Genomic DNA, 57393 nt, shown 5'->3' on the forward strand with positions numbered 1-57393 from the left:
GGGACGTGGTCCTTGCGGCGGGAGCGTACGGAAGTCCGGAGGTCCTGCTGCGCTCGGGCATCGGACCCGCGGCCCATCTGGAGGACCTGGGCATCGCGCTGGTCAGCGACCGCCCCGGCGTCGGCGCCAACCTGCACGACCATCCCGCGGTCCTGCTGGAGTTCGCCGGCACCGCCGAACTGCAGCGGGATCTGGCCGAGTTCTCCGGGGGCGACTGGCTGCCGCAGGAGCAGAGCGTCGTCAAACTCCGCTCCCCCGTCTCCGACGGACCGTACGACCTGCACGTGTATCCGTGGGTGGAGCCCGATCCGGCGCAGGAGTACGGCTGGCGGTGCATCCTGCCCGTCAGCCAGCTCCGTCCGCGTTCGCGCGGGACGGTGAGGCTCGCGTCACGGGCGCTCGGCGTACGGGCGATCGTCGATCCCCGCTTCTTCAGCGACGCGGCAGGCGCCGACCTCGAAAGCGTCCGCCACGGCCTGCGCTGGACGGCCGAGAACGTGCTGCCCCGCATGGACCGCCACCTCGGCACTCCCCTGCACAAGCCGGTCCCGCCGGACGACGAGGGCATGGACGACTGGATCAGGCGTCACCACTCCCACTACTGGCACCCCGCCGGTACGTGTGCCATGGGCGACCCCGCCGATCCGACGACGGTCGTCGACCATCAGGGCAGGGTCGTCGGAGTCACCGGGCTGCGGATCGCCGACGCATCGGTGTTCCCCGACATCCCGCGGGCCACCCCGGCCCTCCCGACCGTGGTGGTCGCGGAACGGATCGCCGCCTTCATGACCGCGACGACGACGTGACCCGCCGACCGACTAGACGACTGGTCTAATCATGCGCTACGGTTACCGACATGCCAGCCACCGCACGCACCACCGACACCCGTCGGAACATCCTCGACGCCGCCCAGCGGATCATGGCCCACAAGGGCTACTCCGCGGTCGGCATCAACGAGGTGCTCGCGGAGGCAGGCGTACCGAAGGGATCCTTCTACCACTACTTCACCTCGAAGGACGCCTTCGGGGAGGCGCTGCTACGGCGCTACTTCGAGGAGTACGTCGCCGACATGGACCGCGTCTTCGCGCGGCCCGAGCAGTCGGCGGCCGAGCGGCTCACGGCCTACTGGCAGCAGTGGCGGGAGACGCAGAGCCTCGACGACTGCCAGGGCAAGTGCCTCGCGGTCAAGCTCGGCGCCGAGGTGTCCGACCTGTCGGAGCCGATGCGACTGGCCCTGAAGGAAGGCACGGACGCGATCGTCGACCGCCTGGAGCGGACGATCACCGACGGCCTGACGGACGGGTCGGTCACCCTCGACGGCGACCCCCGCAGCACGGCACAGGTCCTGTACGACATGTGGCTCGGCGCCAGCGTCATGGCGAAGATCCACCGCAGTCCCGCGCCACTGGACACCACGACTGCGATGACTCACCGGCTGTTGCATCTGTAGGCCCGGCCGCCCCGACCACCGCCATCTTTTTTGCACACTGCTAGACGACCGGTCTACTTAGACCCGGTTCACTCAGGCACCCGACCAAGGAGCAGGCAGACATGAAGGTTCTTGTCGTACTCACCTCGCACGACGAACTCGGCGACACCGGCCGCAAGACCGGATTCTGGCTGGAGGAGCTGGCCGCGCCCTACTACCGCTTCCAGGAGGCCGGCTGGGAGATCGTGCTCGCCTCCCCCGAGGGCGGCCGTCCGCCGCTGGACCCGAAGAGCAACGAGCCCGACTTCCAGACCGACCTGACACGCCGGTTCGAGTCCGATGCGGAGGCGACCGCGGCACTGGCCGACACCGTGCGCCTGGACTCGGTCTCGGCCGAGGACTTCGACACGGTCTTCTACCCCGGCGGCCACGGCCCGCTCTGGGACCTGGCCGAGGACACGCACTCCACGCGGCTGATCGAGACGACCCTGCGCGCGGGCAAGCCCCTCGCGGTGGTCTGCCACGCCCCGGGCGTCCTGCGCCACGCGGTCAACGAGGACGGTACGCCGCTGGTCCGGGGCAGGAAGGTCACCGGGTTCGCCAACTCCGAGGAGGAGGGCGTCGGCCTCACCGAGATCGTCCCCTTCCTGGTGGAGGACGAGCTGAAGCGCCTGGGCGGGATCTACTCCAAGGGCGACGACTGGGGGCCGTACGTGGTGACGGACGGCCTGCTGATCACCGGGCAGAACCCGGCCTCCTCCGGCCCGGCGGCCGACGCACTCGTGGAGCTGGTGAACAAGGCCGCCGCGTAGGCACCTGCCGAGGTCGGACTCGACCGACCCCGTCCTCCAACGCCCCCGCACAGGGGCGTTGGAGGACGCTGCCGTGCCCGCCCCGTGCCGCGCGAAGTCACCGCGCCAGCAAGCGAATTGACGGTCCTCGACGAAAACGCGGTGCGAAGGGTGTTGACGGTGTTGTTCGCACGCCTATCATCCGTGCTTGTCGAAGTGCCGACCATCGTTCGATATGACGAACATCAGTGCGCAGTGTGCGCGGGTGAGCCGCCCGCCAGTCCACCCGCCCGCCGTCCATCCGGAAAAGGTGCACGATGTCCTCTTCGCTCAGCAGACGACGCCTCCTGCAGGCGGCCGGAGCCACGGTCGCCGCCTCCGCGGGCGGTACTCTCGTCGGCGCCTCCACGGCACACGCGGCCGTTCCTCCCGCCCGTGCCGACATCGGGGTCTCCGCGTACTCCTTCGGTTTCGGTCAGGTGCGGCTGACCGCGAGCCGGTGGCTGGACAACCAGAACCGCACGGCCGCCTATCTGCGGTTCGTGGACGTGGACCGGCTGCTGTACGTCTTCCGCGCCAACCACAAGCTCTCCACGGCAGGCGCCGCCGCGAACGGCGGCTGGGACGCGCCCGACTTCCCCTTCCGCAGCCATGTCCAGGGGCACTTCCTCACCGCCTGGGCGCAGTTGTACGCCGTCACCGGGGACACGGTCGCCCGGGACAAGGCGGTCCGTACGGTGGCGGAGCTGGCCAAGTGCCAGGCCAACAACAGCGCCGCCGGATTCAGTACCGGATACCTCTGCGGCTATCCCGAGTCGGACTTCTCCGCCCTCGAACAGGGCACCCTGAGCAACGGCAACGTGCCGTACTACACGATCCACAAGACGCTCGCCGGGCTGCTGGACGTGTGGCGTCTGCTCGGCAGCACCCAGGCCCGGGACGTCCTGCTCGCCCTGGCGGGCTGGGTCGACACCCGTACCGGCCGGCTCACCGGCCAGCAGATGCAGACGATGCTGGGTGTGGAGTTCGGCGGCATGAACGACGTGCTGTGCGACCTCTACCAGCAGACGGGCGACGCACGGTGGCTGACCGTCGCCCAACGCTTCGACCACGCGGCGGTGTTCACCCCGCTGGCCGCGAACTCGGACCAGCTCAACGGACTGCACGCCAACACCCAGGTCCCCAAGTGGATCGGTGCCCTGCGCGAGTACAAGGCCACCGGCACCACCCGCTACCGGGACATCGCCACCAACGCGTGGAACATGACCGTCGGTTCGCACACCTACGCCATCGGCGGCAACAGCCAGGCGGAGCACTTCCGCGCGCCGAACGCGATCGCCTCGTACCTGAGACAGGACACCTGCGAGAGCTGCAACACGTACAACATGCTCAAGCTCACCCGGGACCTGTTCGCCGTGACGCCGAACCGGGCCGAGCTGTTCGACTTCTACGAGCAGGCCTGGCTGAACCACATGATCGGCCAGCAGAACCCGGCGGACGCCCACGGCCACGTCACCTACTTCACCCCGCTCAGTCCGGGCGGCCGGCGCGGGGTGGGTCCGGCCTGGGGCGGCGGCACCTGGAGCACCGACTACAACAGTTTCTGGTGCTGTCAGGGCACCGGCGTGGAGACGCACACCCGGCTGATGGACTCCGTCTACTTCCACGACGGCGGCTCGACGCTCACCGTGAACCTGTTCGTGCCGTCGGTGCTCACCTGGTCGCAGCGCGGGATCACCGTCACCCAGACCACCTCGTTCCCGACGAGTGACACCACCACGCTGAAGGTCACCGGCAGTGTCGCCGGAACGTGGGCCATGCGCATCCGCATCCCCGGCTGGACAACCGCGGCCACGATCAGCGTCAACGGCGTGGCGCAGGACATCACCGCCACCCCCGGCACCTACGCCACCCTGACCAGGGCCTGGACCTCCGGCGACACCGTCACCGTACGGCTGCCGATGCGGGTCGTCGTACGGCCCACCCCCGACAGCGCGGGCACCGCCGCGGTCACCTACGGACCGGTCGTGCTGGCGGGCGACTACGGCGACAGCACACCGAGTGGGCTGCCGCTGCTGGACACCGGCACCATCACGCGCAGCGGCACGAGTTCACTCGCCTTCACCGCGACCGCCAACGGCTCGACGGTGGACCTGGGGCCCTTCCACGACGCGCACGGCTTCAACTACACCGTCTACTGGAACACCAGCGGCGTCGCCCCCACGTACGTACGTCTCGCCAATGTCGCCAGCAGTCTGGTCCTCGGCATCCAGGACATGTCCACCGCCGACGGAGGTCTCGCCCTCCAGTGGACCGACAGCGGCACCGCCGACCACGACTGGGAGCTGATCGAGGACGGGGCGGCGGTCCGGATCCGTAACGTCAACAGCGGCAAGGTCCTCGGGGTGCGGGACATGTCCACCGCGGACAACGCGAGCGTCCTCCAGTGGGCGGACAACGGCACCGCGGACCACCTGTGGACGCTGCTCGACCAGGGCGACGGCACCTACAAGATCCGTAACGGCAACAGCGGCAAACTGCTCGGCATCGCGGGCAACTCGACCGCCGTGGGGGCCTTCGCGGTGCAGTCGCCCGACGACGGGTCCGCCGACAACCGGTGGCGCGTCGTGCGGATCTGACACGGGCCCGGACAGGCCGGAGCCGGTGCGGGCCCGTCAGGTGGCCCGCACCGGCTCCGGTGGATCGGGACGCGTCAGCGCTTGATCTCCTTGATCTTCAGCATGCGCGTGATGACCTTGTCGAGCTCGTCGTCCTCGAAGACCTTCTTCCAGTCGTCGCGCACGATGGACTCACGGCCGTAGTCCATGGCGATCAGGCAGGCGTCCGAGAACGGGTTGGAACCCTTGAGGGTGTTCGCGAGGGCGACCTGGGTGTGGCCCAGGAGCATCGCGCGGGCCGCCTTCTCCGGGACACCGACGGTGTGGACCGTCTCGTGCAGCGCCTCGGTGAGCAGGGCGCCGACCATGCAGGCGATCGTCTCGACGAGGGTCGGCTCCAGGACGGCGAGCTGCTTGACGGTGACCCAGTGGACGTCGACCACGGGCGCGTACATCACGCGGATGACGGAGTCGGCCAGTTCCTGCTTGGCCTCGTCGCCGCCCTCGTACGCGGCCACGACCTCCTGCGGGGCGGCGATGCCACCGAAGGTGTCCTGCCACTCCTCCTTGGTGGTGCGCTCCAGGAACACCGACGGGTGGCAGGGGTGGGCACAGGCGTAGTGGATGTCCTCGCGGTTGAACAGCAGTCCGGCGTAGGCGGCGGCCGGGTCGAGGGTGAGCACGACCGTGTCCGGCTTCATCAGCGGGACGAGTTCCTCGGAGACCTTGCCGAGGACGACGTCCGGGACGGCGAGGATGACCACGTCGGCCTCGGCGACGGCGTCGGCGGACTCGGTCAGTTCGCGGCCCAGCTCGCGGATCAGCTCCTGGCCCTTGGGCGAGGCCTCGCTGAAGAGCACCCGGAAGTCGCTCTCGACCAGGTTGTTGGAGACGCGCTGGCCCATCTTGCCGGCGGCCCCGATGACGGCGACGGTCTTGACGTCTGCCTGGGTCTGGATCTCGGTGGCCATTACTTGCTCCTCAGAAGGGTGTTGATGCTGTGCTGTGTCCACTGGTCTTCGAGCCGGGCGGTGGCGTCGAAGCCCTCGTCCTGCCACGGGAGCCAGTGCTCCACGATCTGGTTGATGCCGTCCGCGTCCGGCCGGGCGGCCCGGACGGCGGCGATCATCGCGTCGTAGTCCAGAAGGCCTTCGCCGAGGGGGCAGCCGGCGTAGGTGAAGCCGACCCAGCCGTCCCTCCGGGTGAAGGCGAAGTCCTTGACGTGGATGTTGACCACGTGCGGCGCGGTGGCGGTCACGACGTCCACCGGGCGTTCCAGGCGGGCGACGCTGTTGCCCGGGTCGAGGACGACTCCGAGCCGCTCGCTGTCGACCCCGCGTACGACAGCCAGCAGGTCGTCGGTCGACACCTGCTCGTAGGTCTCCAGGCCGAGGGTGACACCGGCGTCCTCGTAGGGGGGCACCACCTCCTTGAGGAGGGAGACCGCCTCGGTGGTGTCCGGCCGGTGGTCCGCCGTGTTGAGCATGGAGCGGACCAGGGTGACGTCCAACTGCCGTGCCATGTCGAGGTACTTGAGCAGGTGGGCGGGGCGGACGCCGCGGGTGCCGAGTTCCAGGCGCAGGCCGAGGTCGTCAGCCGTGGCGCGCACGTCGGCCAGCTGCGCGGAGTCGTACGACTCGATGGGTGCGTAGTCGCAGATCTGGAAGACCTGGCCGCCCAGTTCGGCGGTGTCGCGCAGCATCTCGGCGAGTGTCATCGGCCGGGGTGCCCGGGACGAGAAGCGCCAGAAGTACGCGTACGTGCTGATGCCGTAGGCCATCACGCCACCGCCGTGTCAGCCGGGGCTTCGAACTCGTCGTCGGCCGGGGCGCGGATCTCGTCGAGGATCGCTCGGACGTTGTCCGGGTCGTGGGCGAAGCGGCCGAGGAAGAGGCCGTCCGCCGCTCCCCCGAGACGGGTGAGCAGGCCGGGGCCCGCGCTGCCGCCGTAGATGACCTGTGAACCGGCGTGCTGGGGGCGGGTGTTCAGCCACTCCCGCAGGGCCGTGCACACGGTGGCGATGTGTTCGGCCGAGGCCGGTTCCGGTGCGCCGATGGCCCACTGGGGCTCGTACGCGAGGACGACCGTGCCGTCCAGGCCGTGGAGGAGGCGGGCGGCCTCGGCGACCGTGCGTTCGGCAGCTTCCTGGGGTGTCCCCCGGTCGCGTTCGCCGATGCACAGGACAGGGGTGAGGCCGTTGCGCAGGGCGGCGGCCGTCTTGGCGGCGACCACCGTGTCGCCCTCGCCGTACAGGCGGCGGCGTTCGGCGTGGCCGACCTCGGCGTAGCGGCAGCCGATCTCCTTGAGGAGGGGGCCGCCGACCTCGCCGGTGTACGGTCCTGTGTCCTCGGTGGCGAGGTCCTGGGCGCCGAGCGCGATGCCGTAGGGCGCGAGGATTCCGGCGGCCGGGATCAGGGTCGGGAAGGCCGGCAGGACGAAGAGGCGGGCCTCGCCGGAGGTCACGGCGGGGTGCTCGTCGGCCAGAGCGGCTATCTTCCGGGCCCAGTTGAGCGTCTGGTGGTGGCCGAAGTACATCTTCAGGCTCACCCCCAGCAGGAGGGGCGGCCGGGTGGGGGCGGGCATCAGGCGGCCGCTCCGGCGTCGGCGTCCTCGGAGGCGTCCTCGTAGTCGCTCATGAGCTGGACCTTCGCCGCGGACGCGGAGGTCTCGTCGAAGCGGTAGGTGAGCCATTCGGCGGCGAGGCGGCGGGCGAGTTCGAGGCCGACGACACGCTGGCCGAAGGTCAGGATCTGCGCGTTGTTGGACAGGACGGCCCGCTCGACGGAGAAGGAGTCGTGGGCGGTGACGGCGCGGATGCCCTTGACCTTGTTGGCCGCGATGGCGACGCCGAGTCCGGTGCCGCACACCAGGAGGGCGCGGTCGGCCTCGCCGCGGGCGACCATCTCGGCGGCGGCGATGGCGACCTCGGGGTAGGCGGTGTGGCCGTCGGCGTCGACGCCGACATCGGTGACCTCGGCGACCAGCGAACTGCCCAGCAGGTCCTGCTTGAGGGCTTCCTTGTACTGGTGGCCTGCGTCGTCGGATCCGACGACGATACGGAGCTTGTCGGTCATGGCGGCTTTTCCTCAGTGCTGGTCGAGCGGGTGGTCGGGCAGGACGCCGTGTACGGCGCGGGTGATGAGGGCGAGCGAGTGGGCGCCCGCGTCGGGGGTGCCCAGGGACTTCTCGGCGTGCGGCCGGGCGCGGCCCTTGCGGGGCAGCAGGTCGGCGGTGGCGGCGGCGGCCTTCTCGGCGGTGACGGCGGCGCGCTGCCAGGACTCGGTGAGCGGCAGGCCTTCGCCCGCGGCTTCGGCGAGGGTGTCGGCGAAGGGCACGAGGACGTCGACCATCGTCTTGTCGCCGACCTCCGCGCCGCCCAGTCGGCGTACGGCGTCGGAGGCGTCGGAGACTCCCCGGGCGACCGTGGTCGCGGTCGGGGCGTCCTGGTCGCCGAGGCGCGTACCGAGGGAGCGCAGGATGGTGCCCCACAGGGCGCCGGAGGTGCCGCCGGCCTTGTCGGCCCAGGCGTCTCCGGCGTGGACGAGGACGGTTCCGGCGCCGGCGCCCAGGTCGTGGGCGCGAACCGCCGCCTCCAGAGCGGCCGTTGTGCCGCGCTGCATACCGATGCCGTGGTCGCCGTCGCCGGCCACCGCGTCGATGCGGCCGAGTTCGTCGGCGTGCGAGTCGACGGTGTCGGCGAGGGCGTTCAGGGCCGCCAGGACATGGGTGGCCGAGCCGCGGGACTCCTCGGTGGCGTCCGGGACGCGGGTGTCGTCGATCTCCTCGACGTACCGTGCCGCCTCGGCCGCCGGCTCCTGTGCGAGGGGGGAGCCCTTGCGGTAGGCCGGGGTGTCGGCCGGAGCGCGCCACAGCTGCTCAAGCCGGTCGTCGAGCCAGGTCAGGGTGAGGGACACGCCGGCCATGTCGAAGCTGGTGACGAGTTCGCCGACCTCCGGGTCGACGATGTCGACGCCCGCGTCGCCGAGCAGGGCGGCGACCTTGCGGTAGACGACGAACAGTTCCTCGTACTTGACCGAGCCCAGGCCGTTGAGTATCACGGCGGCGCGCTGTCCGGCGGGCGTGTCGACGCCCTCGGGGAGTTCCCTGAGGAGGGCGGCGACCATGAGCCGTGCCGCCTCGTCGGCGGTCGGCAGGGACTCCTCGCCGATGCCGGGCTCCCCGTGGATGCCGAGGCCGACGGCCATCCGGGCTTCGGGGACGGTGAACAGGGGGTGGTCGGCGCCGGGCAGGGTGCAGCCGGAGAACGCGATGCCGAAGGAGCGGGTGCGGGCGTTGGCGTGTTCGGCCACGCGCAGCACCTCGTCCAGCGGCAGGCCCTCCTCGGCCGCGGCGGCCGCCGCCTTGAAGACGGGCAGGTCGCCCGCGATGCCGCGGCGCTTGGCGGACTCCTCCGGCGCGGCGGAGGAGATGTCGTCGGTGACGGCGAAGGTACGGGCCTCGATGCCGTCGCCGGCCAGGCGTTCGGCGGCCTGTCCGAAGTGGAGGACGTCGCCCGCGTAGTTGCCGTACATGAGCAGGACGCCCGCGCCGCCGTCGGCGGAGCGTGCCACGGAGCGGATCTGCTGTGCGGAGGGCGAGGCGAAGACGTTGCCCACGGCGGCGCCGTGCGCGAGGCCCCGGCCGACCAGTCCGGAGAAGGCCGGGTAGTGGCCCGATCCGCCGCCGACGACGACGGCGACCTGCCCGGCGGGGGTTCCGGCGGCGCGGACGACTCCCCCGGTGACGGGGCGCACCCAGCCGCGGTGGGCGGCGGCGAAGCCTTCGAGGGCCTCGTCGGCGAAGGCCGCGGGGTCGTTGAAGAGCCGGGTCATCGGAGGGCCTCCATGGGCTTGTTCTCTGCTGCGGTGGCCGGTTCCGCGGTGCCGCCCCGGGCGGAGAGCCAGATCATCAGGACCGCGGACAGGAGCATGAAGAAGCCGACCAGGTAGAGCGGTACGTAGTAGTCGCCGGTCCAGTCCTTGAGCCAGCCGGTGATGTAGCTGGACGCGAATCCGGCGACGTTGCCCGCGGTGTTGATCAGGGCGATACCGGCGGCGGCCGCGGCTCCGGTCAGGAAGCGGGAGGGTACGGACCAGAAGACGGGCAGGGCCGCGAAGATGGAACACGCGGTCACGGTGATCACCGCGACCGTGGCCGTCGGGGAGCCCATGTAGAGGGCGAGCGGGATGGTGACACCGCCGACGACGGCGGGTCCGGCCACATGCCAGACGCGGGTGCCGTGCTTGGTGGCGTGCCGCGTCCAGAAGAAGAGGACGACCGCGGCGGGCAGGTACGGGATCGCGGTGATCCAGGCCTTGTCCATCACGCTGAACGTGGTGTCGTACTGCTCCTGGAAGCCGTCGATGATCGTCGGCAGGAAGAAGGCGAGGGCGTAGAGGCCGTAGACGAAGCCGAAGTAGACCATCGCCAGTACCCAGACACGGCCGTTGGTGAAGGCCTTCTTGAGGTCTCCCTTGGCGTGCTTGTCCTCGTGGCCCGTCTTCTGCGCGTTCTCCGCGGCGAGCTCGTCGGTCAGCCAGTCGCGCTCGGCGGGCGTGAGCCACTTCGCGTCGGCGGGCTTGTCGATGAGGTAGAACCACGCGATGACGCCCAGGAGGATGGCCGGCACCGACACGAACAGGAACATCACGCGCCAGCCTTCAAGGCCGAACAGACCGTGGTGGCCGATGAGCCAGCCCGCCAGCGGGGCGCCGAGGACCGTGGTCAGCGGCTGTGCCAGGTAGAAGAGCCCGAGGATCTTGGTGCGGTGCCGTGAGGGCACCCACTGGCTGAGGAAGAGGATCGCTCCGGGGAAGAAGCCGGCTTCCGCCACACCGAGCAGGAACCGCAGGGTGTAGAGCTGGCCCGTGCTGTCCACCCAGGTGAACAGGAGGGAGACGATGCCCCAGGTCACCATGATCCGGGCCAGCCAGCGGCGGGCACCGAAGCGGTGCAGGGCCATGTTGCTGGGGACCTCAAGCACGATGTAACCGAGGAAGAAGATCCCGGACGCGAAGCCGAACTGGGCGGCGGTGAGCGCCAGGTCCTGGCCCATGCCGTTCGGCTCGGCGAATGAAACGGCTGTGCGGTCCAGGTAGTTCACGAAGAACATCAGTGCCACGAACGGCACGAGGCGGACTGAGACCTTCTTGATGGCAGTTCTTTCGACTGCCGCGGATGGCGCGTCGGCAACCATGGCGACTCCTCGGCTCGCCCGGACAGCTCCGTCCGGGGTGGGTCAGGCCGGACGGCTCGCCACAGGGGCGGTCGACCGGAACAGTTTCACGCTATGCCGACTCCTCAAATTGGTCACCAATTTACCAATGTGAGGACGGTCTCATATTCGACCCTCTCGCAACTCTTGACAAACCCGACCTTCGGCGCGGCCGGATCGCTGAAGAACCGGCAGGTCAGCCCTCTGTGGGACGGATCTGGTTGACTGGTGACCGTGACCAGTCAGCCCGACGACCAGACCTCCGGGGCCGCCCCCGACCTCGCCCAACTCCTGCGCCCCGTGGTGCGCGAGTCCTCCGTCAGCGAGGTCGCCAAGCGGCTCCTCGACCACCTGTCGGCGGGCGACATAAAGCCCGGTACGCGCCTGCCCGCCGAGCGTCAGCTCGCCGAGGCGCTCGGCGTCGCCCGCTCCAGCGTCCGCGGCGCGCTGTCCACGCTGGACGTGCTCGGCATCATCGAGATCCGGCCCGGCTCGGGCTCGTACGTGCGCGAGGGGACGTCGGAGTTCCTGCCGCGGGCGATCAACTGGGGGCTGATGCTGGGGCAGCGGCGTACGCAGGATCTGGTGGAGGTGCGTACGTACCTGGAGGCGGTGTCGGCGCGGCTGGCCGCGGAGCGGGCCACGGACGAGGACCTGGCGCGTCTGGAGGAGCATCTGCAGCACATGCGGGAGGCCGGGGGTGACGCCAAGGCCTTCATCGACGCCGACATCGACTTCCACCTGGAGCTGGCCCGTATCGCGCGCAACAGTGTGCTGAGCGACATCCTGCACAGCATCCGGGCGCTGCTCCAGGTGTGGATGGAACGGGTCAGTGACATCGAGGGCACGGTCAGTGGGACGTTGTGCGAGCATGACGCGGTGCTGGCCGCCTTGCGGGCGCGGGATCCTGAGGCGGCGGATCGGGCGATGGCCGAGCATATGGTGATGGCCAGCCGGCGGCTCCGCGAGTCCGTGGACGCGGAGGCCCCGTAACCGGCTCAGCCCCGATCGCAGCCGCGGCAAAGGACTGCGCCGTTCCCCGCGCCCCTATGAGGCGCGTCCCCGGGTGCGGCGACGCCGTGGCCGACGCACAAGATTGCGCAGTTCCCCGCGCCCCTCGAAGGGCGCGTCCCCGGGTGCGGCAACATCGTGGCCGACCTACACGATTGCGCAGTTCCCCGCGCCCCCTGAAGAGCGCGCCCCCTGCCTTTAGGGGCGCGAGGAACTGCGCGGCCAGCCGTCGTCGGTCCGCAGGCGGAAACCCCCGGTCACGGGAGAAGCCGGCGTTCCTTCGCCACAGCCACCGCACCCGCCCGCGTATCGACGCCGAGCTTGTCGTAGATGCGCCCCAGGTGCGTCTTCACCGTCGCCTCGCTGATGAACAGCGCACGCGCGATGTCCCGGTTGCCGAGCCCCTGGGCGAGCTGCCCGAGGATGTCCCGCTCGCGATTCGTCAGCACGGCCCGCGGCGCCCGCAGGTTCGCCATGACCCGGCTGGCCACGGGCGGCGACAGCGCCGTACGCCCCTGCGCCGCCGCCCGGATCGCCGCGAACAACTCCTCCGGCCGCTCGGCCTTCAGCAGATACCCGGTCGCTCCGGCCTCGATCGCCCGGGTGATGTCCGCGTCGGTGTCGTACGTGGTCAGGACCAGGACGTGCGGGGCGGCGGGCCCGCCGGTCAGCCGGCGGGTCGTCTCCACCCCGTCCATGCCCTCGCCGAGCTGGAGATCCATCAGCACCACGTCGGGAACGAGCCGCGCGGCCAGGGCGAGCGCCTCCTCGCCGGTGCCCGCCTGGCCCACCACCTCGATGTCGGGTTCGCTGTCGAGCAGGGCGAGCAGCCCGGCGCGTACGACGGCGTGGTCGTCGCAGACCAGGAGGCGTACGGGCAGGTCGGTCATCGCGGCGGCTCCTCGGTGTGCGGGGCGACCGGGACGGTTGCGGTCAGTACGGCGCCCTCCCCCGGCGTGGACTCGATGGTCAGCGTGCCACCGAGCTGCCGTACCCGTGCCCGCATCGCCCGGATCCCGTGTCCGCGCTCGCCGGACGGCGCATCGGTGACGGCGGCGGGATCGAACCCGCGCCCGTTGTCGGCGACGTCCAGGACCACCTGGTCGTCGAGCCGGGTGAGCGTGAGCGCGGTGGCCCTGGCGCCCGAGTGCTCCCGGACATTGGCCAGCGCGCCCTGCGCGATCCGCAGGAGCGCGGACTGCGCGCGGTCGGGCAGAGGCACCGTACGTCCGCCACCACTGCCACCGCCGTCACCGTCACCGTCGTCGTCGATGTGCACGCGGACGCTCAGCCCCGCGCCGGACTCGCGCGCCGCGAGCGCGCGCAGCGCGGCTTCGAGGCCGCCGCCCCTGGCGAGATCGGCGGGCGCCAGGTCGTGCACGAAACGGCGCGCCTCGGCGAGGTTGTGCTCGGTGACGGTCGTGGCGGTACGGACGTGCTCGCGGGCCTTGGTCAGGTCGGTGTCCCAGGTCCGCAGAGCGGCCTGGAGCAGCATCTGCTGGCTGGACAGCCCCTGGGCGAGGGTGTCGTGGATCTCCATGGACAGCCGCTGGCGCTCGGCGAGGACACCCTCGCGGCGCTCGGTGGCCGCCAGCTCCCGGCGGGTGCCGATCAGGTCGTCGATGAGGGCGCGCTGTCGGGCCGCCTGCCGCCGCATGTGCACGAAGACCGCGGTGGCGAGGGTGGCGACGGCCACGGGCCCGACGACCAGGTCGAGGCTGAACCGCGGCGCCAGCGCGAGCTGCGCGGAGACGACGAGGAGCGTGAGGAACGCGACGAGGAGGTACGCGGCGACGGGCGGCAGGGCGCGTAGCGCGGCGTAGAACAGCGGCACCGCCACCCACGCGAGACTCGGCGCGCCGACGACGAGCACCGCCCAGGTGGCCACGACCGCCCCCAGCCGGATCAGCCGTGGAGCAGGTGGCCATGCGCCGGGGCCGCTCGACAGAGGTGTCCCGTCGGTCAGGACGCTGTCGAGCGCGTAGAGGACCGCCAGTACGACGGCCAGAGCGATCACCCAGGGAGCGCGCGGATCGTCGGCGTGGCGCTGGACGTAACGGGTCAGGGAGGTGGCCAGCAGCACGAAGAAGACGCCGTGCATGACCAGTGCCAGCCTGCGCTCGTCCGGATCGCCGGCGGGAACCGCGTCACCAGGGCGCGGCCCCGGGGGCGAACCGCTCTGATCGGACCGCACGTGAGCCTCCTGAACCGCTCTTGAACTGCTCCTGAACTGGGTAAACACCTCCATTCTCGCCCAACAGGACGGCCCGGGGGTCAACCGATCGGTTGACCCCCGTGTCGGCCGTTCCGCGCGCCGCGTGCAGCCGATGCACCGACCGTTGGGCGACCTTCCCGGACCCACGATGGATGAGGGAGAAGGGCGGCCCGCACAGCAGGGGCCCGCGACCTCCACCCCTCCACATCCATCCGCACACCTTGAGGAACGGGCAGCCATGAAGCACGTCAAGAAGGTCTCCCGCCGTACCCGCGTCGTCACCGGTGGCGCCCTCGTCGCCGCCGTCACCCTCGGCGGCTTCGGCGCCTACTCGGCCAGCGCCACTTCGCCGGAGCCCGCCGCGCAGGCAGCGGTGAAGGCCGACGCCTCGAACAAGAACCTGACGCAGTCCACCCGCCTCACGGTCGACGCCGCGAGCCGGGCCGCGCAGGCGGCGCTCGACGCGGCGCGCAAGGACAACCAGCGCGTCTCCGTCGCCGTCGTCGACCGCGACGGCAACACCGTGGTGACCCTGCACGGCGACGGCGCAGGACCGCAGTCGTACGAATCCGCCGTGAAGAAGGCGTACACGGCGGTGTCGTGGAACGCGCCCACCTCCGAGCTGGCCAAGCGCCTGGAGCAGGCCCCGAACCTGAAGGACATCCCGGGCACCCTGTTCCTCGCGGGCGGTGCGCCGGTCAGCGTGAAGGGTGCGCCGATCGCGGGCGTCGGCGTGGCGGGCGCGCCGTCCGGCGACCTCGACGAGAAGTACGCCCGGGCGGGAGTCACGGCGCTGGACAAGTAGGTTCCCGGCCGGCAGTGGCTTCCCCACTGCCGGACGTGGCTTCCCCGCTGCCGGCAGGCTCCCGGCTGCCTCAAATCCGTTCGTCCGCCCGGTCGTCGACCGGCTACCGTGCTCGCGTGATGACCGCTGACGACGTACTGTCCGTGCTCGCCGTGCTGCGTGAGGAAGCCGTCGACGTCTGGGTGGGCGGAGGGTGGGGCATCGACGCTCTCGTCCGGGAGCAGACTCGTGAGCACCGTGACCTGGACCTGATGCACCGCACGGACCAGGAGGAGACCGTCGTGGCGGCCCTCGCGAAGGCAGGATTCGCCGAGACGGTGGACTGGCGTCCCGTGCGGTTCGTGGTCACGGACCCGCGCGGTCGCGAGATCGACCTGCACCCGCTGGCCTTCGCGCCGGACGGGTCCGCGGTGCAGGCCTCCCTGGACCCGCACCGCCCGTTCGTCTATCCCGCCGAGTGTTTCGTCAGCGGCACGATCCGGGAGACCGCCGTCCCGTGTCTGTCGGCCGAGCAGCAGGTCTACTTCCACCAGGGGTACGAGCCTGCCGACCACGACCGTCACGACATGGCTCAGCTACGGCGGGTCTTCGGCGTCGCCACCCACTTCTGACCCGCTGCCTCGTACCGGTGGCCGTGCCCTCAACTCCGCAGCCACACCGCCGTGTCGGAGGGCAGCCTGCCGTCGGCGTCCAGTGGTCCGCTGGAGAGGAGCACCTCCGTGTGCTCCGGCAGGGCGGCCGGGCCGTCCGCCAGGTTCACCACGCAGGTGAGGTCCGGAGAGCGGCGGAAGGTCAGGACGCCGCCGGCGGAGGGCAGCCATCGCAGGGGGCCGTCGCCGAGGGCCGGGTCTGCGCGGCGCAGTTCCAGTGCGGCCCGGTAGAGGCTGAGCATGGAGTCGGGGTCGTCGGTCTGGTGGTCGGCGGCGTAGGCGGCCCAGCCCTCGGGCTGGGGCAGCCAGGGTTCGACCGCCGAGCCGAATCCCGCGTACGGCGCGTCGGCCTTCCAGGGCAGCGGGACCCGGCAGCCGTCGCGGCCCGGGTCGGTGCCGCCGGAGCGGAAGTGCATCGGGTCCTGGATGCGGTCCCGGGGGATCTCCGCTTCCGGCAGGCCCAGTTCCTCGCCCTGGTAGAGGTAGACGGAGCCGGGCAGGGCGAGGGTGAGCAGAGCGGCGGCGCGTGCCCTGCGGGTGCCGAGCCGCAGGTCCGTCGGTGTGTCGTAGGTCTTGGTGGCGAAGTCGAAGCCGGTGTCCTGACGCCCATAGCGGGTGACCGTGCGGGTGACGTCGTGGTTGCACAGCACCCAGGTGGCCGGCGCGCCGACGGGGGCGTGTTCGGCGAGGGTGTCGTCGATGGCCGCGCGCAGCCTCTCCGCGTCCCAGGGGCAGGACAGGAAGCTGAAGTTGAAGGCGGTGTGCAGTTCGTCGGGGCGCAGGTAGCGCGCGAAGCGCTCGGAGTCGGGCAGCCACACCTCACCGACGAAGACACCGCCGTACTCGTCGGCGATGCGCCGCCAGGAGCGGTAGATCTCGTGCAGGTCGTCCCGGTCGATGTACGGGTGGGGGTCGCGGCCCTCCACGAACTCGGGCAGGTCGGGGTCCTTGGCGGGCAGTGCGGCGGAATCGATGCGCACGCCCGCCACTCCGCGCTCGAACCAGAACCGCAGCACCTCCTCGTGCTCCTCCCGCACTGCGGGATGGGCCCAGTTGAGGTCGGGCTGCTGCGGGGTGAACAGATGCAGGTACCACTCGCCGTCCTCGACCCGGGTCCAGGTCTGGCCGGAGAACTGCGAGGGCCAGTCATTGGGCGGGAGTTCGCCGTGTTCGCCGCGGCCGGGGCGGAAGTGGAAGAGCTTGCGTTCGGGGCTGCCGGGTCCGGCGGCGAGTGCGGCCCGGAACCAGGCGTGCTGGTCGGAGACGTGGTTGGGCACGATGTCCACGATGGTGCGGATGCCCAGCGCGCGGGCCTCGGCGATGAGTTGTTCCGCCTCGGCCAGGTCTCCGAAGGCCGGGTCGATGACACGGTAGTCGGCGACGTCGTAGCCGCCGTCGGCGAGCGGGGACAGGTACCAGGGGGTGAACCAGATCGCGTCGACGCCCAGTTCGGCGAGGTAGGGCAATCTCGACCGGACGCCCGCGAGGTCCCCGGTGCCGTCACCGTCGCCGTCGGCGAAGCTGCGCGGATACACCTGGTAGATGGCGGCACCGCGCCACCAGTCGTCGGTGTGTCCGGGGGGCGTTACGGGCTGAGGGGCTGCCACGTGTCGGTCCTTTCGGGGCAGGGGTGGTTCTCCGCCGCCGCCCCGGACAGCGAGGCGTCGGGAACGGGACGGCGGCGGAGGATCGGTGGGGGCACCTGCGTGGTGTTCGCTGTGGATGGCGCCCGGACTGCGGGGAGCGCCCGGACTGCTCGTGCGTGAACCGCCTTGGCCGGGTCAGCCCTTGAGGCCGCCGGCCGTCAGTCCGCTCATGATGTTGCGCTGGAAGATGAGGAAGAGGATGAGCGTGGGCAGGGACGCGATGGTCAGGGAGGCGATCAGGACGTTCTCGGGCACGCTCGTCGCCAGGGAGTAGATGCCGACGGCGAGGGTCTGTTTCGACGGGTCGGGCAGGACCAGCATCGGCCAGAGGAAGTCCTTCCAGACGCCGACGACGGCGAAGATGGACACCACGCCGAGGATGGGCCGGGAGACGGGCAGCACGATGGACCACAGGACGCGCAGGGGTCCCGCGCCGTCCATGGAGGCCGCGTCGAGCAGTTCCTTGGGGATCGAGTCGAAGAACCGCTTGAGCAGGAAGATGTTGAAGGCGTTGGTGACCGACGGGAGCCAGATCGCCCAGGGCGAGTTGAGCAGGTTGCGTTCGACGATCGGCACGTCCAGCGCGGTGAGGTACTGCGGTACGACGAGGACGGTCGCCGGGATCATCAGGGTGGCGAGCATCAGGCCGAGGATCATCTTGCCGAGTACGGGCCGCAGTTTGGACAGCGAGTAGGCGGCGGCGACGTCGAGCACCAGCTGGAAGGCGAGTGCGCCGAACGCGTAGTAGAGGGTGTTCATCAGGAGTTTGGCGAGGTCCATCACCTCCCAGGCCCGCTTGTAGTTCTCCGCGTGGACGGAGCCGGGCACCCAGGTGGGCGGGGTCTGGACGGCTTCCTGGGTGGTCTTGAGCCCGCTGGTCACCATCCAGTACAGCGGGCCGAGGAAGGCCAGCGTGAACAGGACGACGACGAGCGCGAAGGCCACCCAGTACAGGGCCTTGCCGCGCGGGCGGGCCAGTTGGGCGGGCGAGATCAGCGTGCGAGTGGACATGTGCGTGTCTCCCCCGGGTCCTAGTCCTGGTCGGCGCGGTTGAGTTTGGTGTAGACGGCCGAGAAGCCGGCCAGCAGGACGAGCAGGACCAGGCCGAGCGCCGCCGCGGCCCCGTAGTTGTTGAAGTTGAAGGCGTACTGGTAGATCAGGTAGACGACGGTGGTGGTGGAGCCCTCGGGTCCTGCGCCGCCGGTGAGCAGGAACGGCTCGATGAAGACCTGCATGGTGGCGATGATCTGCATGAGGAGCATCAGCAGCAGGATGAGCCGGGTCTGCGGGACGGTGACGTGCCAGACCTTGCGGAACAGTCCCGCGCCGTCGAGTTCGGCGGCCTCGTACAGCTCGCCGGGTACGCCCTGGAGCGCGGCGAGGTAGATGAGTGTCGCGCCGCCCATGTTCATCCAGGTCGAGGCGACGACCACGGAGAGCATCGCGGTGTCCGGGTCCTGGAGCCACTGCTGGGCGGGGACGCCGAAGACGCCGAGTATCTCGTTGAACATGCCGTACCCGGGGTCGTACAGGTACTTGAAGAGCAGGACCGACGCGGTCGGCGGGAGCATCACCGGCAGGTAGACCAGCAACCTCAGGTAGCCCTGGCCGTGCCGGAACTCATTGATGATCAGGGCGGTGACGAACGGGACCACGAAGCCGAGGAGCAGGGCCAGCACCGTGAACCACAGGGTGTTGCGCCAGGCCTGGCCGAAGGCCGGGTCGTTCCAGACGGTGACGAAGTTGTCCCAGCCCACCCAGCTGACGTCGCCGTCCTCGGTCTTCTGGAAGGCGAGGAGGAACTCCCGGACGATCGGGTACCAGGAGAAGAAGGCGAAGCACAGCACCGCTCCGATGAGGAAGCCGTGGGCGGTGAGGTTGCGGCGCAGGGTCTTGCCGAACCCGCCGTCCGGGAGGTGCGGCGCCCTCGTGCGGGGCTTGCGGGGACGGCGGTCCTTGACTGCCGGGTCCTTGGTGAGGGTGGGGGCCGACATGCTCGCTCCTTGACGTGCTGCGGCGGCGCGCGGGCGGGCCGGGCGGTGGTGTCACCCGCCCGGCCGCCGCACGGTCACTGGGTGGCGAGAACCTGGTTGACCTGGGACTCGGCGGTGGACAGGAGCTTGTCGATGTCGGCGTCCTTGTTGGTGAGGATGCCCGACATGACGTTGTCGAGGACCTTGTAGATCTCCTGGGCCTTCGGCGGTTCGGCCTTGCCCGGGACCGGGGTGTCGGTGAACGCCTTGAAGTTCTCCACCGGCATGGTGGCGAACTCCTTGCGGGCCGCGTCGTCCTTGGACTTGGAGCCGTTCAGCCACAGGTTGGGCTGCGGGAGCCCCACGGGCAGGTCGTCCGCCTTGGAGCGCTGCCAGTCGTACTGGCCCTTGCCGACCGTGGTGAACTTGAAGTTCAGCCAGGCGATGGAGGCCTTGACCTTGTCGGCCGAAATACCCTGCTTGATCATGTAGTTGTTGCCGCCGGCGAGGGTGTTCTCACCGCCCGGGATGGGTCCCATGCCGAAGTTCTCGTACTTGGCGCCGAGTTGCTGGACCATGTACGTGACGTCGTCGGGCGCGGCGAGGAACATGCCCAGCTTGTCGGTGGCGATCTGCTTCTGGAGGTCGCCCCACTTCAGCAGCTGGGTCTTGCCCATGGAGTCGTCGTCCCAGCGCATGGCGTGCAGGTTCTCGGCGACCTGCTTGCCGGTCGCGTCGTTGAAGGCGGCCTTCTTGCCGCTCGCGTCGACGACATCGCCGCCGAGGCTGTACATCTGCGCGGTGAAGTGCCAGCCGCCGGTGTTGGCCGCGCTGTACTCGCCGAATCCGGCGACACCGCCGCCGAGGTCTGCAATCTTCTTGGCCGCGCTGCGGACCTCGTCCCAGGTCTTCGGCGGGGCGTCCGGGTCGAGGCCGGCCTCCTTGAAGAGCTTGCGGTTGATGAGCAGGCCCATACGGTAGTTGCTGGTGGGCAGGCCGTAGAGCTTGTCGTCCTTCTTCAGCGAGCCCAGGACGTCGGGGTCGATGTCCTTGAGCAGCGGGACGCTCTTGTCGTTGACGTACGCGGTGATGTCCTGGGCGCCGTCGTTGTCGAGGACCTGGGGCAGGTCGGTGAAGTAGGTGTAGAACACGTCGGGCTGGGACTTCGCCTTGAGCATCGCGGTGAAGCGCGGCGGCTCCAGACACTGGCCCGGCGTGGAACGTCCGTTGATCGTGACGTTCGGGTACTTCTTGTTGAACTCCTTGACGTCCTCGTTCCACTGCTTGAGCTCGGCCGCCTTCGCCGCGGGGGGCATGCAGTCGATGGAGATGGACACCTTCGTCTTCGGGTCCAGCGGTGCGGCGGGATCGGCTTTCGCGCCGTTGCCGGAGCCGTTGTCGCCGTCGTCGCCGCTGCTGCTCGTGCCGCAGGCGGCGAGTGCCGTCAGCGTGAGCGCGGAAGCGAGGGTGACCGCGCCGACGCGGCGGGTGCGGCGGAACCGAGCTCTTCTCATGGGTGGTCCCCTTCGGGCATGAACGTGGAAGGCGCCCTCATCGCCGGTGCGATGTGGGGCGCCGCACACTCAACCACCGCGAACAGATGACCGCAATATCTCGCGCAGCTTTCGTAAATGATTGACAGTCCGACGCATACGGTTGATCTCGGGAAGAGTGCGTGCACGCAAACACGAGCGCGGTGCGGCCGAGTTCGGCCGCACCGCGCTCGTGTCGTGCGAACAGGCCCTGTCGTCAAATTCCCGCGTGCCGGGCGACGCCTGGCACGCGGGAATTTGACGACAGGGCCTAGCCCCGCGGCGCCTGCGTCGTCGAGCCGCGGACCACCAGTTCCGGCTCGAACAGCAGCTCGCCGGGCTGCACTTCGGCGCCCTGGATCTGGGCGCACAGCAGGTCCACGGCGGCCCGCCCCATGGCCTCGACGGGCTGGCGGACCGTGGTCAGCGGGGGCTCGGTGCAGTTCATGAAGGCGGAGTCGTCGTAGCCGACGACCGAGACCTGCTCGGGCACCGCCAGGCCCCGCCTGCGGGCGGCGCGGATGGCCCCGAGGGCGAGCGGGTCGCTGGCGCACACGACACCGGTGACGCCCCGGTCCAGCAGGCGGGCGGTGGCCGCCTGGCCGCCCTCCAGGGAGAACATCGACCGCTCCACGTACGCGTCGGGCAGGGACCCGCCGGCCGCCTCTGCGGCGGCCCGGGCCGCCGCCAGCTTGCGCCGGGAGGGGATGTGGTCGCTCGGGCCGAGGACCACGCCGATGCGCTCGTGCCCGAGCAGGGTGAGGTGGCGCCACGCCTGCTCCACCGCGACGGCGTCGTCGCAGGAGACGCACGGGAAGTCGAGCCCCTCGATCGGGGCGTTGATGAGCACGACCGGGATGCGCCGTTCGGCGAGCTGCCGGTAGTGGTCGTGCGGCGCGTCGGCCTGGGCGAACAGGCCGCCGCCCGCGAACACCACGCCGGAGACGTGCTGTTGGAGCAGCAGCTCCACGTAGTCCGCCTCGGAGACGCCGCCCTTGGTCTGGGTGCACAGCACCGGGGTGAGCCCCTGCTGGGCCAGCGCGCCGCCGATGACCTCGGCGAACAGGGGGAAGATCGGGTTCTGCAGTTCGGGCAGGACCAGGCCGACCAGACGCGCCCGCTCGCCGCGCAGCTGCGTGGGACGCTCGTAACCGAGGACGTCCAGCGCGGTGAGCACGGACTGCCGGGTGCTGTCCGACACTCCGGGCTTGCCGTTGAGGACCCGGCTGACCGTGGCCTCGCTGACTCCAACCTTCTTGGCTACCTGAGCAAGTCGTCGCGTCATGAGCGCAAGGCTAGCGCAAGCCGCGCAAACGGCTTGCGCCAGCCTTGTGGGCCTCCTTTCGGGCACCGTCCCCTATCTCGCCGGGGTCACATCAGGGGTTGATGTTGATCTTGAAGGTGGAGGTGGTGTTGCGGACGTCCACGGCGTTGCCGCCGAACCTCAGACCGTTGAACGTGACCTCGCCGACCGCCGGGCCCTGACCCGGTTCCGGCAGCTCGTTGGCCCACAGCCCGAACCCGGACTTCGCGTCGTAGGCGTCCCCGCTCTTGCGGGCGCCCGTCACCGAGATGTCGGTGAGGATCGTGTCCTTGATCGGGTTGATGGGCCGACCGCCGGCGTCGTACTGGGTCTGGAACATGATTCCGCTGTAGGTCGGGTCCACGATGTCCACGTCGTTGACGCGGATGCCCTGGAAGACCTTGGAGGCGGAGAACAGCCAGATGCCGGGGAAGGTCTGGCTGCCCCAGAAGTGGCCGCCGGAGCGGACCACCGAGACGTTCTCGACGGTCGTGGGAGACGTGCCGAACCCGTTCATCGGATAGCCGAAGTCCAGCGAGCTGATCGTGATGCCCGAGTAGACCAGGGTGTCGGCGATGTGGATGTTGCGGAAGGTGTTGTCGTAGCCGCCGTAGACGGCGATGCCGGCGGCCCGCCAGGTGAGGATCGAGGTCAGGTTCTCGTAGAGGTTGTCCTTCATGTCGGCGCCGCCCGCGTCGATCGCGGAGAACAGCGCGAAGCTGTCGTCGCCTGAGGCCCGGGACTCGTTGTTGACCACGTGGTTGTCCGTCGACCCGTTGGTCATGTTGATCGCGTCGGCGAACGTGTTGCGGATCCGCGCGTTGCTGATCGTCACCCGGTCGGTGTTGGCTCCCCAGTAGAGGCAGACCATGTGCTCGGTCCAGGTGTTGTCGATGACCATGTCCGACACGTTCGCGAAGTCGAACACCTTCCCCGGCCCGTCGATACGGGAGGTGTAGTTGCCGAAGTAGGCGAAGTTCTTGAACGAGGAACCCTTAGCGGTGTTCTCCGCCCGGAAGCCGATGTCGGTGTTGTCCTGGCCCGACGGGGCGTGGAACTGCGTGTACCAGGGTCCGGCGCCGACCACCTGCACGGCCTTGCCGTACACCTGGAACTTGCTCGACGTCTCGTAGTCGCCCGGCGGGAGGTAGACACCGGTGAGCTTGCCGGTGGTGTCCATCCGCACCCGGTCGAGGGCGTTCTGCACGTCCTGGTGACCGAAGCCGGCCGGGACGGCGTACGCGGCCGGGTCCGGGTTGGCGACCGGTGAGACCTGCTCCAGGCTGACGAAGTCGATCGCGTACTTGGAGGTGTTGGCCGCGTCCTTCTGCAGCCGGATCTTCGCCCCCTCCGGAACGGTCTCGCCCAGCATCAGGTGCGCCTCGTCGTAGATGTGCCTCGGGGCTCCCGCGGACGGGGAGTTGCCGGGGCCGGCCTCCGCCCCGTACAGCCAGGCGTACTTCGAGGTGAGCGGCAGCGCCTTGCGGAAGGTGCCGTTGACGTAGACGTTGAGGGTGGCGTCGATCCCGCCGCCGCCCGCGGAGTCCGGGATGGAGAAGCGGGTGACCAGGGTGTTCGTCGCGGCCTTGGCGGTGAACTCCACGTACTCACCGGTGCTGTTGAGGGTGACCGCCTTGCGGCCGGACGCCTCGCCCGCGAGGTCGCCGACGGTCCGGTTGGGCCCGACGGTCGCCGCGCCGCCACCGGTGGCGCCGTCCTCCGCCTCGTACATGTCGTAGGGCATGTTGGCGCCGCGTCCGACGAACAGGGACTGGCTCGCGGTGTTGTTCTCCCGCTTGACCGGGAGTTCGTTGGCGTCGGCGGCGACCGTGGTGCGGACGGTGTACGAACCGTTGGCCGCGGTCCAGGTGCCGAGCGTGACGGCCCCGCTGGTGGCTCCGGCGGCGATCGTGCCGTCGTAGGAGCCGGTCAGGGTCTTCACCGTGGCGCCCTTGGAGTCGACGAGCGTGACCGTGATGCCGTGCGCGCCGCCCGCCGAGGCGGTGGTGCCCTGGTTGCGCACGGCGGCCTTGAAGGTGACCGTGTCGCCGTCCGCCGGGCCGGACGGTGTGGTGGTCAGCACCGGCACGAGGTCGGAGCTGCTGACCGGGCGTACGACGAGTGAAGTGGGGCTGGTGTAGGTGTTGTTGGTCTCGTTCTGCTCGATGACCGCGCCGGCTTCGTCGGCGACGGCGCTGAGCTGGTAGGTGCCCGCGTCGCGTGCCCCGATGGAGGCGCTGACGGTCCGTGTCGCGCCGGCCGCGAGGGCGGCGACGGACGCGGTGGCGACCTTGGTGCCGCCCAGGCGCAGTGCGACGGCGCTGGCGGGTGCGGCGGCCTCGCCGCTGTTGCGGACGGTGGCGGTCAGGGTGATCTCGTCGGACTCGACCGGTGAGGCCGGGGACGCGGTCAGCGCGGTGACCTCAAGGTCCGGGTTGGGCGCGGCGGTGCCGATCACCTGGAACTCGGCGAGCTGCCCGGCCGGGGCGCCCGTGTTGGAGGTGAAGCGGAGCTGCACGTCGGCCACGCGCGCGGTGACGGGCACGGTGACGCTGTTGCCGCTTGAGGGGTTGAAGGCGTAGTCCTTCGCGGCGACCAGGCTCGTAAAGCCTGAGGCGTCCTGTTCGCGGCCGAGGACCTGGATGTTCTGGGTGCGGGCTCCCCAGGAGCTGTCCGGGTTGAGCTTGAGGACGAGCGACGAGACGTCGGCGTTGGCGCCGAGCTTCACGGTGAGGGTGGCGGGGTGGCCGGAGCCCTCCCAGTAGGTGGAGGTGCTGTTGTCGTTGGCGTTCTCGGCGGCGAAGGTGTGCACGGTCGAGGAGGCCGTGATCGGCTTGCCGACCGCGAGGTTGGAGCCGGGGCCCGAAGTGCCGTTGCGGGTCACGGTGTTGCTGTCGCCGGAGACGTTCCCGGCCGCGTCCTTGGCCCGGACGAAATACGAGACCGTGGCGCTCGCGGACCGATTGTCGGTGTACGTGGTGACCGTGCCGCCGACCGTGGTGAGCAGGCTGTTGTTGGCGTACACCTCGTAGCCGGTCACCCCGGTGTTGTCGCTGGAGGCGTTCCAGGCGAGGCGGATCTGCCCGGCGGCCGGTTCGGTGAGGGACAGGTTCGCGGGCGCGGTGGGTGCCTGGGTGTCACCGCTGTCGCCGCGGCGGGTGACGGTGTTGCTGTTCCCGGAGACGTTCCCGGCCGCGTCCTTGGCCCGGACGAAGTAGGAGACCGTGGCGCTGCCGGGGCGGTTGTCGGTGTAGGTGGTGACGGTGCCCGCGACGCTGGTCAGCAGCTCGTTGTTCGCGTACACGTCGTAGCCGGTCACTCCGGTGTTGTCGTCGGACGCCTTCCAGGTCAGCCGGATCTGGCCGGTGGCGGGCTCGGTGTAGGCGAGGTCCGCGGGCGCGCTCGGCGCCTGGGTGTCGCCGGTGGCCGGTCCGTAGACCTCCAGCTCGGACACCTGGGCCGCGGGCTGCACGGTGTTGGCGGTGACCAGGACGCGTACGTACCGGGTGGTGGTCGCGTCGAAGGAGATCGTGACCGAGTTGCCGTCGCCCGGCGCGAAGGCGTAGGCCTTGGACGCGGTCAGGTCGGTGAAGTCGGTGCCGTTGGCGCTGCCCTGGATCTTCAGGGTCTGGCTGCGGGCGCCCCAGCCGTCGGGCAGGCGCAGCACGACCCGGTCGACGCGCACGGAGGAGGCCAGGTCCACCTGGATCCACTGCGGCAGGTCGTTGTTGCGGCTCTCCCAGTAGCTGGCCTTGTTGCCGTCGGCCGCGTTGGCCGGCACATAGGTCTCGTTGTGGCTCGACGCGGTGAGGGTGCGGCCGCGGGCCAGGTTCGCGGAGGAGTCACCGGCCTCGCGGACCTCCAGCGCGGAGAGCTGGGCGGCCTGCCATCCGGTGTTGGCGGTGATCTCGATCCGGATGTGCCGGGCCTGGGCGGCGGGGAAGGTCACCGTCACCGTGTTCGCGCTGCCGGGGCTGAAGGCGTAGGACGCGGAGGTCTTCAGTGTGGTGAAGCTGGTGCCGTCCGCGCTGCCCTGGACGGACAGGGTCTGGCTGCGGCTCTCCCAGCCGGCCGGCAGTCGCAGCACCACCTCGTCCACGCGGGCGGTGGCGCCGAGGTCGGTCTGGACCCACTGGGGGAAGCTGCTCCCGGCGCTCTGCCAGTACGTTCCCTGGTTGCCGTCGGTGATGTTGTTCGCGGCGTATTCGGCGTGGGCGCTGCTGGCGGTGGCGGGCCGTCCGGCGGCGAGGTCGGGCCCGGCGGCCTCCGCGGCGGAGGTCAGCGCCGGCCAACCCAGCAGGAGCAGGGCGGTGGAGAGGACGGCGGCTATCCCCCGCCATCCCCGGCGTTGCGGTCTCATGTGTCCCCGATCTCCGTCCCGGTCCGGAGGTGGGCGGCCCCGGGGCGGCTGTGTGGGTGGGTTTCCGTGGGGGTCGGCGCATCGCGCTTCAATGTGCGGTGAAGAGCACTATCTTTTGCGTCGATCGATCAGAGAGTTGCAGACGGTTGGCAGTACGTCTATGGCGTGAGCATGTCCGAAACACAACCCTGCGGTCCGCCCTCACCTGCCGCGGCACCGGGCCAGCGGCTTTCGTGCGGACTGTCGGAAAACGCAAGTGGGGATGCAAGCCGCTTCCATGTCAACTACCGGTAGTACCGGGACCGTTGACAAAGTGGAGACAGGCTAGAAACCTGTGGGCGTAGTTTCCGCAAAGAATCGACTGAGCAGCTCAATTTACGTGCAAGGTGCCGGTGCATTCCTCGTCGGACACTTCCCTCCCTCTCCCGCACTCCCCGTGCCTGCCCCGGTGTGCCCAGCCCGACTGCCGTGCTCCCGCTCCCCCACGGATCAAACGGAACAACGGAACAGAGGACCCCCATGAGATGGAGACCCCTCGGCCGCCGGTCACTGACCGGTGCCGTCATAGCCGCGCTCATGACGACCGGGCTGATACCGCTGGCCATGACGTCGAGCGCCCGGGCCGCCACCGCCCCCGACAGCGAGGGGGCGAAGGCGGCTGCCGCCGTCAATCTCGCGCTCGGCCGGGCGGCCACGGCGGGCGGCTCGAACGGCTCGTACACCGCCGGGAACGTCACCGACGGTTCCCAGGCCTCCTACTGGGAGGGGCCGACCGGGTCCTTCCCGCAGTGGGTCCAGGTCGACCTCGGCGCGACCCGCACCGTCGACCAGGTGGTGCTCAAGCTGCCCGCCGCCTGGGAGAGCCGTAGCCAGACGCTCTCCCTCCAGGGCAGCACCGACGGCTCCAGCTTCAGCACCCTCGCGGCCTCGACGGGCCGGGCGTTCAACCCGGCGCAGGCCAACACCGTCCCGGTCACCCTCAGTTCTCCCGCCACGACCCGCTATGTGCGCGTGAACATCACCGGGAACACCGGCTGGAACGCCGCCCAGCTCTCCGAGCTGGAGGTGATCGGCGACGACGGCGGCACCACTCCGCCTCCCACCGGCACCAACCTGGCGCGCAACAAGCCGGTCGAGGCCACCTCGTCGGTCCAGTCGTACGTGGCCGCCAACGCCACCGACGACTCCACCTCCACCTACTGGGAGGCGGCGGGCCACCCCTCCGACCTGACCGTGAAGCTCGGCGCCGACGCGGACATCACCGCCGTCGTGGTCAAGCTCAACCCGGACCAGGCGTGGGGCGCCAGGACCCAGGGCATCCAGGTGTTCGGCCGGGAGAACTCGGCGAGCGGCTTCACCTCGCTGCGCGACCGCGCCGACTACGCCTTCAGCCCCTCCCGGGACAGCAACTCGGTGACCATCCCGGTCACCGGCCGCTGGTCCGACGTCCGGCTGCGGTTCTTCTCCAACACCGGGGCGCCCGGCGGCCAGGTCGCCGAGTTCCAGATCGTCGGGACGGCCGCACCCGCGCCCGACCTGACCGTCACCGGCCTGGACTGGACCCCCGCCTCGCCCTCCGAGCGAGACGCGGTGACCGTCAACGCCACCGTCCGCAACGCGGGCACGGCGCGCTCGGCCGCCACGACCGTCGAGGCAAGCCTGGAAGGCACGGTCGCGGGCAGCGGCAACGTACCCGCGCTCGAACCGGGCGCGTCCGCCACCGTGGCCGTCGCCGCGGGCACCCGGCCGGCCGGCAGCTACGGCGTCTCCGCCGTGGTCGACCCGCGCAACACCGTCGCCGAACTCGACGACAGCAACAACAGCCGCACCGCCGCGTCCCGGCTGGTCGTCGGCCAGGCACCCGGCCCCGACCTCGAAGTCAGCGGCATCACCAGCAGCCCGGCCAACCCGGCCGTCGGCTCCTCCGTCTCCTTCACCGTGGCCGTGCACAACCGCGGCACCACCGCCGCGGCGGCCGGTTCCGTGACCCGGCTCCAGGTCGGCTCCACCACTCTGAACGGCACCACAGCCCAGGTAGCTGCGGGCGCCACGGTGAACGTGGCCATCAGCGGCACCTGGACGGCGACCGCGGGCGGGGCCACCCTCACCGCGACGGCCGACGCCACCGGAGTCGTCACCGAGACCAACGAGAACAACAACGTCCTCGCCAAGTCACTCGTCGTCGGCCGGGGCGCCGCCGTCCCCTACACCGAGCTGGAGGCGGAGGACGGCCGCTACCAGGGCACCCTCCTGACAGCCGACGCCAAGCGGACCTTCGGACACACCAACTTCGCCACCGAGTCCTCCGGCCGCAAGTCCGTCCGCCTCAACTCCACCGGCCAGTTCGTCGAGTTCACCTCGACCACGCCCTCCAACTCGATCGTGGTGCGCAACTCCGTCCCCGACGCCGCGAGCGGTGGCGGGGCCCAGGCCACGATCAGCCTGTACGCCAATGACACCTTCGTGCAGAAGCTCGACCTGTCGTCGAAGCACAGCTGGCTGTACGGGACCACGGACGACCCCGAGGGGCTGACCAACACGCCCGGCGGTGACGCACGTCGGCTCTTCGACGAGTCGCACGCGCTGCTGGCGCAGTCCTACCCCGTCGGCACCAAGTTCCGGCTGCAGCGGGACGCGGGCGACACGGCCGCGTTCTACGTCATCGACCTGGTCGACCTGGAGCAGGTCGCGCCCGCCACCACCAAGCCGGCCAACTGCACCTCGATCACCGAGTACGGGGCCGTGCCGAACGACGGGCTCGACGACACCGACGCCCTCCAGCGGGCGGTCACCGCCGACCAGAACGGCACGATCTCCTGCGTGTGGATCCCGGCCGGGCAGTGGCGCCAGGAGCAGAAGATCCTCACCGACGACCCGCTGAACCGCGGCCAGTACAACCAGGTCGGCATCCGGGACGTCACCATCAAGGGTGCGGGCATGTGGCACTCCCAGCTCTACACGCTCACGCCGCCGCACCAGGCCGGTGGTATCAACCACCCGCACGAGGGCAACTTCGGCTTCGACATCGACCACAACACCCAGATCTCCGACATCGCCATCTTCGGCTCGGGCACCATCCGGGGCGGCGACGGCAACGCCGAGGGCGGTGTGGGCCTCAACGGCCGTTTCGGCAAGGGCACGAAGATCACCAACGTGTGGATCGAGCACGCCAACGTCGGTGTGTGGGCCGGCCGCGACTACTCCAACATCCCCGAGCTGTGGGGCCCCGGCGACGGGCTGGAGTTCTCCGGCGTCCGCATCCGCAACACCTACGCCGACGGCATCAACTTCGCCAACGGCACCCGTAACTCGACCGTGTACAACTCGTCCTTCCGCAACACCGGTGACGACGCGCTCGCCGTGTGGTCCAGCAAGTACGTGAAGGACACCTCGGTCGACATCGGCCACGACAACCACTTCCGCAACAACACGATCCAGCTGCCGTGGCGGGCCAACGGCATCGCGGTGTACGGCGGTTACGGCAACACCATCGAGAACAACGTCATCGCCGACACGATGAACTACCCCGGCATCATGCTCGCCACCGACCACGACCCGCTCCCCTTCACCGGGCAGACCCTCATCGCGGGCAACGCCCTGCACCGCACGGGCGGCGCGTTCTGGAACGAGGACCAGGAGTTCGGCGCCATCACCTTGTTCGCGCAGGGGCAGGACATCCCCGGCGTCACGATCCGTGACACCGAGATCTACGACTCGACGTACGACGGCATCCAGTTCAAGACGGGTGGCGGCTCGATGCCGGGTGTGAAGATCACCGACGTGAAGATCGACGGGTCGAGGAACGGCTCCGGCATCCTCGCGATGAGCGGGGCCCGGGGCAGCGCCGCCCTGACGAACGTCACGATCACCGACTCGGCCGAAGGGAGCGTACTCATCGAGCCGGGCTCGCAGTTCACCATCACCGGCGCGCCCGTCGGGGCGTCCGCCGCCCGCCTCAACCGCTGAACCGACGCACGGCCGAACGGCTGAATCGCTGACTCGCCGAATCACCGAACAGCTGAACGGTCGGCCTGGACAAAACGGTCTCCGGCTCCTGCTCACAGGGGCCGGGGACCCGTTCCGTGCGGCCCGGCGGACACCAGGGGTGGTTGCCAGGAGCGACGACATGGGAGATCGTTGCCATGAGGCAATGTTTTCCACGAGTTGTGAGGTGAGGGATTCGCCCAGCGGGTCCTCTATTTTTGGTCTCCACCCAAGCGCAAACCGGTGTCGGTGCGCAGCAGGCGTCCCCCTGGGGTGACGCCCCGTATCCCGTTCTGGTCGCTGACGACCAGGGCACGGTCGTGCTGCACAATGATGCCGCGGACGTTCTGCTGCCCGGGATCCGGCCCGGTACACCCCTCGCGGACGCGGTGCCGGCCTGGCTGTCGGCGGCGCACGACGCGTTGCGGGCCCCCGGGCGGACACCTCGGCGCGCACCCGATTCTCCCACCGGCCAGGAGGCCGACGCACCCGTGACGGGTGCGATCGGGGAGCGCACCTTCGAAGCCCATCCCAGCCTGCGCGACGACGGCACGGTGGCCTGGTGGCTGGTCGACGACACCGATCACCTGCTCGCGCAGAAGGCCCTGCGCATGGAGCGCAAGCGGACCGCGTTCCTGGCCGAGGCGTCCAGCACGCTGCTCTCCTCCCTCAACCTGGGACGCTGCATGGATGTCACCGCACAGCTCGCCGCGGAGCATCTCGCCGACGCGGCCCTGGTGATCGCGCCCACCCACGGGCGACGGCTGCCGGTGGTGACCTGTCTGCGCGGCGGCACCCCCGTGCTGGCCCACGAATCGGTGGACCCCGACGAGGTGCCGGGGCTCGGCGAGGCGCTGCGCGGATTCCCGCCGGTGCCCTCGCGGTGGATCGATCCGTCCACCGCGCCGGTCTGGATGGTGCCCGAGGGCTTCGGCACGGTCGGCTCGATAGTGATCACCCCGCTGCCCGGCCACGGCGTCCCGGCCGGTGCCCTCGTCCTGCTGCGCCGTTCCGGCGGCGTGGCGTTCACCGAGAGCGAGGAGGTCTTCGCCCGGCTGTTCGCCGCGCGTGCCGGGGCCGCGATGTCGGCCGCCCGCCTGTACGCGGAGCAGACCTCGATCACCGAGGTGCTGATGCGCGAGCTGCTGCCGCCCTCGCTGCACCAGATCTCGGGCGTGGACTACGCCGGCGGCTACCGGCCGTCCGCGGACCACGAGCGGGTCGGCGGCGACTTCTACGACGTCCACCCGGCCGCCGTCGAGGGCGAGGCGTCGCTGGTCGCGCTCGGGGACGTGTGCGGCAAGGGCCTGGAAGCGGCCGTCCTGACCGGGAAGATCCGCAACACCCTGCACGCGCTGCTCCCCCTGGCCGACGACCACCAGCGCATGATCAGTCTGCTGAACACCGCGCTGCTCAACTCCCACCACGCCCGGTTCGTGACCCTGGTCCTGGCCTCCGCCGTACGCGAGGGCAACGCGGTGAATCTGCGGCTGACCAGCGCCGGACACCTGACCCCGCTGATCGTGCGGGCGGACGGCACGGTCGAGGAGGCGGAGACCCGCGGCACCCTGGTCGGCGCCATGCCGGAGGCACCGGCCCACACCACCGCCCTCACCCTCGCGCCCGGGGAATCCTGCGTGCTCTACACCGACGGGATCACGGAGGCGGAGGGCGGGCCGATGGGCGGCGTCCAGTTCGGCGAGGAGCGGCTCAAGCGCGTCCTGTCGGAGTGCGTGGGCATGCCGTCCGAGAGCATCGTGGAACGCGTCCAGATGCTCGCCTCCCAGTGGGTCGGCAAGGGACGGCACGACGACATGGCCGTCGTCGTGATCTCCGCACCCCGCACGCACCACCTCAGTGCGGTGAACGGCCACACCCGGGGCAGGTTCACCGCATGAGCACCCGTACACCGCACCGGCCTCCCGGCACCGGAACCGCCGCCCGAACCGTCGGCGCGACGGTCGGCGAACCCGGCTTCGAGCAGCTTGCCGACTTCGAGCAGCTGGCCGACGAGCTGTGGGACGCCGTCTCCGCGGCCGACGAGCACACGGCCGTCGAGGTGGTGGTGGGCGCGCTGGAGCGCGGCGCCGACCCGGAGAGCGTGCTGCTGGACGTCATCGCCCGCGTACAGGCCAAGGTGGGCGAGGAGTGGGCCGCCAACCGCATCAACGTGGCCCAGGAACACGCGGCGACCGCCATCAACGAACGGGCCGTCGCCGCGCTCTCCCTGCACCCCGCCGCGCGCCCCACCCCCACCCGCGGCAGGATCACGGTGGCCTGCGTCGACGGCGAGTGGCACGCGCTGCCCGCCCGGCTGCTCGCCGAGGTGCTGATCCTGCGCGGCTGGCAGGTGGACTACCTGGGCGCCCAGGTGCCCTCCCCGCACCTCATCGCGCACCTGCACCGCACCGACTCCGACGCGGTCGCCCTCTCCAGCTCGATCGCCACCCGGCTGCCCGCCGCGCACGCCGCGATCACCGCCTGCCAGGCCGTCGGCGTCCCCGTACTCGTCGGAGGCGCCGCCTTCGGACCGGACGGCCGTTACGCCTTCCTGCTGGACGCCGACGCATGGGCGCCCGACGCCCGCGCCGCGGCCGACCGGCTCGCGCTGGGACCGCTGCCCCGTCCGCGGACCGACCACCAGCAGCTGGACGACCTGCCCCACCTGGCCGACCAGGAATACACCCTGATCACCCGCAACAGCACCGCGCTGGTGCGCGCGGTCTTCACGGCCCTCCAGGACGCGTTCCCCGCCATGCGCACGTACAGCGAGGTGCAGCTTGAGCGCACGGCCGAGGATCTCGCGCACATCGTGGAGTTCCTCGCCACAGCCCTGTACCTCGGCGACGAGGACCTCTTCGCCGGGTTCCTCACCTGGACCGCGCAGATCCTCACCGCCCGCGGTGTGCCGGCGAGCAGCCTGCCGCCGACCCTGGACGCCCTGGCCCGTGAGCTGAAGGACTTCCCGCGGGCCACCCGTATCCTCGAACGCGGCGCCGAGGCGCTCACCCCCGTCGACCACAGCACCGCCGAGAGCCGCTCATGACCATGCTGCCCCCCGCCCATCTGCGTCTCACCACGGTCGACACCGACGACACGGTCCGGATCGAACTGCACGGGGAGCTCGACTACGAGACGGCCGACAGCCTCCTGACCGAGGTCACGGCCGTGCTGACCGCGCGTCCGCGTCTGCACGATCTGCACCTGCACTGTGCCGGGCTCGACAACATCGACTCCATGGGCCTGTCCATCCTGCTGATGATCCGCCGCCGCGTCGATCAGGCCGGTGTACGGCTCCATCTGGACGACCGTCCGACGACGTTGGAGCGGTTGCTGATCATCACCGGTAGCCTGGAGTACCTCACGACGTCCCCCACCGACACGGCGAACCCCTCCCTCGGAACGGGAGAGGACCCCCGTACGAGCGGGGAAGCGATGACGGCCCGCCCCACCGGACCGGACAGCACCACCTGATGTCCTTCCCCGCCGGCCGTCCGCGGCGCGGAAGCCGCACACCGACGGGGAGCCCATGCCGGCACCAGAGTTCGCCTCGCTCAGATCGTCGCGCGAGACCGCCCGGTCCGCCGGGGGCGTCACCGAGCTGCTCGATCTGATGTGGGAGAGGACCAGACACGCCGCTGCCGCGGCTGCGGCCTCCCCTTCCCAACTGCGCCTGATGTACCTCGTCGAGAGCGAGGAGGGGGTACGGATGCGGGTCGTGTGCGAACGGCTCGCCGCCACGCCCCCTTCGGTCAGCCGGCTCTGCGACCGTCTGCAGGCCCTCGGTTTCCTGGAGCGGCTGCCGTGTCCCGCCAGCGGACGCGAGGTCACCCTCCGGCTGACGGCTGCGGGCAGAACCCATCTGCGGCACATCCGTGAACAGCGCGAGACCGTGCTCCGGCAGGCCATGGACGCCATGTCCGACGCCGAACGGCACGCGCTGGCCGAGGGGTTGGCCGCACTGCACGCCCAACTCGTCGCGGCCGACGGCGGAGGCGGCGTCACCGCCGCTTGAGCGCCCGCGTTCGGGGGCGCGGGGAACCGCGCGATCGGAGACCCGCACCACAACGGCGCCGCGCTCAGGAACTCGCTCTGCGGGGGCGGGGGTTCAGGCTTCGATGAGGCCGACGCGGATGGCATAGCGGGTGAGTTCCAGGCGGTCGCGCAGGCCGAGCTTGTGCAGCACGTTCGCCCGGTGCCGGTGCACGGTCTTGATGCTGATGAACAGCATTTCGGCGATCTCCTTCGAGGAGTGGCCCTCGGCCACGAGTTTGAGGACCTCCTCCTCGCGAGCGCTCAGCACCTGGCCGGGCGGCTCCTCGCCGTGGTGGACCCGGTCGAGGTAGTTGCGGATCAGCGCGGTGACCGCTCCCGGGTAGAGGAAGGGTTCGTCGCGCATGGCGGCCCGGCAGGCGGCCACCAGGTCGCGGTCGGCCACGGACTTCAGCACATATCCGCTGGCGCCCGCCTTCAGCGCCTGGAAGAAGTACTGCTCGTTGTCGTGCATCGTCAGCATCAGCACCCGCACGCCGGGCTTGAGCGCGGCGAGTTCGCGGGCGGCGTGCAGGCCCGTCATCCGGGGCATGGCGATGTCGAGTACGGCCAGGTCGACCTCATGGGTGCGGGCCAGTTCGACGGCCTCCGCGCCGTCCCCGGCCTCGGCGACGACCTGGAGGTCCGGTTCCCCGTCGAGGATGAGCCGCACTCCGCGACGTACCAGCGCGTGGTCGTCGGCGAGGAGGATACGGATCAGTGATGTGTCGGGCGTGGTCATGGCTGCTTTCCTAGAGGACGGGCACGGTCAGCCGGACCTGCGTACCGGCGTCCGGCTCGGAGGTGACGTCCAGCGTGGCCCCGATCAGCAGGGCCCGCTCGCGCATTCCGCGGATGCCCGCCCCTTCGCGGGCCACGCCGGAGCCGCGGCCGTCGTCGCTGACGTCCAGCACCACGTGCCCGCCGACGCGGTGCAGACTCACCTCGACCCGGCCGGCCTCGGCATGGCGGGCCGTGTTGGTCAGGGCCTCCTGGGCGACGCGGTACAGGACCAGTTCCGTCTGCGGGTCCAGCGCGGGCAGGCCGGGGTCGAAGCGCCGCACGACGCGCAGACCGGCGTGGGTGGTGAACTCGGTGGTCAGTGAGGTCATCGCGCTGATGAGGCCCAGGTCCTCCAGTACGCCCGGCCGCAGTCGGCGTACCACACGGCGCACCTCGTCCAGGCTTCCCCGGGTGATCTCCTGCACCTGCCGCAGTTCACCGCGCAGGGGTTCGTCGGCGTCGTCCGCCGCGCGCTTGAGGACCAGCAGGATCGCGGTCATGCTCTGGCCCACCTCGTCGTGCAGTTCCTGGGCGATACGGCGGCGCTCCGCCTCCTGCCCGACCAGGACGCGGGCGCTGCTGGTGGCCCGTTCGTGTTCGAGTCGCTCGACCATCGCGTTGAAGGTACGGATCAGTTCGGCGGTCTCGCCGTGGCCCTGCTCCGGCAGCCGCTGCCCGGGGCGCAGCAGGTCGACGGTGGTCATCAGCCGGGTGAGCCGACCCAGCGGGGCAAGGCCGATCCGCAGCAGGGCCGCGTTGGCGACCAGCATGACTGCCAGGCCGGAGACGAGGATGATCGCCTCGGTCAGCACCACCGGCACGGAGACGGTCACCGGAGCCAGCAGCAGCAGCGCGGTGGCGATGCCGAGCACCACCGCGTTGAGCGCGAAGATCCGCCAGAACAGGGACAACGGAATGACGCCTTTCTTCGTGTGCCGACCTTGTTCGGTCTTCTTCGTGTGCCGGCCTTCGTCGGGCTTCTTCGTGTGCCGGTCTTCGTCGTGTGTCGATCTTCAGCCCAAGCCTGCCTGCTCCCGGTTCCACCGTCGATGGGCATCAATGCCCATTTTGCGGATGCCGACTGCCCACTGCCCGATGGGCCCCGGGACCCGGCCGCGGATGGGTATCGCGCCCGATGGGATTCGTACGGCGCACCGGCCAGGGTGGAAAGGGACCAACCCTCCGGAACCCGGACCGACGGCGAGAAGGACCCACCATGTCACTGGACACCCCCCTGCCCGGAACCCGACTTGAGCGACTGTCGGCGCACGAAGCCCTCCAGCGCCTCGAACACGAACGCAACTCCCGCCTCACGCAACTGCTGGCCCTCGACGAGGCGGGGGCGGACGAGGAGACGGAGGAACACGTGGTGTCCGCGCAGAAGGACACGATCCGGCGGGTCCTCGCCGAGGTCGAGGACGCCTTCGCCCGCGTCCGGAACGGCAGGTACGGCGACTGCCTCGACTGCGCGAAGCCCATTCCGGTCGAGCGCCTGGAGATCCTGCCGTACACGCGGTTCTGCGTCCCCTGCCGACGCGGGACCGTCTGACGACAGTCCGTCCGCCCTCCGACATCCGCCCTGCGGCATCCGCCCTGCCCTGGGCTCCGATACCCGCCCGCCCTGGGGGTGACATGGTGACCGACCGAATCATCGACGACCGCGGCACGACCCTGTCGGCCGACGACCTCGCCGCGCTGCGCGAGAACCTGCACGAGCAGCGTCTGTTCCGCCAGGAGCAGCTGAAGCAACTACGACAACAGGCGCAGGAGCTCCCGGCGTCCGACACGCACCGCGCCGACGCGCCGAGCGACCGCCGGGCCGGCCCTCAGGCCGAGGTCCGGGGCAAGCTCGCCGCCTCCGCCCGTACGGTCCTCGCCGACATCGAGGCCGCGCTCGCGCGCATGGACCAGGGCTGCTACGGCTCTTGCCGGCTGTGTCAGGAGCCGATCGACCGCGCACGTCTGGCGGTCGTACCGCAGGGCCGCTACTGCACCCGGTGCCAGCAGGTCAGGGAGGCCGGCCGATGACCGCCTCGGGAGACCTCGGTCGCCTCGCGGGCCGGCATCGCTCCTGGCCCTGGTGCCGGCACTGCACCGGCATCGCCCTCGACCTGGGCAGCGCCCGTACCCGTGCCTGGACGTCCGGGCGACGGACGATCCTCGACGTGCCCACGGTGACCGTCCCGGGAAGCGGCGCCACGTACCCCGTTCAGCGCGGCACCATCGTCGACACCCCCGGCGCCTCCCGGATGCTGGACCGGCTGCTCGGCCACCGGCTGCCCCGGTTCGGCCGCCCGCTGCTCATTCTCACGACGCCCGTGCTGGGCGGGGTCGCCTACCGGGCGCAGGCGCGGACCGCCGTCGAGGTCCTGCGCCCGCGTACGGTGCTGACGGTCCCCACCGCACGCGCCGTGGCCATGGCCGTGGACGCAGACCTGACCCGCCCGTTGCTCGTCGTGGACATCGGGGCCCATCTCACCGAGGTCACGCTGCTCGCGGACGGCGCGGTCGTGGACGCCCGCCACACCGCGCTGGGCACCGGCGACCTGGACGGGAACACCCCGCCCTCGCTGATAGCCGACGCGATCGTCGCCATGGTGACCACCATGCTGGAACAGGACCGCACCCCCGAGACGCTCGACGCCCTCCAGCGGGGTGTGCTCCTCGCCGGGGGAGGCGCCCTGCGCCCCGACATCACCTACCGCCTCAGCGGCCGGCTCCACGCTCCCGCGCGGCCCGTGCCGGCCCCGCACACCGCGGCGGTCCGCGGCGCCGCGCAACTGCTGCGGACCGCCCACGCGCACCCGTCGCTGCCGGTCGTGGAGATCGGCGCAGGGTCAGAGTGAGGGCCAGGACGCGGTGGGCCGCGTGTCCGCGACGGACGCGGCCTCCGGCTCCTGCCCCTGACCCTGGATGTTCTGTACGGGGTCGTTGCCGACCAGCATGTCGGGGTCGAACATGACGATCACGGCCGCGAGGACCAGTACGACGATCGGTCCACCCACCATGGGAATCAGGGAGAAGAGCAGATCCATCGAGGACTGGCCCTGGACCCTGGAGCCCGCGTCGACGTGCACGCTCATGGCGGCCATGCCGGTGTAGTGCATGCCCGTGACGGCGACGCCCATGATGACGCTCGCGGCCGCGGCGGACGCCAGGGTGTGCAGGGACACGGCAGCCCAGAGTGCGGCGGTGGCCGCCGTGACGGCGATCAGGACCGACAGGCCGACCGTCACGGGGTCGAAGCTCATGTGCCCGGCGAACTTCATGCCGTACATGCCGATGTAGTGCATCGCCGCCACACCCGCGCCGGTGACCACACCGGCCACTCCCAGGGTGAGGGGCGAGGTGCCGCGGTACCCCACGATGAACACGCCGAGCAGGACCACGGCCACCGCGACGCCCAGGCTGAGGAACGTGAGGGCCATGTCGTACCGGATCGAGGCACCGTCGATGGTGAACCCGATCATGGCGATGAAGTGCATCGTCCAGATGCCCGATCCGATGCAGATCGCGCCCAGTGTGAGCCACGGGCCCCTGCGGCCCTGTGCGCCCATGCGTACCGACCGTGTCGTGCAGCGCAGACCGAGCGCCGCGCCGGCGCAGGCCATCAGGAACGCGACGACCGGAGTGATCATTCCGTAGTTGAACTGGCTGACTGTGCTGTTCACCGAACGCCTTTCGGACCGCGGGACCCGTACGGGGTCCGCGTTGCAGGAACCTTTCCGCAGAACCGTCCGGGCGGGCAGACGAGCCGAGTTCACCGACCTGTGTGTCTGACGCGCTCCGGAACCGACCCTGGGGGCGGACGGCAGCCCAGCACATGACGTTCCGTCATGCCATGGCCTCGGGGGGTGAGCGGGAGGCCAATGCTAGGTATGTGCTCCCCGCTTGTCACTCTGAGACCTGTGACGCAATCAAATTGAGACTTGTACAGGCATATTCCTCCTGCATGCCATCACGCACATTGCCCCTATATCTCCCCCTTGGTCCCGGCCAACCGCTCTTCGGTCCCCGGGTGCCGGTCGACGCGGCGCGGGAGCAGCAGCGGGGTGGCCAGGAGGACGACTCCGGCGACCGCGATCGCGGCGCGGAGGCCGATGAGGGCCGCCAGCGGTCCCCAGGCGGCGGTCATGGCCGCGATGGCGGCGCTGCTGCTGACCGACCAGGCGGTCAGGGTGCGGGCGACCCGGCCGGGGTCGGTGTGGTCGAGCCGGTAGGTGGCCAGCACCGGGTTGAACACACCGCAGCAGGTCACCAGGCCGAGTTGGACGACGATGATGAGGACGATCCCGGGGACGCCGGGCTGGACGAACGCCAGGCCGAGGGGCCAGCACGCCCGCAGCGCACCGGCGGTGCGGAGCACCCGGTGCCGACCGAAGCGCGCCACGAGCCGGTGCGCGAGGCGTGCGCCGACCAGGCCGCCGACGCAGGGGACCGCGAACACCAGGCCGTACTGCCAGGGTGCGAATCCGAGGTCGTCCAGCAGGAGTACGGCGAGCAGGGGCTCGGAGGCCATGATCAGACCGTTGACCACGATGGCGTTGAGGAGCAGCGGGCGCAGCACCGGGTGGGCGAGGATGTGGCGCCAGCCTTCGAGCAGATCGCGGGCCCGCAGCCGGGGCGCGGCGGTTCGCGCGGGAACGGGCTCGCCGCCGCCGATGGCGCGGATGCCCAGGGCCGAGAGCAGATAGCTGACCGCGTTGGCCACCAGGGTCGTCACCGGGCCGAACACGCCGATCGCGTAGCCGCCGAGGGGCGGTCCGACCATGGTCGAGGTCCAGGTCGTGGACTCGAACCGGCTGTTCGCGACCAGCAGGTCCGCCGCCGGCAGGAGCCCTTTCAGATACGCGCCGCTCGCCGCCCTGAACGCGATGTCGGCCGTCGCGACCACGACGGAGACGAGGAGGAGCTGGGCGAAGCCGAGCCGGCCGAGCGCGAACGCGGCGGGGACGCTGATCAGCGCCGCGAACCGCGTCAGGTCCATCGCGATCATGACCGGCCGTTTGCGGCGGAACTCCACCCACGGTCCGAGCGGCACCGCCATCACGGCCCCCACGGCACGCCCCACGGCGGCCAGCGCCGCCACCTCGGCCGGCCCGGAGTGCAGCACCAGGACCGCGATGAGGGGAAAGGCACCGAACCCGATCCAGGTGCCGTACGAGCTGACGGCGAAGGCCGCCCACAACCAGTTGAAACTCCGTCCCAGCGTCCGCCCGCCCGCCATCCCCGATGCACCCCTCGCCGATCCGAACGTCCGCACACTGACCGTCGGCATCAAAGCGAGTAGCAGGTCACGAGATCAAACAACCGAGGCACCGGGGCCGCACAACCGATCGTTGTGACGGTCGCCGGGCGTCGGTGACCGCCGCCGTGCCGATAGGGTCGTCGCCGTGGATCTCGATGCCGTGCGTACCTTCGTGGCCGCCGCGGACATGGGGCGGTTCCAGGACGCCGCCGACGAGTTGGCGATCACCCAGCAGGCCGTCTCCAAGCGCGTCGCCGCGCTGGAGAAGGCCCTCGGGGTGCGGTTGTTCGCCCGAACCGCGCGCGGAGCGAAGCTCACCGTCGACGGCCAGGCGTTCCTGCCCCACGCCCGCGATCTGCTGCGGGCCGAGGAGCGGGCGATCGACTCCGTGCGGCCCGGCCGCCGCGCGCTGCGCGTCGATGTGATCGGCCGTCGGCTGGCGCCCGCCGACCTGGTGCGCGACTTCCATCGTGCGCACCCCGGGATCGAGCTGGACGTGGTGACCCTCTTCGACGCCGACGCGGCGGTCGACGCGATCGGGTCCGGCACGGTCGACGCGTCCTTCCGCGCCGTCACCAGAAGCCAGCTTCCGGTCGGCATCGGGGCCGCCCGAGCCTTCGACGAGCCCATCCAGCTCCTCGTGGGGCCGGGCCACCCGCTCGCGGACGCCGCCGCGGTCACGCCCGCCGAGCTGGTGGGCCATCGGATCTGGATGCCCGGCATCGTTCCCGGCACCGAGTGGGCCGCCTACTACGGCGATCTCGCCGCCGCGTTCGGTCTCACCATCGAGGTCACCGGCCCCGACTTCGGGGTGAAGCCCCTGCTGGACACGCTGGCCGACTCCCCGTCACTGGCCACCTTCGTCGGTGAGCTGACCGGTTTCGGCTGGCCCGCCGACCAGGGGCTGCGGCGCATCGCGGTGAAGGATCCGGCTCCGGTCTATCCGCACTCCCTGCTGTGGCATCGCGACAACGCCCACCCGGCGCTCACCGCGCTCCGCGACCACCACTGCTCCGGGTCGCACGCACGCTCCGGCGCGGGGACCTGGACACCGGCGTGGGCGTAGCGGTCCGGCCCGCCGGGGCCGCCACCGTGCGTCGTCGGGCGGCCTGCCTAACTGGCCGAACCGGACATGGAGCGGCCCCGGGACTCCCGCGGGAGTTCCGGGGCCGCTCTACGTGCCGGGCGGGCGTCAGGACTGCATCGCGGCCTGCTCCGGCTCGTCGAGGCGGTCGGCCGGAGCCTGGTCGGCCGCCACCGGGCGGGCGGCCGGGATGAGGGCCGCGACGACGGCGGCGACCAGGGCGACCCCGCCGCCGATGATCAGGGCGGTACGGAAGCCGTCCTCCGAGGTGATGGTGAAGCCGCCCATGTCGACGGTCAGCTGGGAGAGGACCACACCGACGACGGCGGCGCCCACGGAGGTGCCGAGCGAGCGCATGAGGGTGTTGAAGCCGTTCGCGGCGGCGGTCTCGGAGAGCGGGACCGAGCTCATGATCAGGGCGGGCATCGCCCCGTAGGCGAGGCCCACACCGCTGCTGGTGATCATGAGGACGAGCATCAGGCCCCAGGCGGAGCCCATCAGCACGAGGGACACGCCGTAGCCGGCGGCGATGACGAGGATGCCGGAGATCAGCGTGAACTTCGGGCCGCGCGCGTCGGTCAGCTTTCCGCCGAGCGGGGAGACGAGCATCATCATGATGCCGCCGGGGGCCATCCACAGACCCGCCGCGAGCATGGACTGGCCCAAGCCGTAGCCGGTCGCCTCGGGGAACTGCAGCAGCTGGGGAACGATCAGCATGCCGGAGTACATGCCGAAGCCGACGAAGAGCGAGGCGAGGTTGGTGAGCAGGACCCGGGGGCGGGCCGTGGTGCGCAGGTCGACCAGGGGATCGCGGGTGCGGGTCTCCCACACGCCCCAGGCGAGCAGGACCACGACGGCGGCGGCGAACAGGCCGAGCGTCGTCGCCGAGCCCCAGCCCCACTCGGCGCCCTTGGAGACCGCGAGCAGCAGGCAGACCAGGCCGACGCCGAGGCCGATCGCACCGGGTGCGTCGAAGCGCTGCCCCTTGGCCCCGGCGGGGACGTCGGGGATCAGGAACCAGATCAGGGCGGCGATCGCCACGGCCAGGACGGCGGAGCCCCAGAAGAGCACGCGCCAGCTCGCGTACTGGGCGACCGCGGCGGCTATCGGCAGGCCGAGACCGCCGCCGATGCCCATGGACGCGCTGACGAGCGCGATGGAGGAGCTGAGCTTCTCGGCCGGGACCACGTCACGCAGGAGCGCGATGCCGAGCGGCACCATGCCCATGCCCATACCCTGCAGGCCTCGGCCGACGATCATCGGCACGACCGACGAGGAGAGCGCGCACACCACCGAGCCCACGATGAGGGGCACGGAGCAGGCGAGGAGCATCCGCCGCTTGCCCAGCAGGTCGCCCAGACGTCCGGTGACGGGCACACAGACCGCCGCCACCAGCAGGGTGACCGTGATCACCCACGCCGTGTTCGAGGGCGAGCTGTGCAGGATCTGCGGCAGGTCCGCGATGAGCGGCGTGACCAGGGTCTGCATGATCGCCGCCGTGGTGCCGGCGAAGGCCAGCGTGGCGATCACGCCGTTGGTATGGCGGGGCGTCGGTGGGGCTCCCATGAAGGGACTCCTTGCATCTCTTTCGGGCTACTGGGAATGCAGTGTACATACCTTATGCATCATGCATGACATGTGCGCATTGCATAGCCTGTGCAAAGATGGGAGCGGGTCCGGCGCAGGAAATCGCCGCGTCGGCCCTGTTCAGGACAGTGGGAGGCAGTGGCACATGGGCAGGCCTACGTACGAGGTCGAGTACGAGCAGATGCTGCTCGGCAGGCATGCGCTCGCGGCGCACGGCGGGCGCAGCAAGGAGAGCGTGCTGGAGCGGAGCTCGTATATTCTGCTCAGCCGTATCCGCGTGCAGGGGCCCATGTCGATCGGTGAGCTGAGCGACGCGTTCGGGCTCGACGCCTCCACCCTCAACCGGCAGACCGCCTCGGCCATGCGTGCCGGACTGGCGGAACGCATCCCCGACCCCGACGGCGGACTGGCCCGCAAGTTCCGCATCACCGACAAGGGCGCGCGGATACTGGACGAGGAGCGCGAGCGGACCGTGGGCTCCCTCGACCGGGTCATGGCCGACTGGTCCGACGAGGACATCGCGGAGTTCGCCGGCTATCTGCGGCGGTTCAACACCGGCATCGAGCGGCTCGGCGGACGGCCCTGGCCGCGCCCCTGACGTTCATGGGCGCCGGCCGGAGGCGGCTCACCGACGTCGGCAGACGCATCGGAACCTTTGGCGCGGCGTCGGCAGGCGTACAGGAACCGTTGGCGCAGCGTCGGCCGGACACTCGTCGGCATCGGCCGGCGCACCGGAACCTCCGGCCGATCCACCCGGCTCAGCCCTCAACTCCCGTCACAGGCAAGGCAGTAGGGACAGTGGCGGGTTCATGGTGCCCGCGGAGGGGTACTCATGAGCCCTATGAGGGAGACCGGAAGATACCAGGCGCGGGGGCCCTGCGACCCAGCAAGCGCCCTGAAGACCGAAAGCCCTTGCCCTTAAGCCGCCGATCGACCCCCACCGGCCCTCACCTGCCCCTTCACGCACATTCCGCACCGGTCGACCGGCCCACCGTCCGAGGCCGGCACCACTGACACGCGCAAACGAGCCAGATCGACCAAAAGGCCTCGCTTGACGGTCTCGCCGAATAGCGTGCGAGAAATCGAACACCTCTCCCCACCTCCCTGCGGTCCGCGCATGTCACGGACCCCTGCCGCGCTAGGAGAACCGGGATGTCCGACGACCCCTCGGATGCGTACGCCCCACCGCCCCACCGGGCCAGGCACCCCACCACCCCGCCCGCCTGGGCCGCCGCCGAAGAACCCTTACCCGAGCGCGTCACGCGCGGCTCCGCACCCGGACACCACCGTGACCTGCGCATCCTGCGCCGGGCCTACCGCAGACAGCGCCGGGTCGCCACCTTCGTCGTCCTCGCCTACTTCACCGCCTTCCTGGTCCTCTCCGTCCGCGCCCCGGCCTTCATGACGAAGCCCGTCACCGGCGGTCTGTCCACCGGCATGGTGCTCGGCCTGGTCCAGCTCCCCGTCACCTGGCTGGCGATCGTGCTCTTCGAGTACACGGCGAGCCGGTACGTCGATCCGCTCGCCCGCCGCATGCGGCAGCGCACGGCCCTGCTCGCCGAGCAGGAGCCCGGACGATGACGGAGTTCAGCGGCACCGCACAGACCTGGTCCCTGGTCGCCTTCTGCACCGTCGTCACCGTGACCCTGCTGCTCTGCGTCATCGCGGGCCCGGACCGGGACGATCTCGACGAGTTCTACACCGGCTACCGCTCGCTGTCCCCGATGCGCAACGGGCTGGCCATCGCGGGCGACTACATCTCCGCGGCCACCGTCCTGACCATCGGCGGAGTCATCGCGCTGTGCGGCTACGACGGTGTCGTCCTCGCCCTCAGCACCCTCCTGTCCCTGCTGCTCCTGATGTTCCTGCTGGCCGAACCCCTGCGGAACACCGGCCGGTTCACCACGGGGGACGCCATCGCCCGGCGGATGCCCGGCCGTGCCGTGCGCATCACGACCTGTGTCGTGACCATCGCCTCGCTGATGCCGATGATGCTGGTCCAGCTCGCCAGCACCGGCCAGTTGCTCGCCTTCATCCTCGGCTTCAGCAGCACCACGATGAAGACCGGGTGCGTCATCGGCGTCGGCGGCCTGATGATCACCTACGCGGCCATCGGCGGGATGAAGGGCACCGCCCTCATCCAGATCCTCAAGATGGTCATGCTCCTCGGCTCGGGGTCCGTGGTCGCCTTCCTGATGCTCCGCGCCTTCGCGTGGGACCCGGGAGAGCTGCTGCACACGGCCGCGGAACACAGCGGGGCGGGCGAGGCGTTCCTCCGTGCCGGTTTGCAGTTCGCCGGGGGTCCGCACGCCGACCTGGACATGATCAGCACGCAGTTCGCCATCGTGCTCGGCGGCGCCTGTCTGCCCCATGTCACCATGCGCATGTTCACCGCGGACAGCGCACGGCAGGTCCGCCGCTCGATGTCCTGGGCGGTGTCGTCGGTGGCCCTGTTCATGCTGATCATCACGATCGTCGCGATCGGGGCGACCGCGCTCCTCGGCCGGACCGGGATCACCGCGGCCGACCCGCGCGGCAACACGGCCTATCTCGTCGGCTCCCGCGCGGTCTTCGGCACCCATGTCACCCGCGCCGAGACCTTCCTGTTCACCACGGTCACGGCAGCGATCTTCCTCACCCTGCTCGCGTCGGTCGCCAGCATGATCCTGGCCTGCGCCAACTCCCTCGCCCATGACGTCTACGCCAGCCGCGCCACCCCGCATTCGCCGGTACGGGAGATGACCGTGGCCCGGGTCTCCGCGCTCGCCGTCGGAATCCCGACGATCGTGCTGGCCGGCCTCATCCAGCACCGCAGTCTCCAGCCCCTGGCGACGCTCTCCTTCTGCCTGGCCGCCTCGGCCATCGCCCCCGCGCTGGTCTACAGCCTCTTCTGGCGCCGCTACACCCGCGCCGGACTGCTGAGCACGATGATCGGTGGCTCGCTCGCGGTCCTCGTCTTGATGCCGGGCACCCGGCTGGTCTCCGGGACACCCATGGCGGCCTTTCCCGACGCCGACTTCAACTGGTTCCCGTTCACCACGACCGGGCTGGTGTCCATCCCCCTGGGCTTCGCGTTCGGCTGGCTCGGCACGATGTTCTCGGGACGGCGTGAGACCCAGCGGCGGAAGAAGGACTACGAGCGGATCGAGGCCAGAATCCTGGCGGGCCCGGAGCCCAGGCCGAGATGACCGCACCGGCAGCGGAGCCCCGGCCGGGATGACCACACCGGCGCCGGAGTCCAGGCCGGGATGACCACATCGGGACCGGGTGCGTACAGCATCTACCTTGGTGTTAGGTTTGGCTTACCTTACTGAACGGAACACCCAGTTCCGTAACTCTGCGCTGCCCGCGAGCGGGCGGACAAGGACGACCTCAAGTGCGCTTCGCCCCGTCGCCGTTCACCCGCGGCACGCACCCTCGGATACGCGTCGCGTGACCGTCTCCCTCTCCCCGCCCGACCTCGCCGACGCCCCGCGCGTCCGCCGCCGGCACACCAGACCCGCCCTCAGCGCGGGGCTGCTCGCCGCGGCCCTGGCACTGACCGCCATGAGTGTGCTCAGCCTCGCCGTGGGCTCGGGCGACGTGGCACTGCACGACGTCGTGGCCGGGGTGTTCAGCCCCGACCGTTCCGTCCACGGCCAGATGATCATCCAGGAGGTCCGCCTCCCCCGCACGCTCGCCGGTCTGCTCGCCGGATCCGCGCTCGGGGTCGCCGGAGCCCTGATGCAGGGCGTCGCGCGCAACCCCCTCGCGGATCCGGGCCTGCTGGGCGTCAACGCGGGCGCCTCCGTCACCGTCGTCTTCGCCATCAGCGTCCTGTCGCTGACCGAGCCCGCGCAGTACATCTGGTTCGGTTTCCTCGGGGCCTGTGTCGCCGCCGTGCTCGTCTACGGCATCGGCAGCCTGGGCCGCGAGGGCGCCACACCCGTGAAACTGGCCCTCGCCGGAGCGGCCACCACCGCCGTACTGGGCTCCCTGACCAGCGCCATGCTGCTCAGGGACAGCCGGACGTTCGACCAGTTCCGGTTCTGGCAGGTGGGCGCGCTCAACGGCCGTGACATCGATGTCCTGTGGCAGGCACTGCCCTTCATCGCCGTCGGCGGAGTGCTGGCCCTGCTGCTGGGCCCCTCCCTCAACGCCCTCGCCCTCGGCGACGACATCGCGCGCGGCCTGGGCCAGCGCATCGTCGCGGTACGGCTGACGAGCGCCGTGAGTGTCGTACTGCTCTGCGGCGCGGCCACGGCGATCGCGGGGCCGATCGGATTCCTGGGCCTGGCCGTTCCGCACGCGGCACGCCTGATCACCGGCCCCGACTACAAGTGGATCCTCCCCTACAGTGCGCTGCTCGCACCGGCCCTGCTGCTCTTCGCGGACGTCGTGGGGCGCCTGATCGCGCGCCCCGGCGAGGTGCAGGTCGGTGTGATCACCGCCGCGCTGGGCGCCATCCCCTTCGTCCTGCTCGTCCGCCGCCGGAACGTGGTCGAACTGTGAACCGTAAGACCATGTCAGCGGGCGGTACGGCCACCGCGCCGCCGGAGCCGACCGGCGCGACCGGTACGACTGGTACGACTGGTACGACTGGTACGACCGGTGGTCCCTCCCCCGCCGCCTCGCACGACGCCGTGGCCCGGCTGGTCCGCGTCAGACGCCGTGGGCAGGCCCGCGGCGCCCTCGTCAGCGGCGTCCTGCTCGCCGTCGTACTCGCGGCGTTCACCCTGTCCCTCACCACCGGCGACTTCGTCATCCCGCTCGCCGACGTCCTCGCCACGCTGGCCGGGGGCGGCGACGCGGGAACCCAGTTCGTCATCCTCGAACTGCGCCTGCCGCGAGCCCTGCTGGCCCTCCTGGTCGGCGGCTGCTTCGGTCTCTCCGGAGCGGTGTTCCAGGGGCTGCTTCGCAACCCGCTCGCCAGCCCCGATGTCATCGGCGTCAGCGCGGGGGCCAGCGCCGCCGCCGTCCTCGCGAGCATGGTCCTCGGCCTGAGCGGTCTCGCCCTGTCGGCGGTCGCCCTGTCGGGCGCGCTGCTGACCGGGGCGGCCGTCTACCTGCTGGCCTGGCGCAAGGGCATCAGCGGCTACCGCCTGGTCCTCGTGGGCATCGGCATCGGTACGGGCCTGTCGAGCGTCGTCTCGTACGTCATGACGCGGTCGGACGTCACCGAGGCGCAGAACGCGTTCCTCTGGCTGACCGGCAGCCTCAACGGCCGATCCTGGACCCACTTCTGGCCCCTGTTCAGCGGTGCGGTCGTGCTGCTGCCCCTGGCGCTGCTGGCCTCGCGCGCCCTGCCGGCCCTGCAGTTGGGCGACGAGGCCGCCGGCGGTCTGGGAGCGCGGGTCGAGCACAGCCGGCTCGCCATGCTGGCCTGCGCGACCGCCCTCGCGGGCCTCGCGACGGCCGCCGCCGGGCCCGTCGGCTTCGTCGCCTTCGTGTCCCCGCCCATCGCCCGGCGTCTGCTCCCCGGGCGCGGCGCGGCCCTGGTGCCCTCGGCCCTGGTCGGGGCCGCGCTGGTCCTCCTCGCCGACTACGCGGCCCAGCACCTCGTCCCCGGTACGCAGTTGCCGGTGGGGATCGTGACCAGCCTCGTCGGTGCGCCGTACCTGCTGTGGCTGCTCGCGCGCGCCAACCGCGTGGGCAAGGGCGGCTGACCGTGACACGACCCTCAGACGAAGGTTCCGGCGAGGTCCGTGAACCGCTCGGCACCCTCAAGGAGACGACGGTGACCTCCCCGCACGACCGGTCCGCCCCGCACGACCGCTCCGCCCCGCCCGCCCCGCACACCCTTCAGGCCCGGGACCTCACGCTCGGATACGGAGAGCGCGAGATCATCTCGAAGCTCGACGTCGACCTGCCACCCGGCCGCATCACCTGCATCGTGGGCCCCAACGCCTGCGGCAAGTCGACGCTGCTCCGCTCGATGGCACGGCTGCTCGTGCCGTCGTCGGGAGCGGTCCTCCTCGACGGCCGCAGCATCCAGGAGCTGCCCACCCGCCAGGTGGCCGCGACGCTGGGCGTGCTGCCGCAGTCCCCGGTGGCGCCGGAGGCGATCACGGTCGCCGATCTGGTCGGCCGCGGCCGGTATCCGCACCAGGGCTGGTTCCGGCGCTGGACGGCGTCGGACACCGAGGCCGTCGCCGCGGCCATGCTCGCCACCGACGTCCTCGATCTCGCCGACCGGCCGCTGGACGAACTCTCCGGCGGGCAGCGCCAGCGCGTCTGGATCGCCATGGCCCTGGCCCAGGAGACCGACCTCCTGCTGCTGGACGAGCCCACCACCTACCTCGACATCAGCCACCAGCTGGACGTCCTGGACCTGCTGACCGACCTCAACCGGCAGCGCGGCGTCACCCTCGCCGTCGTCCTGCACGATCTCAACCTCGCGTGCCGGTACGCCGACCACCTCATCGCGATGAAGGACGGCCGGGTCGTCGCCGAGGGCACCCCGACCGCGATCGTCACCGAGGAGTTGGTGCACGAGGTGTTCGGGCTGCGCAGCGCGGTCGTCCCGGACCCGGCGTCGGCCACACCCCTGATCGTTCCGATGGGGCGGCACCACATCACGGTGCCGCAGGCCGACGGCGCCCCTCTCACCTCGTCCCCGTCCCCGTCCCCGTCATGAACCCCTGACCCCGTTTCTCCCCTCTGTGTCGAGTACTTCGATGAACCTCCCGGAAAGAGCACCCACCATGTCCTCTCGCCCCGCCGACTCCGGCTTCCGACGCCGCCCCGGCCGTCTGCGCCTGCTGACCGGCGCCCTCGCGCTCACCCTGATGGGAACGCTGGCCGCCTGCGGTTCGTCCGACGAGTCCAGCACCCAGGACAGCGCCGCCCAGCCGTCCGACGGCGCGTTCCCGGCGAAGGTCGCCACCAAGTTCGGCACGGTCACCGTGGACGAGGCGCCCAAGCGTGTGGTGGCGCTCGGCTGGGGAGACGCCGAGGCCGCGCTCTCGCTCGGCGTCCAGCCGGTCGGGGCCAGCGACTGGCTCGCCTTCGGCGGCGACGGCCTCGGCCCCTGGGCCAAGGGCCTCTACGACAAGAGCCCGCAGAAGATCGGCACGCTGGAGCCCGAGTACGAGAAGATCGCGGCCCTCAAGCCCGACCTGATCCTGGACACCAAGTCCAGCGGCGACCAGACGCGTTACGACACCCTGAGCAAGATCGCGCCGACCATCGGTGTGCCCAAGGGCGGCGACCAGTACAAGATCTCCTGGGCGAAGCAGACCACCATGGTCGCCCAGGCCCTCGGTCTCCCGGACGACGGGGAGAAGCTGATCGCCGAGACCGAGAAGAAGTTCAGCGACGCCGCGAAGGCGCACCCGGAGTTCAAGGACAAGACCATCACGCTCGGTTCGCGGACCGCGTCCGCCTGGGGCGCGTACGTCCGCGGCACCGGCCGGGTCGACTTCGTCGAGCGGCTCGGGTTCAAGAACAGCCCCGCCATCGAGGCCAAGGCCGGGTCCGCGTTCTCCGTGCCCGTCTCGGAGGAGAACCTCAACCTCCTCGACGCCGACCTGACCGTGATGGCGCCCATCGGCATCACCGCGAAGAAGATCAGCTCCGACCCCCTCTTCAAGGCCGTACCGTCCGTGAAGAAGGGCCACTCCGTCGTCTTCGACGACCAGAACATCAGCTCGGCCTTCGCGATGGACTCCGTACTGTCGGTCGACTACGCGCTGGAGCACGTGGTGCCCCTGTTCGCGGCGGCCCTCAAGTAGGTCCGGCGCTCAAGCATTCCTCACGCGGTGGCCGCCCACACCCGGTCCGCGTAGTCGAGGAAGTTGCGTCCGAGGATCTTCTCGATGCGTTCGGAGCGGTATCCGCGCCGTTCCAGGAGGTGGATCAGTTCCCTGAACTGGTCCACCCCGCGCAGGTCCAGGACGAAGGGGAGTGTGTCGGCGCGCTCGCCTGCCGCGCCGACCCCGGCCGCCCGGCGCAGCGCCACATGCTCGGCGAGATCCGCGCGATAGGCGTCGAGGTCGTCGATCGAGGTGACGGGCCCGTCGGTGCCGATGCCGACGTGGTCCTCACCGCACACGTTCACGGCGTGGTCGATGTGCTCGACGACGTCCGCGGCCGTGGCGTGCCCGGACAGGCTGAGGAACGGCATGAAGTAGATGCCCACGAACCCCCCGCGCGAGGCGACCAGCCGCAGTTCCTCGTCGGTCTTGTTGCGGGGCAGATCGGCCAGCGCCCGGCAGCCGGTGTGGTTGATCGACACCGGCGTACGGGAGAGGGCCGCGGCCTCCAGGCAGGTGCGCTCGCCGCTGTGCGAGAGGTCGACCATCACGTCGTGTGCGTTCAGCGCCTCGACCACATGGCGGCCGAAGTCGCTCAGGCCCCGGTTGGCCGGTGCCATGGAGCCGTCTCCGATGTGATTGGCCTGGTTGTAGGTGAGTTGCACGACGCGCACGCCCAATTCGGCGAACGTGGCGACGCGGTCGATGTCCTCGCCGACCGCGACGGCGTTCTGGAAGCCGTAGACGACACCGATCCGGCCCTCCTCCCGTGCCCGGTGGAGGTCGGCGACCGTGCGCACCTTCAGCAGGTCGGCCGCGTGCTCCCGCACGATCCCGTCCCACACGTCGATCTCGTGCAGCGTGTGCTCGTACGGCGGCAGGTCGCCCATGGTGTAGCCGAGGGTGATGTTGACGGCGATGAGGCCCGAGGCGTGGGCGTCCGCCAAGGTGCGGGCGTCGATGGTGAGTTGCTCGCTGCTCTGGTTGAGCTGTGCGGCGGCCCCGGCCGACCGGGGCGCGTTCGGGTTGTCGAGCTGTCCGAGCGCGTTGATGATCATGGGTGTGGAGTTCATCGGGTTTCCTTGTACGCGCCTCGCTCGAAGCGGTGGCCGCGCTTGACGGTCAGCGTGACGCTGCGCAGGTGGTCGATGTCGAGCAGCGGATTCTCGTCCAGGACGGCGAAGTTGGCGAGCTTGCCCGCCTCGACACTGCCCATGAGGTCCTCGGCTCCGGCGCTCCGGGCGCCGATCAGGGTGGCCGAGCGCAGTACTTCCTCGGGCGGGATGCCGCAGCGGCGCACGAGGAACGCCAACTCCTCGAACAGGGCGGGGAAAGGGTCGCCGGGAGGGGTCTCGTAGTCGGTGCCGGTGGAGAGGTCCACGCCGGCGCGGTACGCCTGAGCCGTGATGTGCGCGGCCAGTTGCGCGTTGGCCCGCGCGCGTTCGGCGTCCTCGGGCCCCTCCCCCGTCAGCTCGTCGCTCTCCCACATGCCGGCGGTCGCGTCGAGCACGGTTCCGCGGCGGCACATCAGGGCGAAGAGTTCGTCGAGGTGCGGATCGTCCTCGGCGGCGAACCGCTGGTGATCGACCCGTGGTTTGTCCTTGTACGTCGTCAACGGCCCCTCGGCGCCCTCGAAGGCGAGCAACGTGACGTGGGAGACGCTGTCGACACCGGCCTCGACGACCTGTCGGGGCGTGGCGGGGAAGACCGCGGCGTGCGCCCAGACGGGGATGCCCTGGCGGTGTGCCTCGGCGGTGATCGCGGCGACCGTGGCGTGGTCGAGGTCGGCGTACACCTTGATGGCGGCGGCGTGCGTGCCGCGCGCGAGGGCCACCGCCACGCGCAGGTCCGTGTCGGGGGTGATGGCCTGCATCCACGGCACGGCGCCCGGGATCTCCCCCTGGGAGACCTGGTGGGTGCGCGGGTCGTCGAAGAAGCCGGGCCCGGCCATCAGTGCGGCGTAGCGGATGTCCGGGCCGGGGATCTCGCCGACGAGGGTGGCCCGCGCGAGGTCGCCGACCTGCCGCAGATCGTCCGCCATGTCGCGGATCGCCGTCACGCCGCTGTGGACGAGCCGGTCGAGGACCGCTTCGGCGGCGGGCCGGTCGGGCGGTGTGGCGATGTGCTGGTGGGAGTCGATCAGCCCCGGCATGACGAAGCGTCCGTCGAGGTCGTGGACGCGCGTGTCGGCAGGGAGCGAGGCGGCGATCTCCGTGTCGTCACCGACCGCCCGGATCGTCGCGCCGTCGACGACGATCGACGTCGAGGGGCGGGGCGCCCGTCCGGTTCCGTCGAACAGCGTGGCGCCGCGATACACGGCGACCGTCCCCGTCGGCGGCGGGGCGTGCGGGGTCGGCGCTCCCGAGGCCTCGTTCGTCATCTTCGCCTCTCGCTCATCTCGCTCATCTCGCCCGGGGTGGTCAGGGTGGTCGTCCCGTTCAGGATCACCCTGCCAGTTGTTGCGCTGTACGTAACACATGTAACATCTCCCGCAACAGACAGCACCGTACGCCGCCGTGCCCCGACGCCACAAGGAGTGGTCGGACTTGCCCGAAGCACCCCGCACCGCCGTGGACAAGGCCCTGGACCTGGTCGAGGCCGTCGCACGGGCGCCGTACCCGCCGCGCCTGACCGACCTGGCCGAGGAGGTCGGGCTGCATCGGGCGACCGCCTACCGCGTCCTCCTCGATCTGGTACGCCGGGGGTGGGTGCTGCGGGCCGGTGACCGTTATCTGCCCGGCACCGCGGTGCTCCAGTTGTCGTCGTCCGCGGCCAGGAACTCACTGACGGCCATCGCCCGCCCGGTGCTCACCGAGCTGTCCGCGCGCACCGGCATGATGGCCAACCTCCAGGTCCTGGAGGACGACCGGTCGCGGGTGATCGACGCCGTACGGCCCGAGCGGCTCGCGATGATCACCGACCTGATCGGCGAGGGCCTGCCGGTCCACCGGTTCGCGGGCCCCCTCGCCCTGGTCGCCGCGCTCGACCCCGCCGCCCGCGCCCCCTATCTGCGTCCCGCCGAAGCGGCAGGGCACCCGCTGGAGGGTCCCGACGGGCTGCTGGCCGACATCGAACGCGCGGAACGGACCGGGTTCGCCGTCGAACACGGCCGCAACGAACAGCCCGTCGCCTCGCTCGGCCGAGTCGTCTCACCGACGTCCGGAGCGCCGGTCTGCGCGCTGACGGTCGTCGGCCTGGACGCCGAATTCACACCCACCCGCCTCCTCGAACTGCGGGAGCACCTGCGCGAGGCCACCGACACGCTGCGACGGCTCCTGACCGCCCCCGGCGCATCCGCGCCCTCCTCCTCCGACCCGGCGAACGGACCGACATGAGTGGTGTCCTCGTTCTCGACCGCGCCCGGACCCGCGCGGCGCTCGACCCGCACCAGGTCATGGACGCGGTGGCACAGGCTCTGATCGCCGTCAGCCGGGGCGAGGCCTCCGCACCGCCGCGCGTCGCCGCCCGCGCCCCCGGCGGGCTGCTGGGCGTCATGCCCGGGTACGTCCCCGGGCTCGGGCTCGCCGCCAAGCTCGTCTCGGTGTTCGCGGACCCGGCTCAGGCCGGACGGAGCAGCCACCGCGGCATCGTCGCCCTCTTCGATCCCGAGGACGGCCGCCCGCTGGCCCTCCTCGACGCCGAGGCCCTCACGGAGACACGTACCGCCGCGGCGGCCACCCACAGCGCCCTCGCCCTGGCCGCGCCCCGGCCCGGCCGCATCGCCGTCATCGGTGCCGGAGCCCAGGCGCGGGCACAGCTCTCGTTGCTCGCGCTCCTCGACCCCACGACGCCCGTAGCCGTGGCCGGACGCGATCCGCGGAGGGTCCGCGACGCGGCCGCTCTGCACCCCGCGGCCGAGCCCGCGCCGAGCGCCGAAGCGGCCGTGCGCGATGCGAGGGTGGTGTTCTGCTGCACCGGCGCCGTCCGCCCGGTGATCCGCCGGGACTGGCTCGCGCCGGGCGCCCATGTCAGTTCGGTGGGCGGCTCCCACGGCCCCGAGGTGGACGCCGACACCGTCCGGGACGCCCTCCTCTTCGCGGAGTGGCCCGGCGCCCACACCGCCGCGCCGCCGGCGGGCGCGCACGAGTTGCAGGACCTGCCCGAGGGAAAGGCCGTCACCCTCCTCGGCGCCGTCCTCTCCGGTACGCACCCCGGCCGCCGGGAGGAGACCGGACCGACCCTGTTCAAGTCCACCGGACACGCCGCCCTGGACGTGGCGGCGGCGCATGTCGCCCACGCTGTCGCCGTGCGCGAGGGGTGGGGCACGACCGTCGACCTGTGAGCGCCCGCCGCCCACTTGGTGCCGACAGCCCTGTGTCGGTCGCCTGTAGACACCCTTCGAGAGCTGTCGGTCAGGTGTCGGCGGCATGTCGGCGCGGGCTGAAACCTTGCTGGAGATCCGCCGGGCACCTCCGGCAGACGTACGACAGGCGAGGACCCACCATGACCACTCAACCCACCCCAGGCACTCAGAACGCTGACAGCACTGACCGCAGTGACAGCGCTGAGGGCACTCATGTGACGATCATCGGCGCCGGGCTCGGCGGGCTCACGCTGGCCCGCGTCCTGCACGTCCACGGCATCCCGGCCACGGTCTACGAGGCCGAGGCCTCACCGACGGCGCGTGCGCAGGGCGGAATGCTCGACATCCACGACTACAACGGACAGCCGGCCCTGGAGACGGCAGGCCTCCTCGACGAGTTCCGCGCCCTCGTCCTGGAGGGCCGCGAGGCGATACGGGTCCTCGACGTGGACGGGTCCGTCCTGTTCGACAAGGCCGACGACGGCACGGGCGTCCGCCCCGAGGTGCTGCGCGGCGAGCTGCGGCGGATACTGCTCGACTCGCTCCCGGCCGGCACCGTCCGCTGGGGGCACAAGGTCAGCGGCACCCGTGCGCTCGGCGAGGGGCGGCACGAGGTGACCTTCGCCGACGGCACCACCGTCGTCACGAGCCTGCTGGTCGGCGCGGACGGCGCATGGTCGCGGGTCAGGCCGCTGCTCAGCGCCATCACCCCCGAGTACGCCGGCATGTCGTTCGTCGAGACCTATCTGTTCGACAGCGAGACCCGGCACCCGGCCAGTGCGAAGGCGGTCGGCGGCGGGTCGATGTTCGCGCTCACCCCTGGCCGGGCGATCCTGGCCCACCGGGAGAGCGGCGGCACCCTCCACGCCTATGTGATGCTCAGCGAGTCGCGGGAGTGGTTCGCGGGCATCGATTTCGGCGACTCCGCCGCGGTCACCGCGCGGATCGCGAAGGAGTTCGACGGCTGGGCACCGGAGCTGACCGCGCTGATCACCGACACTGAGACCGCGCCGGTGCTGCGTCCCCTCAACGCCCTGCCCGTCGGACACCGGTGGGACAGGGTGCCGGGGGTGACCCTGCTCGGCGACGCCGCCCACCTCTCGGTCCCGAACGGCGAAGGCGCCAACCTCGCCATGTACGACGGCGCCGAACTCGGCAAGGCCCTCGCGGCCCGCCCCGAGGACGTCGAAGGCGCCCTCGCCGAGTACGAGGAGGCCATGTTCACCCGCGGCACCGAAGCCGCCGCCGAGGGCACCGAACTCCATGAGCTGCTCTACGGCGACAAGACCCCCCACAGCCTGATCTCCATGTTCAACGGAGGCAACGGGGCCACCGGAGACAACGGGGACGGCGGGGACGACCGGACGCCGTGAACCGCGGACGGTCACCGCGCCGCGGGCGCGGCGGGCACTGACGGCGCCGACAGGCCTCGTGCGCCATCCGGGCACTCGTGCCACCGCGGCGGCATAGGTGTCCGCGCTCCGCGGGCATGCGGCAGAGCATGAACCAACCGAACGACGGTCCCGACCGGGCCCATCGGCGCCCCGAGGGAGTCAGTGACGAGACCGTGGAAGCGCTCGGTGCGCTGTCCAAGGCGCTGGAGACCACCGAGCGGGCCCGGGGCCATCTGTACTCCTTCCATCAGCTGACCGGAGGGGCCGACCTGGAGCTGGACCGCGCGGTCGGCCTCCTCCGCGAGGCGGGCCACACCGAGTACGCCGACCGTGTGGAGCGCGAGATCCTGGGCCGCAATGTGATCCCCGGTCACTGGACGTTCCAGATCGTCGAGGCCTACGACGGGACCTACTACCAGCCCTTCAAGGAACTGGAGCGAAGTGCCCTGCGGGACCTCGCGGACGGACGCGACCACCTCTACGAGGCCGAGATGAAGGAGAACCGCCGCACGACGGGCCACCGCGATCACACCGCCCGCCCGGACAGCCCGAACACCCCGGGCACACCAGACAGTCCGGACAGTGCGAACAGTGCGTCTTAGTCGGTTTCCCGGGCCCGTCCCGTCTCAGGTGGATGTCGGCAGTCCGTCGGGCGTGATGAACTCCATGAGGGTCGTCCTCATCGTGGGGCCATGCTC

Annotated in this window: 49 protein-coding genes (2 of these 49 running past the window's edge); 27 read left to right on the plus strand and 22 right to left on the minus strand. The window is 70.7% G+C overall.

The window, feature by feature from the left end; all coding sequences use genetic code 11:
• The 4 genes from J8N05_RS23395 to J8N05_RS23410 form a co-directional block, all read left to right on the plus strand.
• Nucleotides 1–806, plus strand: the 3' portion of a protein-coding gene (locus J8N05_RS23395; protein WP_247706425.1) for a GMC family oxidoreductase. It extends 709 nt beyond the left edge of the window; 806 of the gene's 1515 nt are visible here — the last part of the coding sequence; its start codon lies beyond the left edge, outside the window; its stop codon occupies nucleotides 804–806.
• Between the two features lie 50 nt (nucleotides 807–856).
• Nucleotides 857–1450, plus strand: a complete 594-nt coding sequence (locus tag J8N05_RS23400) for a TetR/AcrR family transcriptional regulator (RefSeq protein ID WP_210885582.1) — start codon at nucleotides 857–859, stop codon at nucleotides 1448–1450.
• A 101-nt stretch (nucleotides 1451–1551) separates the two neighbouring features.
• Complete coding sequence (locus J8N05_RS23405; RefSeq protein ID WP_210885585.1) at nucleotides 1552–2241, plus strand: type 1 glutamine amidotransferase domain-containing protein; 690 nt, start codon at nucleotides 1552–1554, stop codon at nucleotides 2239–2241.
• Nucleotides 2242–2537: 296 nt separating this feature from the next.
• Nucleotides 2538–4859: a beta-L-arabinofuranosidase domain-containing protein gene (locus J8N05_RS23410; RefSeq protein WP_210885587.1), complete on the plus strand. Its 2322-nt coding sequence runs from the start codon at nucleotides 2538–2540 to the stop codon at nucleotides 4857–4859.
• Between the two features lie 74 nt (nucleotides 4860–4933).
• Here the strand turns inward: J8N05_RS23410 and J8N05_RS23415 are convergent, their stop codons facing one another.
• The 6 genes from J8N05_RS23415 to J8N05_RS23440 are packed head-to-tail and all read right to left on the minus strand — an operon-like array spanning nucleotide 4934 to nucleotide 11034.
• Nucleotides 4934–5809, minus strand: a complete 876-nt coding sequence (locus J8N05_RS23415; protein ID WP_210885591.1) for a phosphogluconate dehydrogenase C-terminal domain-containing protein — start codon at nucleotides 5807–5809, stop codon at nucleotides 4934–4936.
• A complete protein-coding gene (locus tag J8N05_RS23420; protein ID WP_210885595.1) occupies nucleotides 5809–6618 on the minus strand; it encodes a sugar phosphate isomerase/epimerase family protein in 810 nt (269 codons plus the stop codon). The genes J8N05_RS23415 and J8N05_RS23420 overlap by 1 nt, the downstream gene beginning before the upstream one ends.
• Complete coding sequence (locus tag J8N05_RS23425; protein WP_210885596.1) at nucleotides 6618–7421, minus strand: triose-phosphate isomerase family protein; 804 nt, start codon at nucleotides 7419–7421, stop codon at nucleotides 6618–6620. The genes J8N05_RS23420 and J8N05_RS23425 overlap by 1 nt, the downstream gene beginning before the upstream one ends.
• Nucleotides 7421–7912: a ribose-5-phosphate isomerase gene (locus J8N05_RS23430; RefSeq protein WP_210885598.1), complete on the minus strand. Its 492-nt coding sequence runs from the start codon at nucleotides 7910–7912 to the stop codon at nucleotides 7421–7423. Before J8N05_RS23430 ends, J8N05_RS23425 begins: the two co-directional genes overlap by 1 nt.
• Before the next feature lie 12 nt (nucleotides 7913–7924).
• Nucleotides 7925–9670 (minus strand): dihydroxyacetone kinase family protein, encoded by a 1746-nt coding sequence (locus J8N05_RS23435; RefSeq protein ID WP_210885599.1) that lies wholly within the window; start codon nucleotides 9668–9670, stop codon nucleotides 7925–7927.
• The gene (locus tag J8N05_RS23440) at nucleotides 9667–11034 is read right to left on the minus strand and encodes an MFS transporter (protein WP_210885601.1); all 1368 of its coding nucleotides are present in this window, start codon (nucleotides 11032–11034) and stop codon (nucleotides 9667–9669) included. Before J8N05_RS23440 ends, J8N05_RS23435 begins: the two co-directional genes overlap by 4 nt.
• Before the next feature lie 246 nt (nucleotides 11035–11280).
• On the opposite strand from J8N05_RS23440, the gene J8N05_RS23445 reads away from it, so the two are divergent.
• Nucleotides 11281–12045 carry a FadR/GntR family transcriptional regulator gene (locus J8N05_RS23445; protein WP_210885603.1) on the plus strand — a complete coding sequence of 255 codons (765 nt, stop codon included), beginning with the start codon at nucleotides 11281–11283 and terminating at the stop codon, nucleotides 12043–12045.
• A 275-nt stretch (nucleotides 12046–12320) separates the two neighbouring features.
• Here the strand turns inward: J8N05_RS23445 and J8N05_RS23450 are convergent, their stop codons facing one another.
• Nucleotides 12321–12953, minus strand: coding sequence for a response regulator (locus J8N05_RS23450; protein ID WP_210885606.1), 633 nt, complete (start codon nucleotides 12951–12953; stop codon nucleotides 12321–12323).
• Nucleotides 12950–14164, minus strand: coding sequence for a sensor histidine kinase (locus tag J8N05_RS23455; protein WP_247706750.1), 1215 nt, complete (start codon nucleotides 14162–14164; stop codon nucleotides 12950–12952). Before J8N05_RS23455 ends, J8N05_RS23450 begins: the two co-directional genes overlap by 4 nt.
• A 352-nt stretch (nucleotides 14165–14516) precedes the next feature.
• On the opposite strand from J8N05_RS23455, the gene J8N05_RS23460 reads away from it, so the two are divergent.
• Entirely contained in the window at nucleotides 14517–15083 is a 567-nt protein-coding gene (locus J8N05_RS23460) for a GlcG/HbpS family heme-binding protein (RefSeq protein WP_210885613.1), read from the plus strand.
• A 119-nt stretch (nucleotides 15084–15202) separates the two neighbouring features.
• A complete protein-coding gene (locus tag J8N05_RS23465) occupies nucleotides 15203–15694 on the plus strand; it encodes a nucleotidyltransferase domain-containing protein (RefSeq protein ID WP_210890329.1) in 492 nt (163 codons plus the stop codon).
• Between the two features lie 29 nt (nucleotides 15695–15723).
• On the opposite strand, the gene J8N05_RS23470 is transcribed toward J8N05_RS23465, so the two are convergent.
• The 6 genes from J8N05_RS23470 to J8N05_RS23495 all read right to left on the minus strand — a co-directional run bounded on the left by J8N05_RS23470 (nucleotide 15724) and on the right by J8N05_RS23495 (nucleotide 26547).
• On the minus strand, nucleotides 15724–17340 hold the full coding sequence (locus J8N05_RS23470; protein WP_210885615.1) for a glycoside hydrolase family 13 protein: 1617 nt from the start codon (nucleotides 17338–17340) through the stop codon (nucleotides 15724–15726).
• Nucleotides 17341–17514: 174 nt separating this feature from the next.
• Entirely contained in the window at nucleotides 17515–18390 is an 876-nt protein-coding gene (locus J8N05_RS23475) for a carbohydrate ABC transporter permease (protein ID WP_210885618.1), read from the minus strand.
• Nucleotides 18391–18410: 20 nt separating this feature from the next.
• Complete coding sequence (locus J8N05_RS23480) at nucleotides 18411–19373, minus strand: carbohydrate ABC transporter permease (protein ID WP_210885621.1); 963 nt, start codon at nucleotides 19371–19373, stop codon at nucleotides 18411–18413.
• A 74-nt stretch (nucleotides 19374–19447) separates the two neighbouring features.
• A complete protein-coding gene (locus J8N05_RS23485) occupies nucleotides 19448–20866 on the minus strand; it encodes an ABC transporter substrate-binding protein (RefSeq protein WP_210885624.1) in 1419 nt (472 codons plus the stop codon).
• Between the two features lie 289 nt (nucleotides 20867–21155).
• Nucleotides 21156–22169, minus strand: coding sequence for a LacI family DNA-binding transcriptional regulator (locus tag J8N05_RS23490; RefSeq protein ID WP_210885626.1), 1014 nt, complete (start codon nucleotides 22167–22169; stop codon nucleotides 21156–21158).
• 91 nt (nucleotides 22170–22260) lie between these two features.
• Complete coding sequence (locus J8N05_RS23495; RefSeq protein ID WP_210885629.1) at nucleotides 22261–26547, minus strand: discoidin domain-containing protein; 4287 nt, start codon at nucleotides 26545–26547, stop codon at nucleotides 22261–22263.
• Between the two features lie 519 nt (nucleotides 26548–27066).
• On the opposite strand from J8N05_RS23495, the gene J8N05_RS23500 reads away from it, so the two are divergent.
• From J8N05_RS23500 to J8N05_RS23520, 5 genes are all read left to right on the plus strand, one after another.
• Entirely contained in the window at nucleotides 27067–30513 is a 3447-nt protein-coding gene (locus tag J8N05_RS23500; RefSeq protein WP_210885632.1) for a CARDB domain-containing protein, read from the plus strand.
• 338 nt (nucleotides 30514–30851) lie between these two features.
• Nucleotides 30852–32429: a PP2C family protein-serine/threonine phosphatase gene (locus J8N05_RS23505; protein ID WP_210885634.1), complete on the plus strand. Its 1578-nt coding sequence runs from the start codon at nucleotides 30852–30854 to the stop codon at nucleotides 32427–32429.
• On the plus strand, nucleotides 32426–33577 hold the full coding sequence (locus J8N05_RS23510) for a cobalamin B12-binding domain-containing protein (protein WP_210885636.1): 1152 nt from the start codon (nucleotides 32426–32428) through the stop codon (nucleotides 33575–33577). The genes J8N05_RS23505 and J8N05_RS23510 overlap by 4 nt, the downstream gene beginning before the upstream one ends.
• Nucleotides 33574–34005 (plus strand): STAS domain-containing protein, encoded by a 432-nt coding sequence (locus tag J8N05_RS23515; protein ID WP_210885638.1) that lies wholly within the window; start codon nucleotides 33574–33576, stop codon nucleotides 34003–34005. The genes J8N05_RS23510 and J8N05_RS23515 overlap by 4 nt, the downstream gene beginning before the upstream one ends.
• Nucleotides 34006–34060: 55 nt before the next feature.
• On the plus strand, nucleotides 34061–34546 hold the full coding sequence (locus J8N05_RS23520) for a MarR family winged helix-turn-helix transcriptional regulator (RefSeq protein ID WP_210885640.1): 486 nt from the start codon (nucleotides 34061–34063) through the stop codon (nucleotides 34544–34546).
• A gap of 93 nt (nucleotides 34547–34639) precedes the next feature.
• Here J8N05_RS23520 and J8N05_RS23525 read toward each other — a convergent pair whose 3' ends face one another.
• The gene (locus J8N05_RS23525) at nucleotides 34640–35305 is read right to left on the minus strand and encodes a response regulator (protein ID WP_210885642.1); all 666 of its coding nucleotides are present in this window, start codon (nucleotides 35303–35305) and stop codon (nucleotides 34640–34642) included.
• Nucleotides 35306–35315: 10 nt separating this feature from the next.
• Nucleotides 35316–36257 (minus strand): HAMP domain-containing sensor histidine kinase, encoded by a 942-nt coding sequence (locus J8N05_RS23530; protein ID WP_210885644.1) that lies wholly within the window; start codon nucleotides 36255–36257, stop codon nucleotides 35316–35318.
• 305 nt (nucleotides 36258–36562) lie between these two features.
• Between J8N05_RS23530 and J8N05_RS23535 the strand changes: the two genes are divergently transcribed.
• The 3 genes from J8N05_RS23535 (at nucleotide 36563) to J8N05_RS23545 (ending at nucleotide 38192) form a co-directional block, all read left to right on the plus strand.
• Nucleotides 36563–36895: a TraR/DksA family transcriptional regulator gene (locus J8N05_RS23535; protein ID WP_210885646.1), complete on the plus strand. Its 333-nt coding sequence runs from the start codon at nucleotides 36563–36565 to the stop codon at nucleotides 36893–36895.
• An 83-nt stretch (nucleotides 36896–36978) separates the two neighbouring features.
• The gene (locus tag J8N05_RS23540; RefSeq protein ID WP_210885648.1) at nucleotides 36979–37374 is read left to right on the plus strand and encodes a TraR/DksA family transcriptional regulator; all 396 of its coding nucleotides are present in this window, start codon (nucleotides 36979–36981) and stop codon (nucleotides 37372–37374) included.
• Nucleotides 37371–38192, plus strand: a complete 822-nt coding sequence (locus tag J8N05_RS23545) for an acetate and sugar kinases/Hsc70/actin family protein (protein ID WP_210885650.1) — start codon at nucleotides 37371–37373, stop codon at nucleotides 38190–38192. The genes J8N05_RS23540 and J8N05_RS23545 overlap by 4 nt, the downstream gene beginning before the upstream one ends.
• Here the strand turns inward: J8N05_RS23545 and J8N05_RS23550 are convergent.
• Together J8N05_RS23550 and J8N05_RS23555 are read right to left on the minus strand one after the other, a co-directional pair.
• Complete coding sequence (locus J8N05_RS23550) at nucleotides 38184–39017, minus strand: MHYT domain-containing protein (RefSeq protein WP_210885652.1); 834 nt, start codon at nucleotides 39015–39017, stop codon at nucleotides 38184–38186. The two genes, J8N05_RS23545 and J8N05_RS23550, sit on opposite strands and share 9 nt — an antisense overlap.
• Before the next feature lie 302 nt (nucleotides 39018–39319).
• Nucleotides 39320–40573, minus strand: a complete 1254-nt coding sequence (locus J8N05_RS23555) for an MFS transporter (RefSeq protein ID WP_210885654.1) — start codon at nucleotides 40571–40573, stop codon at nucleotides 39320–39322.
• A 166-nt stretch (nucleotides 40574–40739) separates the two neighbouring features.
• On the opposite strand from J8N05_RS23555, the gene J8N05_RS23560 reads away from it, so the two are divergent.
• Nucleotides 40740–41660 (plus strand): LysR family transcriptional regulator, encoded by a 921-nt coding sequence (locus tag J8N05_RS23560; protein WP_210885656.1) that lies wholly within the window; start codon nucleotides 40740–40742, stop codon nucleotides 41658–41660.
• Nucleotides 41661–41786: 126 nt separating this feature from the next.
• Here the strand turns inward: J8N05_RS23560 and J8N05_RS23565 are convergent, their stop codons facing one another.
• Nucleotides 41787–43244: an MFS transporter gene (locus J8N05_RS23565; RefSeq protein ID WP_210885658.1), complete on the minus strand. Its 1458-nt coding sequence runs from the start codon at nucleotides 43242–43244 to the stop codon at nucleotides 41787–41789.
• A gap of 166 nt (nucleotides 43245–43410) precedes the next feature.
• Here J8N05_RS23565 and J8N05_RS23570 point away from each other — a divergent pair, with 166 nt between their 5' ends.
• The 7 genes from J8N05_RS23570 to J8N05_RS23600 all read left to right on the plus strand — a co-directional run bounded on the left by J8N05_RS23570 (nucleotide 43411) and on the right by J8N05_RS23600 (nucleotide 50977).
• Nucleotides 43411–43863 carry a MarR family winged helix-turn-helix transcriptional regulator gene (locus J8N05_RS23570; protein WP_210885660.1) on the plus strand — a complete coding sequence of 151 codons (453 nt, stop codon included), beginning with the start codon at nucleotides 43411–43413 and terminating at the stop codon, nucleotides 43861–43863.
• A gap of 554 nt (nucleotides 43864–44417) precedes the next feature.
• Nucleotides 44418–44846 (plus strand): DUF485 domain-containing protein, encoded by a 429-nt coding sequence (locus J8N05_RS23575; protein WP_210885663.1) that lies wholly within the window; start codon nucleotides 44418–44420, stop codon nucleotides 44844–44846.
• Nucleotides 44843–46453: a sodium/solute symporter gene (locus J8N05_RS23580; protein ID WP_210885666.1), complete on the plus strand. Its 1611-nt coding sequence runs from the start codon at nucleotides 44843–44845 to the stop codon at nucleotides 46451–46453. Before J8N05_RS23575 ends, J8N05_RS23580 begins: the two co-directional genes overlap by 4 nt.
• Nucleotides 46454–46697: 244 nt before the next feature.
• On the plus strand, nucleotides 46698–47756 hold the full coding sequence (locus J8N05_RS23585) for a FecCD family ABC transporter permease (protein ID WP_210885669.1): 1059 nt from the start codon (nucleotides 46698–46700) through the stop codon (nucleotides 47754–47756).
• Nucleotides 47757–47767: 11 nt separating this feature from the next.
• The gene (locus tag J8N05_RS23590) at nucleotides 47768–48910 is read left to right on the plus strand and encodes a FecCD family ABC transporter permease (protein ID WP_210885672.1); all 1143 of its coding nucleotides are present in this window, start codon (nucleotides 47768–47770) and stop codon (nucleotides 48908–48910) included.
• A gap of 71 nt (nucleotides 48911–48981) precedes the next feature.
• On the plus strand, nucleotides 48982–49881 hold the full coding sequence (locus tag J8N05_RS23595) for an ABC transporter ATP-binding protein (protein ID WP_210890330.1): 900 nt from the start codon (nucleotides 48982–48984) through the stop codon (nucleotides 49879–49881).
• Nucleotides 49882–49948: 67 nt separating this feature from the next.
• Nucleotides 49949–50977: an iron-siderophore ABC transporter substrate-binding protein gene (locus J8N05_RS23600; RefSeq protein WP_210885675.1), complete on the plus strand. Its 1029-nt coding sequence runs from the start codon at nucleotides 49949–49951 to the stop codon at nucleotides 50975–50977.
• Between the two features lie 20 nt (nucleotides 50978–50997).
• On the opposite strand, the gene J8N05_RS23605 is transcribed toward J8N05_RS23600, so the two are convergent.
• Together J8N05_RS23605 and J8N05_RS23610 are read right to left on the minus strand one after the other, a co-directional pair.
• Nucleotides 50998–52071 (minus strand): dipeptidase, encoded by a 1074-nt coding sequence (locus J8N05_RS23605; protein ID WP_210885678.1) that lies wholly within the window; start codon nucleotides 52069–52071, stop codon nucleotides 50998–51000.
• Entirely contained in the window at nucleotides 52068–53378 is a 1311-nt protein-coding gene (locus J8N05_RS23610; protein ID WP_210885681.1) for an amidohydrolase family protein, read from the minus strand. The genes J8N05_RS23605 and J8N05_RS23610 overlap by 4 nt, the downstream gene beginning before the upstream one ends.
• A gap of 166 nt (nucleotides 53379–53544) precedes the next feature.
• Between J8N05_RS23610 and J8N05_RS23615 the strand changes: the two genes are divergently transcribed.
• From J8N05_RS23615 to J8N05_RS23630, 4 genes are all read left to right on the plus strand, one after another.
• Complete coding sequence (locus J8N05_RS23615) at nucleotides 53545–54333, plus strand: IclR family transcriptional regulator (RefSeq protein WP_247706426.1); 789 nt, start codon at nucleotides 53545–53547, stop codon at nucleotides 54331–54333.
• The gene (locus J8N05_RS23620; protein ID WP_210885684.1) at nucleotides 54330–55280 is read left to right on the plus strand and encodes an ornithine cyclodeaminase family protein; all 951 of its coding nucleotides are present in this window, start codon (nucleotides 54330–54332) and stop codon (nucleotides 55278–55280) included. Before J8N05_RS23615 ends, J8N05_RS23620 begins: the two co-directional genes overlap by 4 nt.
• A 236-nt stretch (nucleotides 55281–55516) precedes the next feature.
• Nucleotides 55517–56674, plus strand: coding sequence for an FAD-dependent oxidoreductase (locus J8N05_RS23625; protein WP_247706427.1), 1158 nt, complete (start codon nucleotides 55517–55519; stop codon nucleotides 56672–56674).
• Between the two features lie 128 nt (nucleotides 56675–56802).
• On the plus strand, nucleotides 56803–57297 hold the full coding sequence (locus tag J8N05_RS23630) for a hypothetical protein (protein ID WP_210885687.1): 495 nt from the start codon (nucleotides 56803–56805) through the stop codon (nucleotides 57295–57297).
• Between the two features lie 77 nt (nucleotides 57298–57374).
• Here the strand turns inward: J8N05_RS23630 and J8N05_RS23635 are convergent, their stop codons facing one another.
• Nucleotides 57375–57393 carry the final stretch of an SRPBCC domain-containing protein gene (locus J8N05_RS23635; protein ID WP_210885689.1) on the minus strand. It continues 458 nt past the right edge of the window, so 19 of the gene's 477 nt are visible here — the last part of the coding sequence; its start codon lies beyond the right edge, outside the window; the stop codon is at nucleotides 57375–57377.

The organism is Streptomyces liliiviolaceus, assembly GCF_018070025.1.
Lineage (GTDB): Bacteria > Actinomycetota > Actinomycetes > Streptomycetales > Streptomycetaceae > Streptomyces > Streptomyces liliiviolaceus.

Bases quoted from the DNA above. Each gene is read 5' to 3' on its own strand.
- J8N05_RS23400 (WP_210885582.1), top strand. From the start codon at position 857: ATGCCAGCCACCGCACGCACCACCGACACCCGTCGGAACATCCTCGAC.
- J8N05_RS23405 (WP_210885585.1), top strand. From the start codon at position 1,552: ATGAAGGTTCTTGTCGTACTCACCTCGCACGACGAACTCGGCGACACC.
- J8N05_RS23410 (WP_210885587.1), top strand. From the start codon at position 2,538: ATGTCCTCTTCGCTCAGCAGACGACGCCTCCTGCAGGCGGCCGGAGCC.
- J8N05_RS23415 (WP_210885591.1), bottom strand. From the start codon at position 5,809: ATGGCCACCGAGATCCAGACCCAGGCAGACGTCAAGACCGTCGCCGTC.
- J8N05_RS23420 (WP_210885595.1), bottom strand. From the start codon at position 6,618: ATGGCCTACGGCATCAGCACGTACGCGTACTTCTGGCGCTTCTCGTCC.
- J8N05_RS23425 (WP_210885596.1), bottom strand. From the start codon at position 7,421: ATGCCCGCCCCCACCCGGCCGCCCCTCCTGCTGGGGGTGAGCCTGAAG.
- J8N05_RS23430 (WP_210885598.1), bottom strand. From the start codon at position 7,912: ATGACCGACAAGCTCCGTATCGTCGTCGGATCCGACGACGCAGGCCAC.
- J8N05_RS23435 (WP_210885599.1), bottom strand. From the start codon at position 9,670: ATGACCCGGCTCTTCAACGACCCCGCGGCCTTCGCCGACGAGGCCCTC.
- J8N05_RS23440 (WP_210885601.1), bottom strand. From the start codon at position 11,034: ATGGTTGCCGACGCGCCATCCGCGGCAGTCGAAAGAACTGCCATCAAG.
- J8N05_RS23450 (WP_210885606.1), bottom strand. From the start codon at position 12,953: ATGACCGACCTGCCCGTACGCCTCCTGGTCTGCGACGACCACGCCGTC.
- J8N05_RS23455 (WP_247706750.1), bottom strand. From the start codon at position 14,164: ATGCACGGCGTCTTCTTCGTGCTGCTGGCCACCTCCCTGACCCGTTAC.
- J8N05_RS23460 (WP_210885613.1), top strand. From the start codon at position 14,517: ATGAAGCACGTCAAGAAGGTCTCCCGCCGTACCCGCGTCGTCACCGGT.
- J8N05_RS23465 (WP_210890329.1), top strand. From the start codon at position 15,203: ATGACCGCTGACGACGTACTGTCCGTGCTCGCCGTGCTGCGTGAGGAA.
- J8N05_RS23475 (WP_210885618.1), bottom strand. From the start codon at position 18,390: ATGTCCACTCGCACGCTGATCTCGCCCGCCCAACTGGCCCGCCCGCGC.
- J8N05_RS23480 (WP_210885621.1), bottom strand. From the start codon at position 19,373: ATGTCGGCCCCCACCCTCACCAAGGACCCGGCAGTCAAGGACCGCCGT.
- J8N05_RS23485 (WP_210885624.1), bottom strand. From the start codon at position 20,866: ATGAGAAGAGCTCGGTTCCGCCGCACCCGCCGCGTCGGCGCGGTCACC.
- J8N05_RS23490 (WP_210885626.1), bottom strand. From the start codon at position 22,169: ATGACGCGACGACTTGCTCAGGTAGCCAAGAAGGTTGGAGTCAGCGAG.
- J8N05_RS23495 (WP_210885629.1), bottom strand. From the start codon at position 26,547: ATGAGACCGCAACGCCGGGGATGGCGGGGGATAGCCGCCGTCCTCTCC.
- J8N05_RS23500 (WP_210885632.1), top strand. From the start codon at position 27,067: ATGAGATGGAGACCCCTCGGCCGCCGGTCACTGACCGGTGCCGTCATA.
- J8N05_RS23510 (WP_210885636.1), top strand. From the start codon at position 32,426: ATGAGCACCCGTACACCGCACCGGCCTCCCGGCACCGGAACCGCCGCC.
- J8N05_RS23515 (WP_210885638.1), top strand. From the start codon at position 33,574: ATGACCATGCTGCCCCCCGCCCATCTGCGTCTCACCACGGTCGACACC.
- J8N05_RS23520 (WP_210885640.1), top strand. From the start codon at position 34,061: ATGCCGGCACCAGAGTTCGCCTCGCTCAGATCGTCGCGCGAGACCGCC.
- J8N05_RS23525 (WP_210885642.1), bottom strand. From the start codon at position 35,305: ATGACCACGCCCGACACATCACTGATCCGTATCCTCCTCGCCGACGAC.
- J8N05_RS23535 (WP_210885646.1), top strand. From the start codon at position 36,563: ATGTCACTGGACACCCCCCTGCCCGGAACCCGACTTGAGCGACTGTCG.
- J8N05_RS23540 (WP_210885648.1), top strand. From the start codon at position 36,979: ATGGTGACCGACCGAATCATCGACGACCGCGGCACGACCCTGTCGGCC.
- J8N05_RS23545 (WP_210885650.1), top strand. From the start codon at position 37,371: ATGACCGCCTCGGGAGACCTCGGTCGCCTCGCGGGCCGGCATCGCTCC.
- J8N05_RS23555 (WP_210885654.1), bottom strand. From the start codon at position 40,573: ATGGCGGGCGGGCGGACGCTGGGACGGAGTTTCAACTGGTTGTGGGCG.
- J8N05_RS23565 (WP_210885658.1), bottom strand. From the start codon at position 43,244: ATGGGAGCCCCACCGACGCCCCGCCATACCAACGGCGTGATCGCCACG.
- J8N05_RS23570 (WP_210885660.1), top strand. From the start codon at position 43,411: ATGGGCAGGCCTACGTACGAGGTCGAGTACGAGCAGATGCTGCTCGGC.
- J8N05_RS23575 (WP_210885663.1), top strand. From the start codon at position 44,418: ATGTCCGACGACCCCTCGGATGCGTACGCCCCACCGCCCCACCGGGCC.
- J8N05_RS23580 (WP_210885666.1), top strand. From the start codon at position 44,843: ATGACGGAGTTCAGCGGCACCGCACAGACCTGGTCCCTGGTCGCCTTC.
- J8N05_RS23590 (WP_210885672.1), top strand. From the start codon at position 47,768: ATGTCAGCGGGCGGTACGGCCACCGCGCCGCCGGAGCCGACCGGCGCG.
- J8N05_RS23600 (WP_210885675.1), top strand. From the start codon at position 49,949: ATGTCCTCTCGCCCCGCCGACTCCGGCTTCCGACGCCGCCCCGGCCGT.
- J8N05_RS23605 (WP_210885678.1), bottom strand. From the start codon at position 52,071: ATGAACTCCACACCCATGATCATCAACGCGCTCGGACAGCTCGACAAC.
- J8N05_RS23610 (WP_210885681.1), bottom strand. From the start codon at position 53,378: ATGACGAACGAGGCCTCGGGAGCGCCGACCCCGCACGCCCCGCCGCCG.
- J8N05_RS23620 (WP_210885684.1), top strand. From the start codon at position 54,330: ATGAGTGGTGTCCTCGTTCTCGACCGCGCCCGGACCCGCGCGGCGCTC.
- J8N05_RS23630 (WP_210885687.1), top strand. From the start codon at position 56,803: ATGAACCAACCGAACGACGGTCCCGACCGGGCCCATCGGCGCCCCGAG.